Source organism: Nocardiopsis sp. iso_25 (assembly GCF_056173305.1).
The window spans coordinates 5948608-6006278 of record NZ_CM149667.1; the positions used below are offsets into that span (position 1 = coordinate 5948608).

Sequence of the window (57671 nt, forward strand, 5' to 3'; positions counted from 1 at the left end):
CCTGGTTGGCGTAGGTGGCGAGCTTGGTGAGGATCTGCGCCGAGGAGGAGGCGTGCACGGTGGCCATGGAACCGTCGGTGCCCATGGTCATGGCGTGTAGGAGGGCGACGGTCTCCTGTCCGCGGGTCTCGCCGACGATGACCCGGTCCGGGGACATGCGCAGCGCGTGGCGGACCAGGTCGGCCAGGGTGATCTCCCCGGCGCCCTCGGTGTTGGGCGGCCTGCCCTGGAGGGCGAGGCAGTTGAGGTCCTCGTCGGCGTCCAGCCTGAGTTCGAAGGCGTCCTCGATGGTGATGACGCGTTCGGCTGGCGGGATGTGGCGGGCCAGGGCGCGCAGCAGTGTGGTCTTGCCCGAGCCGGTGGCTCCGCCGATGACGAGGTTGAGCCGGGCGCGCACGGCCGCGGTGAGCAGGGAGCGGACGGGGCGGGTGAGCATGCCCGATGCGGTGAGGTCGGACAGGGTGAGTTCGCGTTCGGGGTGGCGGCGGATGGTGACGGCCGGGCGCCGGGAGACGCCCATGACGGCGGACAGGCGTGCGCCGCCGGTGAGTTCCATGCTCAGCAGGGGCGCGGAGGCGTCGAAGCGCCGTTCTCCGCCGGGGGCCTGTCCGGCCAGGCGCCGGACGAGGGCGACGAGTTCCTCGTCGGTGGAGGTGACGGGCGCGCGTTCCTCGCGGCGGCCGTCGCCGAGGTCGACCCAGACGCGGGTGCCGTTGATGTGGATGTCGCGCACGCCGGGTTCGCTGAGCAGGAGTTCGAGGGGGCCGAGCCCGCAGACCTGGGCCAGGGCGCGGGCGCGGACCCATTCCTCCTCGGGGCCGGTCAGGGCGCGGGCGGCTCCGGTGAGGGCGCGGCAGGCGTACTCCTCCAGCAGGGCGGCGAGCAGCGCGTCCGCGCGTTCGCGTCGGGCGCGGTGGCCGTTGCGCGCCGGGGTGTCGGTTTCCTGGCGGACCAGGGTGTCGGTGACGCGGTCGGCCAGCCGGGCAGCGGTCTCGGCCAGGTGCGGTGCGACGCGTTGGCCGCTCGGGGCGGCCACGCGGGAGGCGTCGGAGGCGCTCACGCGGCGAACGCCTCCTCGAAGCGGCGCAGGGTCGCGGCGGCGTCCACCAGGTCGTCGACCCGGTCGGCCAGGTCGCGGGCGGCGGCCAGCAGCGGCATCCACTCGACGCCGTCGGGGTTGTGGCGGGTGTGCGACCAGGCGGCCACGCGTTCGCGCAGGCTCCGCGGGCGGGAGTCCTCTCCGCGCAGGAACGCCGCGCCGGTCGGGTCGTGCGGCAGTTGGGCCCACACCCGGCAGCCGGTCTGGGCGGTGATCTCACTGGTGGAGAAGCGGGAGCCGTGCACCGCCAGGCCGACCGCGGCGCCCTTGCCGGCCAGGGACTCCAGGACGTCGCGGCAGCGCGAGACGCGGTGGATCTGCGCGGCGTCGTCGCCCGCGACGGTCAGCACCACGGCGTCGGACAGGGTGAGCAGGTGCGCGCCCGCGCTCCCCGGGGCCACCCGGCCCAGGTCCAGGACGGTCAGCCCGCCCCGCAGGACGCGGGCGCGGTGGGCGAGCGCGGTCACCACGGCGGAGGCCTCGTGCGCCGTGGTCGGCGCGGCCAGGGCCCGCAGCCCTCCGGGGAGTTCGGCGGCGTGCGCCAGCAGGGCGCGCCGTGCCCCCTGCTCCCCGTCCGGGTTCGGGTCGGAGGCGGTCCGGACCGACGCCGCGAGCGAGACCAGCCCGGGTCGGCCGACGAGCCGGTGCCACACGGCCAGGTCGCCGCCGCTGGCGTCGGCCTCCACCAGTACCGGAACGGTGAGCGGGCCCGTGGGCCACACCGCCGCCAGCGCGGTCGCCAGGGTCGTGACCCCCGGAGCTCCCGAGAACGAACACACCGCGATGATCATGCTCTCCCCCTTGTGTCTTGCTCTGTCGTCCTACGGCTCGGCCATGAGCACCAGGCGCGTGCCCGGCTCGTCCACGGCCCGCGCCACCCCGGCCGCGTCCTCGTCCACCACCAGCAGCTCCACGACCCGCGCGTCCGCGGGTGCCTCCTCGTCCCCCAACGAGTGCAGGCGGGCGTGGAAGGGGTCGCCCTCCTCGGCGATCACCAGCAGCAGCGCGCCCTTGCCCGCGGAATCCGGCAGCATCCCCGGCGTGGTCTGCACCGCGACCACCGCCTGCCCCGGCGCTGGCCAGGCGGAGGTGTCGGCGATCATCGGGCCGGTGAGCACGGTTCCGGCCGGGATCGGTGCCGCCGCCCGTCCGCGCAGCGCCTCGGGAACCGTGACCAGGTCCAGCTCCTCCACGCCGAACGCGGACACGACCCGCAGGTCGGCGATGTCGAGGCCGTCACCGGCCTCAACGTCGTTGACGGCGACCAGGACCGTCGCGGGCTCCTCCTCGCGGGTGGCGGCCCAGGCGGCGACGACGCCGCCCAGGACCATGGCGGCGACCCCGGCGAAGGGCCGCTTCCAGCCTCGGCGGCGGACGGCGGACAGCCGGGATTTCCCCGTCTTCCGGTCGCCTGAGTGGGGTTTGGTCAACGTCGTCACGCCCTGTGCTCCCGTCCCTGCCTGGTGCGTCGAGGTCCCTGCCGTGTTCAGCCGTCGGTGACCAGCGCGTGGACCTCACGCACGCGGACGCTGTCGGAGGCGCTGGTCGTCAACGGGTCGAGGGTGCCTCCGCCGCCCGCGCTGGTGGTCCACTCCACCGTCCAGGACACCGTGGCGGCGACCGGGAAGCGGCTGTCAGGCTGGTTGCGGGACGTGCGGGTGTAGGCGTGGCCGCAGTCGGGCGAGGGCTTCTGGGAGTCGTGGCGCGCGGGGTCGAACACGGTCCCGGGCCCGTCGCAGTAGAGCACCGTTCCGTCGCCCATGTCCCAGCGGAGCTGCTGCGGCACGGCGGTCACGGTGACCGAGCCCGCGGAGACGGAGGCGGTCGCGCTGACCGGTTCCCAGTCGGCTCCGTCCACCCACAGCCATACCGGGAAGTGCACGACCGTGTCCTCGGCAGGCGAGGAGGCCAGGGCGGGCGAGGGCAGACTCATGGAGGCCCGCGCCTGCTCGGCGGCTTCGCGCGGGCTGACGGTTTCCCCGCCGCCCGGGCCGGACCTGGTCGAGGCGACGCAGGTCCAGCCCGGTTCCGCCTGGTCCATCTCCACGCACGGGTCCTCGGCGGAGAGCACGGCGGTTCCGCCGCTGTCGGGTCGGGGTGCGCCGCCTGAGGAGCCACCACTGTGCTGCCCGGATTCGGCGAAGGCGGAGCAACCGCCCTCTCCGCAGATCGCAGTGCCCCTGAAATCCGGATCGCCCTGCGGCAGAACCGTTGGAGACATGGCTGCCATGCCGAGAGCGATGACGCCGAAAGCGGACTTCGCGATCAGCACGAGTCATCCCCCCACAGCTGCATCTCGACGACCCGCCAGGCGAAGACGTCCCGGTTCACCCTGGCGTCCACACGCACGTCGTCAAACCTCGGTTCGGGTTCCCCGACGACCTTCCAGTCACCGGCTCCCTGGCAGTCCCTGATCACGATCGACCTCGGTTCACCGTCAGGCTCCGCGGAGACCACTTCAGGAGTCGGAACCGGCTCGCCTTCCATGCCTTCACCAGCGTCAGCGACTCCCTGAACGCCTCGCTGTGCAAGTTCGAGCGCCTGGTCGACGGCGTACTTCTCCAGGTCCGGATGGTCCGGGTCCATTTCCGCCGAAGCGAGAACGATCGCGTCCCAGAACCGCAGGTAGGTGTCGACGGCCTCTTCTTCCGGGGACTTCTCCGGAGCTTCCGTTTCGGACGGAATGGCTGAGGATTGAACGACCGGTTCGACTGCCTCGTCCGCTTGAGCGGTACACCCTGTCAGGAGCAACGCGCCTGACAGGGACAGCAGGAATCCACGCACCACAGAGGGCTCCCTGGAGTGATTTTCTTGTCACTCTCCGTGACAGAGATGAAGGTAGCCCCTCGTCTGGCCTGCGCACAAGTGGTTACGGACGACCCTTCGGAGAAAAACTGTCGGTAAGCTCACGCCTCTTCGATGTCCAACTCGCCTACCTGCGGAAACACTCTCCGGTCGGCCAGCATCACCAGTAAAACGGCTTCCAGACATGACGGTGGACGGCGCCCGGGACAGGCGCCGCCCACGACGTTCCAGGTTCAGAGCCTGGTCAGCTGTTCATCACGAACCCCGGAAGCCCGAGGGGGCGTTCGTCGGGTGGCACCGGGAAGGTCGCCCAGACTCCGAGGCCCAAACGGGCGCTGCCAGGTCCCACCGGGTAGTGACCCCATGCCTGGGCGAGGGAGCCGACGAGCATCAGGCCGCGCTGCCCCTCGGCCCACGACCACTCGTCGTCCGACCGGTCGTCCGGGATTCGGGGAAGGCCGGTGCCGCCTCCTTCGTCCACCACGGCCAGCCACAGCGTGCGTTCGTCCAGGAGGGCGAGGGCCCGCAGGAACTCCCGGCCCTCGGGTGCGTACTTGACGGCGTTGGCGGCCAGTTCGGCCGCGCACAGCAGCACGGTGTCCACCAGGTCGGGATCGAACCCTGCGAGATCGGCGCGCAGGTCGGCGCGGACCTGACGGGCCTGGGCCAGGTCCGAGCGGTAGGCACGATGCTCCCACCAGGTCGATGCCCGCCGGGGCGGGGACGGCATCGGTTCCGGAGCCGGGGCAGGAGTGAGGGTCGTCGTCATGGTGCTCACCCGACCCTGTCGAGGTAGACGCGGATGACGGCGGCCAGGTCCGCGAAGTCGTCGGACTGCTCCTTCACGGGTTCGGCCAGCAGGTCACCGACCGGGACTCGTGGCAGCGGCGGCATGTAGGGGCGGACCAGCGTGCCAGCGTCGGGATCGAGCGTGGAGGGAGCAGCCTCGTTTCCGGAACGAGGGCGGGGTGCCTGTGTGTGGCGGACGCTCTGCCCATGTGGGGAGTTCTGGGCCGTCCTCGTGCGCCGCACCTGGTCACCGGTAAGGCCCGTCAGCTCCTGGACAGGGTGTCGCTCAGCGGGTACGAGCGCGGGCGGCAGTTCTCGGCGGCGGGGCGACGGCGTGATCGCAGTCCGCTCCGGCCCGGGGCGTCGGTGGTGTTGGGGGACGAACACGTAGGCCAGGGCGATGGCCAACATGGTCGCAGTCAGCGCCCATACACGCCCGGCCAGACTCTGGCGGGGCCTGCGGTGCCTGCCGATAGGGTGTTCCACGGTCTTCCTCCTGGTCAGGTCAGGTGGTTGATCGCGCCCCGGTCCGGTGGTCCTAAGCACCGGTCGGGGCACCTTGTTTTCTGTTGTGTGCGCGGGTGTCATTGGCCCCGGGCAGGGCTGCGCTTCCCGCTCACGGTCGAAGGGATCGAAGTTCGCGCTCGGTGGCGCGGATGACCGCGTCCAGCAGCTGCGGTGTGGCCGCGCTCAGCGGCGGAACACGATGCGGGCCGAGGTGGAAGGCGAAGAAGCGGCGCGAAGCCGGTCCCCACAGCACCCACCACCAGCGTTGGTGGAGTTGTTCCAGCAGGCGGGCGGCCTCGTACTGGGCGGCGTCCTGGCTTCGGTCCCACGCCATTCCGGGCTGCTCAGGCCGCGACGGCGTCGTCGGGCTCAGGGACGGGCGCGTAGGGGTCGATGTGCGCCCACACCGTCAGAGGCGTACCGGGCTCGCCGTTCCAGCCCCACTCCACGGACAGACGGTCCACGAGGCGAAGACCCCGTCCGCACACCGCCAGAGTGTCGACCTCCGATGACAGGCACGGAAGGCAGACGGTCTGTCCCGGGCGCGGTCCGTCGTCGGTGACCGCCAGGTGGATGAGACGGTCGGGAAGATGCCGCATCTGGATCTTCACCCGGCCACCAGGGGCGCCGGAGGCGGTGTGCGTCCAGGCGTTGGTGACCAGTTCACTGACCACCAGCACCAAGGGAAAGGCCAGGTGCGCCTGAACCCGCGCGCCCCGCTGACACCAGCTACGGATCTGCGGCGCCTGGGTCACCTCCGCCCCAAAGAACGCCGTGCGAACCCCAGTGCCGCCCCTCCCTCGACGCGGCAGTCCACCCCCGTTCGGTTCTCCCTCCACCGCCCGCCTCGGCCGCGGTACGCCAAAACCATCCATCGTGCTTCCTCCAAGTGTCAGAAGTGCATGGGGTGAGCGGAGAGAGACGCTGACGAGAGCACGCGGCGTCCCCACAGGTGGAGGCTCCTATGCCGCTGTCCAGCGATGTGTAGGCTCAATGCAACACAAGCTAAATGAGGCCGCCTCATTTGACAAGGGCAGCGTCTAATATCTGCATCAAAGTCGCAATAGTTCACTTCAGACCTGGAAGACTGTCAGCCAGGTGTCAGCAGTCACAGCAGAGGAGAAACCCATGGCAACCGGCGTGCCTGTCCGACGGCGTTACCTGGCCATCCAACTTCGACGCCTGCGCAACACGGCGAAGCTGACACAGGACGAGGTCTGGAAGAACCTGGGCTGGAGTCGCGCCAAGATCCAACGCCTGGAAGCTGGCAGCTTCCAGCGCCTGAAGGCGGGAGACATCATGGCGCTGTGCCAGCTCTACAGCGCGCCGAGCGATGTCGCGGAGGAGCTCATCCAGATCGCACGGGATTCGCGGACCCACAAACCCTGGTGGCTCCAGTACGAGGACGTCCTCCCCGGTGCCTTCGTCGGTCTGGAAGCGGAGGCCACGATGATCCAGGAGTTCAACATCGGCCTGGTGCCCGGCCTACTACAGACCCCCGCCTACATCTCCGCGCTGTTGGCCTCCTCCGTCGGAAACACCAACGACCAGGCCGAGCAGAGGTTGAAGAGCAGGCTCGAACGACAGCACAACATCCTGGAACGCCAGGAGCCTCCATTGATCTTCGTCGTCATCGACGAAGCTGCCCTCCGGCGTCAGATCGGCGGACCCGAGGTGATGCGTGAACAGACACGCCACCTGCTGGACGTCGGCCAGCGCCCCAACGTGGAGATCCAGGTGCTCCCTTTCTCCTCCGGGGCACATGCCGCGGGCGGCCTTCCCTTCACCATCCTGAGCTTCAGCGATGGCAACAACGCGGACAGCGTGGTCTTCCTCGAATCACGCGGTGACGGTTTCTACCTGGAATCCGAGGCCGAGATCAACCGCCATAGGCTGGTGTTCAGCCGTACCCAGGGCAGCGCGCTCTCCGTTCCGGACTCCACCGCCTTTCTGGAACACTTGAGCGCATGAAGCGCGAACCGGAGACGAGGTCCCGCATGGACATGAACACCGCACGGTGGCGCAAGTCCAGCCACAGCAACCCTGACGGCCCCCAGTGCGTCGAGGTCGCGGACCTTCCCGGTGCAACGGCTGTGCGCGACACCCAGAACCGCGAGCTCGGCCACCTCGCCTTCACCACCCCCGAGTGGTTCGGGCTCCTCAACACCCTCAAGGCGCTGAAGTGAGTCGTCCTTCCCAGGAAGACCAGGTTCTGCCTACGGCATGGGTGAAGTCGAGCCTCAGCACCAACCCTCAAGGGTGTGTCCAGGTCAGAGTCCCGTATGTGGGCGTGATCGAGGTCGGTGACACCAAGAACCCCGCCGGGCCCACGTTCACCGTCCCCCACGCCGATTGGGAGCACTTCCTCGACCAGGTTGCGACAGGAGGAACCACTTTCAGACGCCTGCGTGCCGCGTTCCTCCCCGATGGCGGCTTCACCCTCACCGACACCGCCATCCCCGACTCCCCCACCCTGACCTACACCAAGGCCGAATGGGACGCCTTCCACGCGGGCGCCCTGGCCGGCGAACTGAGGGGCGAGCACCCACGCGGCGTCCTCGTCTCCGCGTAGAGAACCCTGCCTTCGCCAAAGAGGCGAATACGTGCTTCAGCCCTGTGGCGCCAAGGCTTCACGCTAGGCTCTGGGCCGTGACTGACACCTCGATCCGCACCAGGTTCGCTCCCTCCCCGACCGGCATGTTCCACGTGGGCAACGCCCGGTCCCTGCTGCTGAACTGGGTGGTCGCACGACAATCCGGCGGCACCATGGTGCTGCGGATCGAGGACACCGACGCCGCCCGCTCCCGCCCCGAGTGGACCGAGGGCATCCTGGCCGCCATGGCCTGGCTGGGCGTAGACGCCACCCAGTACGAGGGCCCCTACTCCCAGACCGACTACGCCGACCAGCACACCGAGGCCGCCCAGCGCCTGCGCAAGGAGGGCCTGGCCTACTACTGCGACTGCACCCGCGAGCAGGTCCAGGCCCGGCGCGACAATCCCAACCTGGGCTATGACGGGTTCTGCCGGAACCGCGGCCTGGAGGCCGGGCCGGGCCGAGCGCTGCGCTTCCGGATTCCCGAGGGCGGGCCCACGGTTGTGGAGGACCAGATTCGGGGTCGGGTGGAGTTCCCGCACGAGGCCCTGGAGGACTTCGTCATCGCCCGCGCCGACGGCACAGCCCTGTTCGTGCTGGCCAACGTGGTCGATGACGTCGAGATGGGCATCACCCACGTCATCCGGGGCGAGGAGCACCTGTCCAACACTCCCAAGCAGCAGTTGCTGTGGGAAGCGCTCGGGCACACTCCGCCGGTGTGGGCGCACGCCCCGGTGTTGGTCAACGAGAAGCGCCAGAAGCTGTCCAAGCGCCGGGACAAGGTCGCCATGGAGTCCTACCAGGCCGAGGGCTTCCTCCCTGAGGCCATGGTCAACTACCTGATGCTGCTGGGGTGGGCGCCGGGTGAGGACCGCGAGATCATGCCCATCGAGGAGATGATTCCGCTCTTCGCGCTGTCGGATGTGAACTCCTCGCCCGCCTTCTTCGACGAGAAGAAGCTGCGCGCCTTCAACGGCGACTACATCCGCGCCCTGGACGTGGACGAGTTCGTCAAGCGCTGCTCCCCCTACCTGGAGGGTGAGGACGTGCCGTGGCGGCGTGAGGACTTCGACCCGGGTGTCTTCGCCACGATCGCCCCGCTGGCGCAGAGCCGGGTGGCGGTGCTCAGCGAGATCGTGCCGAACGTGGACTTCCTGTTCCTGGACATGCCCGTCTTCGATGACAAGAGCTGGACCAAGGTCATGAAGCCCGGCATCGGCGCGGAGATGCTCACCGCCTCGATCGCCGCCTTCTCCGACGAGTCCCTGACCTGGGACGCCGAGTCCTTGAAGGGAGCCCTTGAGCAAGCCGGGGCCGCCCAAGGGCTCAAGCTCGGCAAGGCTCAGGCGCCGGTGCGGGTCGCGGTCACCGGCCGCACGGTCGGACTCCCCTTGTTCGAGTCGCTGGAACTGCTGGGCCGCGAGCGCACACTGGAGCGGCTGCGCGCGGCGCTGGAGCGGCTCAACGCCTGACGGGCCGAGGCCAGCCGCAGGGGCGCCAGATGCGGAGGGAAGACCTCCAGCAGTTTTGACGCCCGGGGCCCGTCCCGCTGACCGGTGAGCACCCAGCGCACCGGATGCGGGGGCGGGCCCTGCGCCATGTCACGTGACCATGCCTCCAGCCACCACCACGCCTCCTCCGCCTGCTCGGGAGACGGTTCATGTTCGATCTCGATGTCGGTGAGTGCCCGGCACAGCCGGACCTGTTGAGACAGCGGACGCGGGTAACACCGGCTAATCCATGTGGTGACGCGCGGGGGCACCCCCGGACAGCGGTCACCCAGTTCCTGTTTGGCCACCTCTGGAGCGAGGGTGACGGACTGATGTTGCTTCGGTTCGGTGGATAGGTGTCCGCTATCGGATACTTTGTCACCGAACGAGGAGATTGAAGTGCCCGGCAGACCGCACACATGCCTTGAGCTGACACGAGCGGTCCGGCCAGAACACCTCATCACTTCGGCAGAGCAATACCGAACGCGTCTCCATGGGTACCGTCGTCGAGCCCCAGGTCCGCCTGTGAGTAAGCGGTGGCGGAAACCAGAGAACCACGTTCCATGTTAAGCAAAGTCACCGTCCCAGCAGCGTTGCCAGGGGCGCCAATGAGCGGTTCGGCACGTCCGTTGCCATTCGTGTCGAGCGCACCGACGGTCCAGCCGAAGTGGTCGTCCTTGGCAATCACGCCAGGAACTCCGTCAACGTCCTGGTCGATCCAGACAGTGTCCGAGGTGGAGATGCCTCCGTCAGGATTGCTGAACAGGACCGTGGCCGCCCCCGCACCCGGGTATCCGGCCAGGGCCTCGCTGCGCATACCCACGACCAGGTCGTCGATCCCGTCACCGTCCACGTCGCCCGCGGCCAGCGATGCGGCGAAGTAATCCTCCGGCTCTGGCCCTCCAGCGACACCAGGGGTGTCCTGGTCGGCCAGTTCCACATCTTCGTGGGAGAGACCCTCGGAGTTGGAGTAAAGGATCGCCAACCGGCCAGCGGCGCCGTCCTCTCCGACCTTCTGATCGGAGACCCCGATGGCAACATCGACGTAGGAGTCGTCGTTGAAGCGTCCAAGAGCCAGGGCGGTTCCGGAAAACTCCCCAATACCGTCGATGTAGGCGGAGTCGATGTAACTGCTGCCAGTCGGTGTGTCCGTGAAAGGACCGAACATCACGTGGACGGATCCCCGATCGGAACTGGCGGGAATCTGTTCGCCTATAGTCGTGGCTACCAGATCATCCTTGCCATCGCCGTTGATATCGCCGATGGCGAGCTGCTCGCCGAAACGGTCTCCTGATTCTGGCCGGCCGGGTACGTTGGGCGTGAGCTGATCGATCCAGAGCGCCGATCCACTGTCCAGCCCGGAACCGGATCCGAAGACGATCCTCACAGTTCCCGCGTTCGGCACGTCATCGGCTTGGTCCAGCGGTTGCCCGACCGCGAGATCGTCGTATCCGTCCCCGTTGAGGTCACCAACGGCCAGGGAGTAGCCGAAGATCTCATCCCACCCGGTGGCCCCGGGAACACTAGTGATGTCCTCGTGGATAGCGTGGCTCCGGGTGTTGACGAGCCCGCCCTCACTCCCGTAATGGATGGTGACATAACCAGCCCCCTGGGTGTCACCTATCGCTTCGAACGAGCTGGACACGGCCAGGTCAGCGTAGCCGTCGGCGTCGAAGTCACCGCTCGTCAGAGCCTGACCGAAGTTGTCATCCTGCTCTGGTCCACCCGGGACGCTTTCTGAACTCTGGTTGAGCAGGTAACCGGAACTACTGAGGCCGGAAACCATCCCATTGGTGATGGCGACCGAGCCAGCGGCGCTGTGGCCGCTGATGGTGTCTCCAGGAAGCCCGGCGGCCAGGTCAGGGTAACCATCGCCATTGAAGTCATAAGGAGTGGCGCGGTTATCGTCCGCGGCGGTGAGAGTCAGGTAGCTCACGCCAGCGCCGAAGACCAGCAGCCCCACTGAGGCCGCCATCCACTTCCCGGAGGGAGACCACGGGGAGCGCTCGCGTTTCATAACTTCCCTTCGACTGCAACGGGTGAACGGCGGCACATTAGCGGCTCTTCGTCTCAGGGTGATTACGACACTCTATGTACCCATGTGAACACATAAGAGAAGTTGACGAAGTTATGGTCCTGTTGCCCTTACTTAATACTTCCTGTTCTACAGTGTCCAAGTTCTGATGAACCGGCTGGGCATGCTGCCATGCCCAGCCGGTTCGTTGCTGTTAGGCCTGGGAGCGAAGGAACTGCGTGTACACGTCTCACCGTGACGGAACCTTGAGAAGGATCTGCACTCGGTCGCTGATCGGTGTTGTTGTACTCGCCCTGATCGCCGCTTTGCTGGCGTATCCAGCTCTGAACGAAGCCGCGCTCGCGGCACCGGCGCCTGCCTCGGCTGACGGTCCTGAGCAGCGCGGTGGCAGCGCGGCCGGGCGTGACCACGAAGTGGCGTCGGAACACACGGACGTCAACGGTGGTAACGATCTGGCCGCCCAAGATCTCGAAGCTGACGACGATGCCCTGCCACTCGCGGGCAGCGCGGATCCGTTCGTTCCGGTGGAGCCGGAGGCCGAGCCGGTCGAGGTCTCACCGCAGACCGTCGACACCGCTGGTCCGGACGAAACCGGCTTCGATCCGGAGCTCAGCGAGGAGCTGGTCTCCAAGCGAACCCGTTTCACCAAGGACTTCCTCAACCCGGACGGCACCGTCACCACCCGCGTCTACACCGAGCCGGTCCACTTCCAGGATGCGGACGGGACATGGCAGGAGATCGACACGACTCTGGTTCCGGCTGACCAGGCCGTGGGCTCACAGTCGGCAGGCAGCCGTGCACCGTCTCATGTCGCCATGGCCGCCGAGGAAACCGAGCTCACCATCTCCACTGACGGGAGCTCACCCGAGCTAGTCACACTCGGTACCGAAAAGGGTGGCGAACAGCATGTCACCTTCGGCCTGGAACAGGCTTCCAACGTCTCCGGCCAGGTACGGGATGACACCGTCCGCTATGAGGACGTACGGCCCGACGCGGACCTGACACTGCAAGCGGGACCCGGGATGGTCAAGGAGACGATCATCCTCAACTCGCCGGACGCTTCCCGGGAGTGGTCCTTCGAACTGCAATTCAACGACCTGACCCCGGAATTGGACGACCAGGGCGCCGTGGTCTTCCGGGACGCAGAAGGACAGGTGCAGGCAGTCGTCCCGACCGGCTGGATGGAGGACTCCTCCACAGACCCGGCGACGGGTGGCCCCGCCATCTCCGGCGACGTCCACTACCGTCTGGACCAGCGCGACGGCTCGTGGTTCCTGACCCTGGAGCTTGACGACACCTGGCTCGATGATCCAGAACGCGTCTATCCCGTCCAGGTGGACCCGAGCGTGGTCGAGGTCGACTCAGACGGCGACGCCTTCGTGCAGGACGACTGGCCCACCACCAACTACAGCGGCGACGATGAACTCAAGGTCGGTAGCTACAACGGCGGTGCCAGCAGAGCGATCAGCTATCTGCTGTTCGATGACGTCAGCAGTGAACTGAACAACCGGTACATCCTCAACGCGGACCTGGGCCTGTTCAACCACTGGTCCTCCTCCTGTAGCCCTCGCGAGGTCCGTGTCCACCAGGTTGAGGAGTCATGGTCCTCGGGCACCGTCACCTGGAACAATCGCCCCGGCAGTTCCAGCTCCGCGATCGCCACCGACTCCTTCTCTCACGGTGAGAACTGCGGCGGTTCGGAGTGGGAGACCATCGACCTGGGCAAGAAAGGCGTGGACCTGGTCCAGGGCTGGGTCGACGGTTCCGTCCCCAACCACGGTCTGTCCCTGTGGGCCGACTTCGACGCCAGCACCGACTGGAAGCGCTTCGGCAGCCTACAGTCCGCAAACAGGCCCTACCTCAACATCACCCACAGCGCCTGGGGCGCCCGCTACGAGGTCGACTCCCAGACCCAGCCGCTCACCGGACACCAGGGCGGCGAGGTCACCGTCACCGTCACCAACCTCGGCGACATGACGTGGGAGCCGCAGGGATGGGACGAGTTCCGTCTGGGCACTCGCGTACGTGATGCTGCCAGCGGCGACCTCATGGACGCCGTAGCCTTCACCCGCCTCAACGAGCGCCTCACCCCGGACGACTCAGCGACGCTCGACGCCCGTATCCCTTCCCTTCCTCCAGGCGACTATCTGCTCAACTTCGACATGCAGAGGTTGAGGGACCAGCACTGGTTCTCGTCCGAGAATGTACCGGTCACCACCGTCTCCGTCGCCTCCCAAGACATCGGACCACGCATCAACGACGTCTATCCCAAGCCTGGCGCACAGGTCGGCAGCCTCACCCCGACCCTCTTCGCCAATGCTGAAAGCCTGGACCACTGGCCAGCCGACGCCACCGTGGAGTACTGGTTCGAGGTCTGCTCCGGTACCTCCGAAGAACCCACCGAATGCGTGAACTCCGGCTGGCTGGACAACCGCACCTGGACCGTTCCAGCTGACACCCTGGCCTGGGGCGAACAGTTCATCTGGCGTCTGCAGACCCGTGAGGGAGACACGGAGAGCCCGAGCAGCTCCTACTATCCGTTCGTCACCGCTGTCGAGCAGCCCGCTATCACCTCCCATTTGGGTGGCGGTGGGCTCAGCGGGGCGGGCCGCGAGGTCGACCCGCTGATCGGTAACTACACGACCGTCGACACCGACGCGACCGTCGCCGCGGTGGGTCCCGCGCTGGCCATCAACCGCACCTACAACAGCCGTGACCCCCGCACGGACAACGCCTTCGGAGCGGGATGGAGCACGCGCTTCGACATGCGCGTGGAACCGGACGCCGACGGTACCGGCAACGTTCTCGTCACCTACCCCGGTGGCCGCCAGGTCCGCTTCGGTCACAACCCCGACGGCACCTACGCCCCGCCCTTCGGCAGCTTCGCCACCCTCACCGCCACGGAAGAGGACGGCTGGCAGCTGACCGACAAGAACCAGACCGGATACGTCTTCGACAGTTCCGGCCAGATCATCGAGGTCACCGACTTCCGGGGACGCACCCAGAGCTTCGACTACGCGTCGGACGGCACACTGACCACCGTCACCAGCCCGGGTGGCCGTAGCCTGGACTTCACCTGGCAGGACGGCCACGTCACCGCTGTCACCACCGCTCCTCCGCAGACCGACGCTGACCCGCTGACGTGGACCTACACCTACAACGGTGATCGACTCGTCTCGGTCTGCGGGCCGCAGGACCAGGCCGACGCCTGCACGCGTTACACCCACACCGACGGTTCCCACTACCGCACCGTCGTCCACGACAGCGGACCGGTCGCCTACTGGAGGTTCGGCGAGTCCGACGGGACCACCGACGCGGTCAGCGACCTGCTGCTCGATGATGACCAGCGCACCGGTACGTTTCAGGACGTCCAGCTCGGCGCCACCGGGGCCATCTCTGGCAGCCCGGAAACGGCGGCGACCTTCAACGGCGCCTCGTCCTCCGTGCAGTTGCCGGACTGGCTGGTCACCGACACCCCCTATCTGACGGTGGAACTGTGGTTCCGCACGTCAGACAGCGGTGTGCTCTTCAGCTACCAGGACCACAGCCTGGCGGAGGCGTCCTCCGAGTCGTACACGCCCGCGCTCTACGTCGGTACGGACGGAAAGCTCCGCGGACAGTTCTGGAACGGCGCCGCCGACCCCATCACCTCCGGCGCAGCGGTGAACGACGGCGCCTGGCACCACGCCGCCCTGACCGCCTCCGGTAACATGCAGTCCCTCTACCTGGACGGCGCCGAAGTCGGCAGCCTGAACGGCGAGATCACCCAGCACGACCAGCGCTATGTGTACGCGGGTGCGGGGTACTGGAGGGATTGGCCCGCCACCAGCGGCGATATCTCCCACTTCACCGGTGACATCGACGAGGTCGCCGTCTACGGTCGCCCTCTGGGCGCGCGCACGGTGGCCGAGCACCACGAGGCAGCCGCGGTCGCACAGCAGCTCACCGATGTGACGCTGCCCAGCGGACGCAGCCACGTCCATCTGGACTACGACTCCGTCAACGAGCGCGTCTCCTCCTACACTGACGCGCACGGCGCCACCTACCAGCTCTCGGACCATGTGCTCACCGGACAGCAGGGCACGTTGGCGAGCGACGGCCAGGAGGCGGTCCCGGAGGACCCAACGGTCACGGTGACGATCACGGACCCTCACGAGAGGGAGTCCAGCTACACCTACGACCCGCTCAACGGGCACCGGTTGATCGCGCAGACCGACGTCGCCGGTCACACGGCCACCTTCGCCTACGACACCGGTGGGTTCCTCGCCGCGACCACGGCACCGGACAGCACCGTGACGCGCATGGGACATGACGAGCGCGGCAACAAGGTCTCCCAGACCACGTGCCGTGACGCCGACGATGAGACGTCCTGCTCCACCAGCTACTACGACCACTACCTGAACGCCGACGATCCGCTGGACCCGCGCAACGACCAGCTGATCGCGGAACGCGACGCCCGCTCTGCCGGTCCCGACGACGACACGTACCTGACGGCCTACGGCTACAACGCCTTCGGGGATCGGGTCTCCACCACGACCCCCGCCACACCGGACTTCCCCGAAGGCCGTTCCGCCACCCACATCTTCAGCGACGGCACCGAGACGGCAGTCGACAGGGGTACCGTTCCGGCCGGGCTGCTGCTCACCTCCACCGACAGCCGAGGCGGCGTTACCTCCCGCGAGTACTACGCCACTGGTGACCTGGCCCGGGTGACCGCTCCCAACGGACTAGTCACCGAGTACACCTATGACGCCCTCGGCCGGGAGACGTCGAGCACCGTCATCTCCGACGACCACCCCGACGGCGTCACCACGACCTCCGCCTACGACGGCGCCTCACGGGTGACCGCCATGACCGGCCCGGTCACCACCAACGCCGTCACCGGCGACTCACACCAGGCCTCCACCACCTACACCTACGACGCCGACGGTCGTGTACTGACTGAGACCGTCAGCGACCTGGTCGGCACCGACGAAGCCCGGACCACCACACGGACCTACGACGGTCACGGCCGCCTGAAGTCGGTCACCGACGCTGAGGGGCAGAGCGAGAGCTACACCCACGACGTCTACGGCAACCAGGACACCCGGACGATGCCGGGCGGAGCGACCTTCCGCTACGAGCACACCCCGCGCGGTGATATCGCCGAGGTCATCCTCACCGACTACACCGGCAACCCCTACGACCCGCAGCCCGCGACCGACGTGGTCCTGGACTCCTACGCCTACGACCCCGTGGGGCGCATGGCCGAGCACACCAACGCAATGGGCCGCACCACCCGGTACACCTACCACGACGACGGTCTGCTCGCCCAAAAGGTGCGTGTCGGCTTCCGCGACGCGGACGGCTCCACCCGCGACATCGTTCTGACCGAACGCGCCTACGACACCGCTGGCAACCTGGTGCGGGAGACCACCGGCAACGGCACGGTCACCACCGTCCAAGAGATCGATGTCGCCGGTCGCACCACAGCCGTCGTCCTCGACCCGGACGGGCTCGCCCGCCGTACCTCCTACACCTACGACGCGGGCGGAGCGGTTCTCACCGAAACCCTGACCGGCGCGGGCAGCGACCGCACCGAAACCGTCACCTACGAACGCGACATCACCGGTGCCTGGACCAGCCGCACCATCGAGAACGGCGCGAAGGACCTGACCTCCACCCAAACCCTGGACGAGCGCGGCCTAGTGCGTTCCGCGACCAGCCCCGGAGGCGCGACCACCGAGTACACCTACGACGCCCTCGGCAGGCTCACCACCACCCAGAGTCCAGCCGTCACCGTCGAACAGTGGAACACCGAAGCGGCCACCGCACGGCCCACCACGGTCTTGGGCTACAACACCTTCGGTGAGACCACGCACGAGGAGAACGCGCGCGGCCAGGTCACCTCCACCACCTACGACGGTGTGGGACGTCCGGTCACCACCACGCTCCCGGGTTATACCCCGCCCAACTCCTCCACCGCCCTGACGCCGACCCTCACCAGCACCTACGACAGCACTGGCCGTCTGGCCTCCGAGACTGACGCTCTGGGCGGTGTCACCTCCTACGGTTACGACCAGCTCGGCAACCTCACCAGCATCACCGAGCCTCCGGCCGAGGAAGGCGGAACCGCACCGGTCACCACCTCCACCTACGACCTGCTGGGTGAACAGCTCTCCACGACCGGTCCGACCGGGGCGCGTACCGAGGCCACCTACGACGACCTCGGCCGCCAGATCACCCTGACCGAGATTGAACGCCACCCCACCCCCAGCGCCCACACCACGACTCACGCCTATGACGACGCCGGAAACCTCACCGCCACTACCAGCCCCTCCGGTGTCACCACTTCGACCACCTACAACACAGCGGGGCAGCCGGTCACCCAGACCAATGCGGCCGACCAGACCACGTCCCGTTCCTACGGCCCCACCGGACTGCGGACCGCTGTGACCGACCCGTTGGGCACCATGGTCCGCACCACCTACGACCTGGCAGGGCGAGCCGTCGGCACCGCGGTCCAGGACGCCTCCGGGAGCACGCTGGCAACCACCAGCACCGACTACGACGCCGATTCCCACCCTGTGTCCGTCACCGACCCGCTGGGCCACACCACGACCAGCACCTACGACGCCCGGGGGCGCGTGACGTCCCTGACCGAACCGGTCGACGACACCACGTCCGTCACCACCACCTTCGGCTACGACGCCAGCGGCAACCGCACCCGCCTCACCGACGGACGCAGCAACACCACCTGGTACACCTTCACCTCCCACGGGCTCCCCGAGTCCGTGATCGAACCGGCCACCGACGCCCACCCGGCCCTGGAGGAGCGCACCTGGACCACCGTCTACGACGCGGCCGGACAACCGATCGAGGAGCACCAGCCCGGCGGTGTGGTGCAGAAGCGCACCTTCGACGCTCTGGGCCGTATCACCGAAGTCAGCGGCAGCGGGGCAGAGGCCGACACCAGCACCGATGTCTTCGGCTACGACCTGGCCGGACGTCCCACGACGGTGGGTTCCAACGCCTACACCTACAACGACCGGGGCGAACTCCTCACCGCCGAGGGCCCCTCGGGTAACGCGTCCTTCCTCTACGACGCGGACGGACACCTCACCCAGCGCAGCGACGCGGCGGGCACCACCAGCTTCGCCTACGACACCGCCGGTCGTCTGGCCACCGCCATCGATCCGCTCACCGGACTCACCCACCACTACTCCTATGACGGTGCCAACCGTCTGGACAGCGTCGTCTACGGCGAAGCGGGGGTGGAGCGCTTCTTCGACTACGACGCCCAGGGCCGTCTGGTCACCGACGCCACCAGTTTCTCCGGCCCCGCACCCCTGGTCTCGGTCTCCTACGCCTACGACGACGCTAACCGCCTCACCGGCAAGACCACGACCGGTACCGCCGGAGCGGGCGAGAACGCCTACACCTACGACCAGGCGGGCCGCCTCACCAGCTGGACCGACCCCGAGGGCACTGTCACCGACTACACCTGGGACGCCTCGGGCAACCGCACCTCGGCAGGCGAGGAGAACGCCGCCTACGACGCACGCAACCGCCTGCTCACCGCCGCGGGTACTGACTACACCTGGACCGCGCGCGGAACCCTGGCCCAGACCACGGATTCCGAGGGCACCACCACGGCGTTCACCCACGACGCGCGCGGCCGGATGATCAGCGACGGCGAGGTCATCTACTCCTACGACGCCCTGAACCGCCTCATCCAGCGCGGCGGTGAGGGCATCCGCTACGCCGACCAGACCAACAACCCGGTCTACGCCGCTGGTGAGCTCATCGCCCGCGACATCAACGGTGCCCCCCTCTCCACGGCCGCCGCCGACGGCAGCGGCGCAACTCTCGCCCTCAGTGATGGCCACGGTGACGTCATCGCATCCGTGGACCCGGCCTCTGGAACGGTCAGCGGCTCCCGCGCCTACTCGCCCTTCGGCGAGATCCGCGCGGAGCAGGGAGCCACGGGCACGCTCGGTTACCAGGGTGAGTACACCGATCCGGACACCGGCCGCGTCAACATGCACGCCCGATGGTACGACCCGACCACGGGCGGGTTCTCCTCCCGGGACAGTTGGACCCTCAACCCGTCCCCGTCCATCCAGGCCAACCGGTACACCTACGCCAACGGCACACCCCTGACCGCCATCGACCCCAGCGGACACTGGCCTGACCTTCTGCCCAGCCGCACATACATCGAACAGGGAATCAGGCAACTGGAGGAGTACGCCAACAGGGCGACGAACACTGCACGCAGAGGGCTCGGTGTCGTCTGGCGACTGAGGAGATATTCCAACCCGTTTACTGCTTTTTTTGGCACTCTCCTGGAGCCTGGCCAATTGGCCGATGGCACATGTGGCGGACCTTGCTACCCCAACAGGGGTGTATCCAAGTATTGGGCAGGGCGCAATCAAGGCCCTAAACCCGACTCTCCTTGGGGTAATCCCGATGGAGGTGGATACCCCTGGAATGGTGGAAGCAATAGCAATGGTTACTACGGTGGCGGGACTATGGTCTGGGCGCCCCCACCGCCTCCTCCACCACCGCCGTGGAGGGAGATCCTGGCCGCAGTCCTCGCTACGGAGCACGCCCGCCCAGCTGCCGAGGCCACCACGGACTCCGAGCTTGAGCAGTTCGTCGACGACTCATTCACACAGGTAATCGAGCAACTCCAACTCACCAGCTACCAAGATATCGAGAAACAAGCGAAGCGTTACCAGCTCGATTTCTACAGTGACCTAGCAGTAGAATTCGAAGACACGGTCATCGCGTACAGAAATCGCCCGACTGGATTCCCCAGGAATCCCGACTGCGGCGAGAACTCTCGCGTGGTGATGCAGGGCGTTAACACCCCCCAAAAGAGGGCGATCGGCGTACTGGGGCTGTTCTGTAATGACTATGATTTCAACCAAGGTACTCCTGCAAACAAGAGCATCGACCCTCCAGGATGGCCAGGAACCATGACAAGCAGCGTGCCAAATAACTACCAGCTACCCAACCAACAGTGGGCATACAACAGGGGACACTTGGGGGCAGATCGGTTGGGGTACAGTGGAGATGACCCATTCAACTTGGTGACTCTACACCGAAGCGCCAATGAACACATGAGCACTATCGAAACCAAGGTAGCTAATGCAGTAAGCGCAGGGCAAGTAGTATCAATTCAGGTCATTCCTATCTATGAAGATGGAGTAGAAATTCCCACACATATTTACTATAGGGCACAAGGAAGCGGAGCTTTGAACATCAACGCGTGCATCACCAATGAAGCGAATGCACATTCCGACCCCGGGCACTGGTGCGAAGAAGAGGTGGCCAACGGATCATGGTAGAAAAACTTGACCTCCTCATGGGAAAGATCAAAAATACAGAGACAATGCCAGAGGGCGCAGGAATTACCTTCAGAAAGAATGCTTGGATCGGGCACCTGCCGCTAGATTTTTTGGAGCTATCCGCTAGGCTAGGGCCTGGGTTTATTGTTGATGGTCAATTCATTGTTGCAAACGCCGCAAGGGTTCTCGAAAACAAGGCGTCCCACCAAGAAAGCTTGAGGCGCATCTACGGAGAAGACTCAGTAAGCTTCGAGAGGGGTCGAATCGTTCCCCTAGGCATGGAAAAGGAGGGTACTGACTTCGTCCAATTCTCCAATCTCATATACTGGGGAGGCGACGATAATGGCGCAAGCCTCTTCTGGGATGCCACTGGAATTCCAGACGAATGGTCGGTGGTGGCTACAGACTTTGGCTCACGTTGGTGTCGTTACAAAATGACGTCCGTAGATTACTTGTACAATCTATTTTCGAGAAGCATCGAATGTCCAGTATTCACCCAGGATTCATGGCCAAGGTCCGGCGGGGTGGAACTCAGATCTATTTCACCTTGAAGCCATCACACTCTTTGGCACGCAGCTTAAATTTCTTGATAATAGTAAATTGGCCGCCAATGGGGATCTACTTCCATTCTCCAAATATCCCCAGCAAGGATGAGAAGTAACGCCTGTCGGGAACCGTGCTGGTACACTACAGGCCGCAAGCCGCCCAGCCCATCTTTCCCATTGAGTGAACACTGGTAGAGACTGGCACTCAACGACGAAAAACAGGGAATTGGGCACTGTATGCCGAGCCCACAGCGATCGTCGGCACGCGAACCGAATTCCCGATTAACTGGGAGCGCATTTCGCGAGGTTGCCACGGCGGTGGCGTCTTCCACTGCGGCTCCCTGCTCGGCCATCAGCTTGGCGGTGACGGGGGTGATCTGCGCAATCTCGTTCTCCTCTACGTCAACGTGAACACATCGACCATGAAGGTGTACGAGGAAGCGATCCCTGCCCGCGTGTAGAACGGTGAGACGATCTGCTACCGGGTTGTACCCCACTACACGGGAGACAACTCGGTGCCCATTCCGTCCGGGTGGAGGGCCAGCAGGGCGAGCAGACGGCGCGTGACGCTACGCCTCCTTCACCGATCGTCGCAAGATCGCTCAGGGGCTGCGTCCGGTCTACACGGCCGCGGCCGAGGAGGCGGCTGTGGACCGCTTCGCTGAGTTCAGCGAACAGTGGGGGCCAAGTATCCGGCGATCGTGCGGTTGTGGGAGAACGCCTGGGCGGAGATGGTGCCGTTCCTGGCCTTCGATGTGGAGATCCGGCGGATCATCTGCACCACGAACGCGATCGAGTCGATCAACGCCCGGATCCGGCGGGCGGTCAAGGCGCGGGGGCACTTCCCCAGCGAGCAGGCCGCGCTCAAGTGCGTCTATCTGGCGTTGATGGCTCTGGACTCGACGGGTGCGGGCGCGGTGAAGTGGAGTTCGAGGTGGAAGCGGGCGCTGAACGCATTCGATCTGACTTTCGACAGCCGATTGACCGCGACACGCCACTGACCAGGAAAAATAGTTACACCCTTAACTTGACACACCCCAAGATCGAGCGAGGACAGGCCCCCGTCACGAAGGCCGACCTCAACCTGTTCTTCACCGTCTACAAGGCAAACGAAAACGTACGTCCGGCGCTCTTGGAACTCGGCACGCAGTCACGTCGACCAAGAAGCAACAGTACGACCACCTTCGAGCAGAACCTGCCCGGGAGGAACCTTGAGAAGTACCTGGGGCTCGAAGAGGTAGCCATCGGCATCAAAGACTGGCAGACCCACATTCTTCCCGGGTTGCTTCAGACCTCGGAGTACGCGCGCACCCTGATCAGCGCCAACCCGCTGCTTCTCCCCTATCAGGTTGACCAGCTGGTCAAGTTGCGCATGGACAGACAGCGAGTCCTTCATCGAGAGATGGACCCGCTACAGCTGTGGTCGATAGTGGAAGAACACGCTCTCCGCAGGGTGATCGGGAGCCGAGAGATTCGCGACGCGCAACTCGCCCACCTGCTCACGATGGGCCAGAAACCCAACGTCAACATCCAGGTCGTCCTTGAATCGGTGGGTGCGCATGCCGGGCTGGATGGCCCCTTTGCCATCCTGGACGCAGGAAACCATCTGCCTCCGGTGGTCTACATGGACAGCCGAGGCATGAACACCTACGTCGAGGGTGTGGCGGACCTGGCCGCTTACAAAGCGGCCTACGACCAGATCCAGTCCGTCGCTTTGTCCCCGATACAGTCGGCCGAGGTCATCGGGAAGATCTTGGAGGAGAACCCATGAGATGGACGAAGTCCAGCTACAGCAGCACCGGGGCGAACTGCGTCCAGGTTCGCTCGCCGCGAGACGGTGTGATCGAGATCGGTGACACCAAGAACCCTGGCGGTCCCACGCTCACCGTTCCCCACGCCGACTGGGAGTACTTCCTCGACCAGGTCGTGAGTGGCGGAACCGTCTTCAGACGCCTGCACGCCACGTTCCTCCCCGACGGCGGCTTCACCCTCACCGACACCGGAATCTCCAACTCCCCCGCCCTGACCTACACCAAAGCCGAGTGGGACGCCTTCCACGCGGGCGCTCTGGCCGGTGAACTGAGGGGCGAGCACCCACGCGGCGCCCTCGTCTCCGCGTAAACAATCCTGCCTTGGACAGGCTGGGGCGAGGCTAGTGTCAGGCTCATGAGTATCGACGTTCAAGCCCTGTCGGAGAGTGCCCGCCGCGACGGGATCGGCAAGGTCGTTGTCGGGGCGGTCATCCACCACCTCGGGCAGGTACTGATCCTGAGGCGCAGCACCTCGGATGACTTCCTCCCCGGGATCGAGGAGCTGCCCTCCGGCGGTGTCGACGCGGGCGAAACCCTCTTTGAGGGGCTGGCACGGGAACTCGCCGAGGAGGTGGGACGGGTCCGTGGCCTCGACCTTGACCCAGATTTCGTGTCGGTGTTCGACTACGTATCGGGCAGCGGTCGCCGGGCCCGGCAGTACACCTTCGCCCTGCCCTATGACGGGGCGGAGGTCGTTCTGTCCGACGAGCACACCGCTTACCGCTGGGTGCAGCCAAACCAGCTTGGGGACAGCGATCTCACCGAGGAGTCGAAGCAGACGATCCGGAAATGGTCGAGGTCCACCACGCGGGGCGCCTGACCCCGGTCCACACGACCCCACGTCCGGGGCATCGCCACTTGGGAGAGTCCCATGAGCTTCCGGTAGCAGCGCAGGATCACCGCCAGCTGCCGCGTCTCCAAGGCCTGGCACGCCTCGGGCAGCAGCCAGAGCCAGCGGACGGAGGGCGTGGCGGTCACGTTCGCGGCTGGGCGAACCAGGCGAGAACCGACCGCTTGTACCCCTCCGGCATCGTCAGGTGGGGAATCTCGTCCTCGGTGAACAGACCGGCTTCCTTGTGCTCGCTGGAGACCATAACCGGGGCGTCCGAGTCCACACGGCAGCCGTAGGTGACGATGAAGACGTGCTTGTCGACCTGGGTGATGTGGTACATCCACGAATCGAGGATCTGTGCCACGGTGACCGGCCAGCCCGTCTCCTCCTCGATCTCCCGGGCCAGGCACTCCTCCGGAGTCTCCCCCAGCTCGATCTTGCCTCCGGGAAGCTCCCACTCATCGCGCTCATTACGCAGCAGCAGCACACGCCCGTGACGGACGACGACGCCCTTGACTGAGACGGGAAACGTACGCGGCGCATAGGGAGTGCCGGACATGGGAGGGCTCGCTTTCGACGGCGTACGGACTCGGTTCATCTCCGCGGGCGCGGAACTCGGGCGCTCGCCGGTATCGCGCTGATAGTCATCGGCGGTTCACCTCCGCGTGCGCGGAGCTCGGGCGTATGGCGAAAACCAGCGAGAACCCAGCACGGTTCACCTCCGCGTGCACGGAGCTCGGTCCGCCGGAGAACTCCTCGGCGCTGCGCCCGGCCTGGACCAGGTCCAAGACCTTGCGGCGGAACTCGGTGGGGTATCCACGACGTCCCACGATGCCTCCTTGAGGTCACGTGGTCCCAGAATCCAGAAATCCGACTCCGAAGAACGCAGGACACACCAGAGCCTCCATCACACCCGGCACGAAACAGTTCGACCTCTTCAAAGATCCACTCCCTGTCGTTACGCCCCTGGACGATACGCAGGTCATGGGAACCCGCCAGGTGGCCCCGCAACTTCTTCCATCCTGCCAGCACCATGCTCTGGCGCGGCAGCACCAACCCCAGATGACCCGTGCGGGACAGGGAGCGCAGAGCCCGCTCCAACATGAGCTGCGCCAACTCCAGATGGGTGCCACCGCGCAGTGTGTAGGCCTTTTTGAAGAGGTCCTGGAGGATCTCCCGCTCCTCCCGCTCTTGTTGCTCCCGCCCGGCCTCCATGGGGCGCTCGGCCCGCAACTCCTCGATCTTCTTCTCACGCGCCTTGTCGGTCAGCGCCATCAGACCAGGAGAAACACCAACCCAGTACGAGGCGGCCTCCCACCGGACCTTCTCCCACGGCGGGTTGCCCAGGATCACGTCGAAGCCCCCCTCCGGACGGAGAAAGACCTCGGGGAACTGGTACAGCAAGTGCGTGGCGCGGACCGCGGCGACGGCCTCGCGCGCCTCCTCGCTCTTACCTCGTGAGATGGCCTGCTCCGGGTCCATCGGCAGAGGCACGGCCCCCATCTGGACCGCTACGGCCGCATCGAGCAGCGCCTTGACGTCCTCTGCCTCCTGCAGGGCCTGCGCGTGCGCCTCGCGGGCCGCGTGCACCTCCTGCTTGGTCGCCTCGGCTGTTCTGCCAACCCGGAGCAGTCGGGTCCGCGCTTTCTCTAGTTCCGTCTCGATTTGCTCGGCGAAGAGGCTGGCCTGCCCTGGAGTTCGGTTGGAGTCCAAGACGTCCAGCACCTGGTTGATGGTGGCCATCCCGGTGAGGCTGTTCCCGGCCACCAGGCCGTGATCCAGCGCCGACATGGGCAGACCCGGCACGAAGGTGTGGATCCAGATACCCAGGCGGGCCAGTTCTACCGCCATCGTGTTCAGGTCCAGCCCGTAGATGCAGCGCCGGGCGATTTGCCTACGCAGCAGCATGGACGTCCCGATCTCCACCCGTTCGGCCTGGTCACCCAGGGCTTCACGGGCGATCTGGACGAGCCGCTCCAGCTCCTCGGTCACCGCAGGCAGCCGGTGCTCGGTGAGGAAGGTCGCCAACCGGCGTTCGATCCGGTCGATGGCGGCGACGAGGAAGTGGCCCGAACCCATCGCCAGGTCCGCCACCCGGAAGTCGAAGAACGCCTCGGCGGCTTTCGTCTCCTCGCCCTGGTCGATCAGCGCGCGGAGCCGGTCAAGGTGTTGAGTGAGTGCCGGTTCCAGGGACGTGTCCAACAGGTGCTCTACGGCGAAGGACTTGGTGAAGTAGGAACCGGTGGCCTTGCGTTTGCCGGAGGCGTTGTGGAAGTACACCCGTCCGGCTGGGACCTCGACCTTTTGGCCGGTCTTGGCCGGGACATAGGACTTGTCCTTGGACAGGGACAAGTCGGTGGGAGCGATGCTCAGCGAGGACTCCAGCAGGCCCTCGTAGATCGTGCCGAACTCCCGTACCGACAGGCTGCGGAAATCGACCGGGCCGAACACCCCGTCGTCGGAGGTGTCCACCAACAGTGCCCGCAGCGCCGGGCCGATCTCGGCGTTGGTGAGCTGCATCCGGGCGATCTCCCGGCCAGAGGGGTGCCGCTCGTCGTCGGCGAACAGACCGCCATTGTAGGCAGGGACGTCCCACTCCTCGTTGCCGTCGTTGATGGCGCGCCACACCGACAAAAGGTCATTCCACAGGTCCGTGGCGTTGGCGTCGAACTCCTCACCAGGGGAGTCGACGAACTCCCGTGCCAGGGTCTTCAACGCCTTGCGCGTGTAGCGGGGATTTCCCGGGTAGGGCAGGAGGCCGCGGTCCTCCGCGTAGGCCACGAAGAGGAGCCTGAACAGGATGATGAGGGTGCGGTGGTAGGCCTCCTCGAGCTCCTCCTCGCTCGCAGCCCCCATGTGAGAGGCCACGGCAACGGCGAGCGCGGGTACGGCCTCGGTGTAGATGCGCTCGCGCAGCCGCGCTCCCAGGGCGGCCACATGGTTGGCGGAGGCCTGCAGGATCTCATCGACGCTGCCCCAGGGGGACAGGGCGTCGGCGTGGAAGAGCAGGGGCAGGTAGGTGGCGGAGTCCTCGTCCAGCAAGGCGAGGTCGAGTTCGACGTAGGTCTCAGTCTGGCCCTTGCGTCCCACACCCACCTGGGGCTTGGCCGAGTACAACCGCAGCTGGGTTCCGCGCAGGAGCAGCAGCCAGGGAAGTTCCTGCTGCTGAGCCATGCTCAGCCCGTACAGCACCGGGGACTCGGCGTTCAGGCGTGAGGAGGGCCGGTCGAAGTGCTCACTGTCCTCCACCAGGACCGCCACCGCACGGCGCGGACCGTCCTTCGTGCTGAGGAGGAATCCCGCGGACCGGTAGGAGGAGACATCGTATCCGAGTGCGTTGAGAAGACCTGACCCCCTGTGCGCCACCAGAGACCGGGCCAGAGCCTTCTGCTCCTGCCAGTCGGGGCGCTGGGGCACTCCTACGCGCAGTTCGTGGGAGGCGAACAGACCCGTGTTCGTGAGCCCGGCGATCTGGTTCTCCACCGGGTCCGAGAGCAGCTTCTGGAAAAAGCGCTCCCCCTCGAGGACAGTGGGCGAGTCGAAGGCGGCGATGCCCACCCGTTCGACCTGCTCCACGTCAAGGTCGAACACGACGTCGGCGTCCTCGCGCAGGCCGCAGACCGCGGCCCGGTTGCCGTGGGCGGACTCGTACTGGACTACGAGGGCCACGGGTGCCGCTCTCTTGCCCCAACGAGCCCTCCACAGCCGTCGCAGGTCCTCGGCTTTGGGCCTGGCCTGGCTGTGGGCGACGACGACCTCGAGTGCGTCGGGCAGGTCCCCGACCAGCACGGTGTCGACATGCAGCGCTTTGGGGAGGTCCGAGGGTGCTTCCCAGGGGATGTCCGTCGCGTTCGCGTTGTCCAGCAAGTCATCCACAGAGGCACCTCTAGCTCTCGTCCCGGTCCAGCCCAATCTTGCCGTACGAGGGTGCTTCTGTGCATGGCGTGAACCTCTTGAAGCACTGGCCCCTTCCGGGCGAGTACAGGTAGCCGGGCACCGCTCACGTGGTGAGTATCCGTCTTGTCCCCATCGGCATCCCCGTTGACATGCGGCGTTGCTACGACGGTATGACGCCACCCTGAGCTGGGCTCGTGCTACAACTTCGCGAAAGAGGATGAAAAAAATCAGTATCGAGGTATAATACTATAGTTGCTTCTTTTCTATTGGCGATATTTGAGATCCTGGAGGCGATCATGGGGCTGGCCAAGAGGCACATGGAAGAAATAATGGGTCAGGGATGGCAGCCAACTCCTGACGTTTGGGTTTGCGGGAATTGCGTGGGCGAAGAATTTCTTTCCCACAAGATTGAAAGTGTGTCAGATTCAAATGCCGCCTGTAGTTTCTGTGGAAGGAATCCTGCGGCCGAGCTCGATTTTCTGGTAGAAGCGTTCATGCAGGGCGTTTCTATTCGGTACAAAGATGCGGAAGGAGAGCTTTTTTGGGATAGAGAGGAAGGCGAGTATGTAGGCCGAACCCTAGATACGCCGGAGTTGGTTGATGAGTATCACCATATATTTAAGAATGAGGAGCTTCACAATGCAGTCTGCAATGCAATTCTTGACAAAACATGGTCAGATTCTTATTACCTACATCTTTCTTTAAATGAGGAGCTTAAAGCGGGATGGGAAAGATTCTGTGAGGCAGTAAAGCACGAGGGGCGTTACGTCTTCTGGCTCCGGAGAGACTGGCAGGAAGAAGAGCGCGGACCAAACGGAGTACCCCCTGCTAAGATGCTGCATGCATTGGGCGAGTTTATAAACCTTCACTGTCTATATCATGATTTCGATGAAGGGGAAGAATTTTGGAGGGCCAGAACTCACTCTGACGAGGAAATATCGTGGTCGGCGAAAGAGATTGGAACAATCAAACACACGAACTCTAAACAAGCAAACAGAATGAGCCCAGCAGGCGTTCCCATGTTCTACGGTGCCGAAGACAAGGAGACAGCTTTAAGGGAAAGCTTGGTGAGAACCTCAGACTCATACGTGACAGCAGGGAAGTTCAAACTGCTTCAGTCAGCAAAAGTGGTCGATCTATCCAAAAGGAGACTGCCCAAAATTCCTTCGGAATTTGACATCGACAAGTCAATTGAGCGAGACGGAATTGTTTTCTTACACGACTTCGTGAACCAGCTAACGGAACCCGCTCGTGATACTTATGAGCAAATTGACTACGTGCCGACGCAAATTCTTGTTGAGTATATTTTGAGGGTGCACGGGCAGGATACTGGCGGATGTGACGGACTTCGGTACACTTCTGCTGTGACAGGAAGGGAGTGTGTCGTACTAGATGTGCCGAACGAAAGATGCATCGACTCCAAAAGGGATGTCGGCAGGTCAGGGCTTTTTCTTAAACTAGAGAAAGATTCATTGGAGCTCTTTAGGATCGAGCGGACCTACAAAAAAGTTCCTCCTAAGGAGATTGACGCAGATAGCGACCCTTTCTCATAAGAACCCCGCTTATATATTTAGAACTAAGATCGCATGGCACTAAATTAGGAGCCACATGGAAGCGCTCTTCCTGGCAATTATTGGAATCGTAGGAACTCTTGCTTCTGCTTTGCTGACCCAATGGAGCGCGGGGAAAAATAAGATACGCGAGATCGAACTCGCGGACGAGCAAAAAGCGAGAGAACTCGAGCGGAGCGACCGGCAAAATGCTATCAACTATCGCCGCGCTTGCTACATCGAGCTAAACGCCACAGCAAGAATTTACCAGACGGAATTGACTAATTACTTCCATTCATTAAAGTCTGGCGTCGGCGTGGCTGACCAGCGAACTCGCATGGAGGACTCACGGCGAGACTACAGAGTCCGCTATGCGGAGGCACAGATGACCCTGCCAGATGCTGTTTTAGCTGCAGCAAGTTCAGTCGACAAAAATTTTGCTGGATTCTACGGAGCCCTAATGAGATTTAACCCGCCCGCTCCTCAAGGGGCGGAAAATGAGGAAAGTATTGAGAATGCAAGAAAGGATTCCTGGGACCTTCTCAGGCAGATGAGGGATATCATGCGCGGAGATTTGGGAATTTAATCCCAAATATGATATTTTTTTGAAATCGATTCAAGATCGAGGTGGATGATTTACATCACCGCGACCGCGAAAACAGGACACGGTCCTGAAAGCCAAGAATGAGTGAGTCCACCTCGAGTCACCAGCGGACTTGATCCGTGCCTCGCCGGGTCGATGAAATCCTCGGTGGTTGCTCGGCTGTTCTGGGACACGGTGGTACGGGGTGGTCTCCGGTGGCATGCGGTGGGATGCCGCTGCCCGGATGGGTCGGAACGAACCCCTACATACTGGGACGTGCCACCCGCGTACACACGGACTGTTAATCCGTGGGTTCAGGACTGACTGAGGGGCTCTGCTGTTTCCGGACTCCCCCGTATCGCGCCCCCTGTACAGCCCGTGCGAGGGAATGTGGCAAAACCACCTCGAAGGTCGCTCCCAGATGGTTCGATACCCGGGTACGCGGTTCCGGTCCGAAGTGGTGAGGGAAAACCGTGGTCGACACGAGGGAGCAACCTCCGGATCCCGATCCGGTCGCGCGGCCCTGGGCGAAGCACACGAAGCACGGACAGCACGCCTTGGTCTGCCACGCGATCGACACCATGGAGGTCGCCTACCTCCTCTACCCGATCATCCTCGGACCCCGCGTACGCCGAGAACTCGACCAGGCCTTCCAGCCGCTGGGACAGGACCGGGACTGGGTGGCACTCCTGTGCGGCCTGCACGACCTCGGCAAGTTCACCCCCGCCTTCCAGCCGCTGGTCATCGAAGTCGCCAGGAAGCGGTTCCCGGAAGAAGACCACGAGATCCTGAACCGCAACGCGCCCACCAAGGCGGGGCGCAGGTGGGACACCAAACACGGACTCGGCACCGCCGTGCACCTACAGGACATGCTCAAGGCGGCCGGGGCCCCACACGACACCGCCCAGCTGATCGGGCACATGCTCGGCGGACACCACGGGTGGTTCCCCGAACCAGGAGTGATCCGGAGCGTCAGGAAGAAGGACGATCTCGGTGACCGGAGCTGGGCGCTGAGGCGTTCGGAGCTGGTCAGGAGGGTCGCGTCCCTGCGCGGGCTCGACTTCGAGACGCCCGGCTGGAGCCGGGTGGAGATGCCCTCCCTCGCCCTGTTGGGACTGGCCGGACTGACCACCATCTCTGACTGGGTCGCCTCCGACACCTCCCGGTTCGAGTACGAACCCTGGCCGGAGGATCTCCACGCCTACCGCGACCATGCCCGCGAGCAGGCCGAGAAGACACTGGAGAACACCGGGTGGGCGGCATGGCAGCCTCCTGAGCGCACCGGCTACCGGGACCTGTTCGACGAGGCTCCTCGGCCCCTCCAGCAGGCAGTGGAAAAAGTGTTGGACCAGTGCACGGAACCGGGCGTCCTCGTGGTCGAGGCACCGACCGGCGAGGGCAAGACCCGGGCCGGTCTCCAGGCCGCCACCGACCTGGCGCGCCGTCTCGGTCTGGGCGGGCTCTACCTGGCGACACCCACCAAGGCCCTGAGCAGGCAGGCCGCGGACGACGTCCGCGAACTCATGCGGGTGACGAACTCGCCCCTGGAGGTCAACCTGGTCTACTCGGGCGCGGCCGCGGAGCTGCGCGCCGGACGGCAGGAGGCCCAGATCCGCCCCACTGCGGTGGGCGAGCACGAGCGCTCCGAGGACGAGGACGGACAGGACTCACTGGAGTGGTTCACACGTAAGCGGGGACTCGCCTTCCCGATCGGAGTGGGCACCATCGACCAGCTGGTCAAGTCGGTGATCCGGACCGGCCACAACTACCTCGGTATGACCAGTGTCAGCAACAAGGTCGTGATCGTGGACGAGGCCCACGCCTACGACTTCTACACCGGCCTGTTGGTGGACCAGCTCATGTGGTTCTGCGGTCGGATGGGCGTACCGGTGGTACTGATGTCGGCCACGCTACCGGCGAACCGGCGCGAGGAGCTGGTCGAGTTCTGGCACGCGGGCGCCGGGGGTAGAAGACCCGATCTGGAGCGCGCCCGCGTGGTCGAGCCGGGCTCGTGGCAGGTCATGTGGTCGGGTGCCACCCGGAACGCGGAAACGTTCGAGCTCTCCAAAGAGACGAGAAGCCGGGGCGAGGTCCGGGTCAGGCACGTGGACGACTCCCCCGCCGCCATCGCCGCGCGGGTGGTCGAGGGGGTAGGCGCCGCGGGCACGGCGATCGTCGTGCTCGACACCCTGAAGCGGGCCCAGGACGTGCACGACCGGATCGCGGACCTACTGACGGGCACGAGCCGCAGTCCGAAGCTGGTCCTGTTCACCGGGCAGTCCCAGGGAGCCGAGCGCACTGAGGTCGAGCGCACGGTACGGACGTTGTTGGGCAAGGACTCCCCGCCAGACCGGCACGCCATCGTCGTGGGAACGCAGGTGCTGGAACACGGCTTGGACATCGACGCGGACCTGATGGTGTCCGACCTGTGCCCCATCGACCTGCTGTTCCAACGTGCGGGACGCCTCCACCGGCACCGCAGGGAAAGCCGTCCGCCGGGACTGGAGACCCCCACCCTCCTGATCGCCGACACCGATCCGGCGAAGCGTGAGGCCAGGCCCCCGAGCGCTCGGACCTCCCTGGTGTTCGCCCCGGGGGTGTCGAAGATCTACCTGCCCTGGGTGCTCGGCCGCACGCGCGTGGTCCTGCGGGACGTCCTGTCCCGGGGAAGCTGGGACCCCCTCGACGAGATCGGCAAGCAGGTGCACCGGGTCTACGTAGAGGACACACCGCTCACGGAGCCGGGGTGGGAGAAGGCCTGGGAGAGCGCGGAGCGCGGATACGAGCGCAGGCGGCGCTGGCTGCGGTTCCAGGCGTCGGAGGTGATGGCCTCGCTGGTCACCACTCCGCGGAGTCTGCTCCGGTTGACCAGGCGTTCCGTGCCCGGAGGACAGACACGCCCCCGCGACGGCAGGGAGAGGGACGCGAAGTGACCGACGACCAGTGGCAGACCGACGAGGACGAGCACGAGCCCCGGGACACGTGGTTCGTCGTGCTGCACAGGGAAGGGTCGGGTCCACCGCGCACGCGGAGCGGGACACCCGTGGACCTGGACAGCGGGGAGTTTCCCGCCGGCCTTGTCGCCCGGCTCCTCGACGAGGACGTCATCGTGCTCTCCGCGCCGGTGGACCTGGCGTCCGAAGCTCTCGACCTGATCAGATCGCGGACGTCCGTTCCGCCCGCGTTCCAACGCTCGGGCTGGTTGCGTGACCATCGCGTTCTGGTCCTCACCGACGGCCGTTGGGAACACGGAGGGGTTCGGGTGTCCACCCGTCCCGACCGCAGCCTTCGCATCACTGAGGAGGACGTCGACTGACGGACTTTGGTCCCTCCCCTCCCGTCTTCCCCGAACGCTACGTTGGCCCCCTCACTACCTCCCGGAGCTCAGGTGCCCTCCTTCAACCTGCTGCGCGAACGGTGGCTCCCCGTGATCACCCTGCGGGGTGAACCGGAGCTGCTGAGCCTGCACGAACTCTTCGTACGCGCCCACGAGCTGCGCTGCCTGCGGGCAGAGGCTCCCGTGGTCACCGCCGCACTCCACCGCCTGCTCCTGGCCTTCCTGCACCGCGCCCACGTGGGCCCCGACTCGGGCTCGGACGACGAGTGGGTCCGGCTGTGGCAGCAGGACGGGTTCGACCCGGAACTGATCACCCGGTACGGCGAGGAACACGCCGACGCCTTCGAACTGCTGGGCGGCGACCGCCCGTTCATGCAGTGCCCGGGCCTGTCGGTGGTGGAACCCAAACCCGCCACCCAGCTGCTGCTGTACCGGGCCAAGGGCAACAACACCACCCTCTTCGACCACACGACCGAGGGCGAGCGTCCGGACCTGCCCGCGGACGTGGCTGCGCGGTGGCTGGTGACGCTGCACACCTTCGACACCGGCGGCACCAAAACCCCCTACAGGGCCAAGGGGCCGAAGAGCTCCAAGTCCGGACTCGGCAACCACTTCGCGACCGTGCTCCTCGAAGGGGAGGACCTCAAGCAGACACTGCTGCTCAACATGGTCACGTACGCGCCTGCTCTGGGGCTGCCTATGGCGACCACGCACCACGACGACCGGCCGGTGTGGGAACTGGAACGGCCTCCAGAGCCCGCACCGGAGGAAGGCGCGGTCCCCCGGGGATGGACCGACCTGCTCACCTGGCCCTCCCGCCGCATCCTGCTGCAAGGAAGGGACACCGCGCAGGGGCCCGTCGTGGACGGTGCCGTGGTCGCCCCCGGGACGCAGCTCAAACCCGCGCTGCAGACGATCGAGGCCATGGCGGCCTTCCGGAAGCTGGACAGGAAGCAGCCCACCTACCTGCCAGTGCGGTTGGAGCTGCTGCGCGGAGTGTGGCGGCATGCCCGCGAGCTGCTGCTGCCGGTTGAGGGCGATGCCCTCCGCCAGCGGCCGCTGAACGTGCAGCACCTCGCCGAGCAGGTCGACGCGGAACGCCTCGACGAAGGGCAGAGCGTCACTCTGAGGGTGTTCGGACAGCAGTTGACGTCCAACCCCGGCGCGGTCGAGTTCTGGTCCGAGGAAGCGCTCCCGGTCCAGCTCTCCCTGCTCCGCGCCCGGAACCTGGACTGGCCCCTGGAGGACCTGTTCGGTTACGCCGTGGGGTTGGCCGACGACGTCGGCACCGCCCTCCAGGACCTCACCAAGAACTACAGCAAGGAACTGCGGGGGAACTTCGACCCGCGCAAGCACGACGGCTACCTCGCCGAGCGCTACTGGCCGCGGCTGGACACCGCTTTCGCCCGCCTGCTCCGCGAGCTGGGCGACCTGGTCCGGGTGCACCAGGCGCACGACCCGGAGGGCCGGGCCGAACTCGCGCGGATCTTCGAGAAGTGGCAGGCGCACGTGGACGACACGGCCCAGGAGGCGGCTCGTACCTGGGTGGACGAGTTCCCGCGCACCGCACCACGCCAGCTCCTCGCGGTGGCCCGAGCCGAAATGATCTTCCTTGGCGCTCTACGGGACCGCAAAGAGAAGTACCAGCACGACGTCGGCCAATACACCAGGTGAGGAAACGTGTTCGCTGAAGACGACGAAGCTCCGGACACCCCGTTCGAGCGGCGGCGAAAGTTCGTGGAGAGGCTCTACTCGCTGGGCCGCTCCCTGGACTCGCCGAACCGTTACGTGGTCGCGGATGCGCGTAAAGAACTCGCCCGCCTGCGGCGCAGCCTCACCGACGACAGGTACACCGTTCACGGCTACAACCTGCTGCTCCCCTTCGGACTGCCCGAACAACAGGAGGAGCACGCCCTGCTCGTGGCCGGGCTGTTCGCGCTGAACCCGCACACGGTGAGTGACCCGAAGGAGCGGCGACCGCTGTGCTCCGCGCTGGCGGACGCCGGTTCGCGGGACACGGCGGAGGCGAGGGTGCGCCAGCTGGTCGCCGCCGCCCAGACGGGCGGGCTCGGCTACCGGCTGCGCCAGGCCGTCCAGCTCATCGGCGGCGCACGCCCCCGGATCCCCCTCGACTACCACGCGCTTCTGAACGACCTCGTCTTTCTGGACGGGGACGAGAGCAGTGCTCGGAAGGTGCGAATCCGCTGGTCACGCGACTTCCAGCACCGAGTACACACCAATCCGACCTCCGCCAAGGCACCGAAGGCAGCCTCATGATCATCGAACTGCACCTCCTCCAGTCCTTTCCCACCAGCAACCTCAACCGTGACGACCTGGGGCAGCCCAAGTCGGTCACCTTCGGAGGCGTCCTGCGCAGCCGGGTCTCCAGCCAGTGCCTGAAGCGCTCGGCACGCGACCTGTTCCCCGAGGTCGGCCTCGCCGCGGGCGACACCGCAGTGCGCACCAAACGGCTGCTGCAGAAGGCCGCCGCGGAGACCGCCGGGGACTCCAGGGAGGTGAGCGAGCAGGACCAGGACGTGGTCCGCGAGGCCCTGCAGCAGATGGGCTTCGGCCTCGACAACAACGACCTCACCCAGTACCTCCTCTTCGTGAGCAGGTCGGCCGTGGGCAAGCTGGCGGCCTACTGCACGAAGCACCGCGAGCGCCTGCTGAAGGACGCGGAGAAGCGCCGGAAGGAGAAGGAGAAGCAGGAACAGGCCAAGGAGAAGGGCAAGGGCAAGGAGAAGGCCAGCGACAAGAAGAAGCCGACCGGCGAAACCCTGACGATGGCCAGGGAGATCCTGGACGCACGCAAGTCGGTGGACATCGCCCTCTTCGGGCGCATGATCGCCGACAACAAGGACTTCAACGTCGACGCCGCCTCCCAGGTCGCGCACGCGATCTCCACGCACGCGGTGGGGGTGGAGTACGACTTCTACACCGCGGTCGACGACCTCAAGCCCGACGCCGAGGCGGGCGCGGACATGATCGGCACCGTCGACTTCAACGCCGCCTGCTACTACCGCTACGCCAACCTCGACCTGGACCAGCTGCGGCTGAACCTCTTCGGCAAGGACCCCGAGGCGGACTTCGTCGACGAGGACCTCATGCAGCGGGCCGTCAGCGCCTGGCTCAACGCCTTCGTCCGCGCCGTTCCCAGCGGCAAGCAGAACTCCATGGCCGCGCTGACCCTGCCGGACACGCTCATGGTGGTCGTACGCGACAGCGGCACCTGGAACCTCGCCAACTCCTTCCTCTCCCCCGTGTCGGGCACGAGGGTGATGGAGGACTCCACGGCCAGGCTGTGGGAGCACTTCACCCAGCTGCGTGAGTTCTACGGGCAGGGCGAGATCAACACGGTGGCGGTGTCCTCCGTCTCGGGCGGCCTCGATGAGCTCAAGGTGCCCGACGACGAGCGAGCGAAGACCCTGGCGGAGCTGACCGGCAAGGTGATGGATGCCGTCCGTGGATAGTGCCGTACTCGCCCTGCGGATCGACGCCCCCATGCAGTCGTGGGGAGTGCGATCGCGCTTCACGTACCGGGACACGTCCCTGGAGCCGACCAAGTCCGGAGTGGTCGGGCTGCTCGGTGCCGCTCTGGGCGTGGAACGCACGGACACCGAGCGGATCGGTGAGCTGGCTCAGTTGCGGATGGCCGTCCGGGTCGAGCGCGAGGGGATCCTCGAACGCGACTACCAGGTCACCGGCAACGTGCCCACGACCAAGGGCACAGGTCACCGCAACGTGGTCAGCCACCGCTTCTACCTGGCGGACGCGCTGTTCCTGGTGTGCCTGGAAGGCGGCCGGGAAGTCGTGGAGGCGCTGCGGGAGGCCGTGCTCCACCCCCGGTGGCCGCTGTTCTTCGGCCGCAAGGCCCACGTCCCCTCCAGCCCGCTGGTCCTGCCCGAGGAGCGGGGCATGGGCACAGGGGTGTTCCACGGTCGGCCGTTGGAAGAGGTCATCAAGCGGCACCCCTGGCAGGAGGACCGCCCGGAGCTGAGAGCCGACGCCGAGGATTCCCCCTGGCTGCGGACGGTGGTCGAAGTGCCTGCCGGAGAGGACGGGGCCGAAGCCCGCTACGACGTTCCGGTGACCTTCGAAACGGGGCACCGGGAGTTCCGTCAGCGGTACGTGCGTGTGGACCACGTGGAGATTCCCGAGGAGACGAGGACAGGCGGCCGACGTGTACCTGAGTAAGCTCACGCCGAACACCGGCTCGCGCGCCTTCAGGCGTGACTTCGCCGATGTACACGAGATGCACCGGACCCTCTTGTCCGCTCTGCCGAACGAAGCCGAGGGGATTCCCGCACGACAGGCGCACGGAGTGCTGTGGCGGATGGACACCACCGCCCGCGGTTGGATGCTGCTCGTGCAGAGCAGTACCCGGCCGGACTGGAGCCAGCTGCCGCAGAGCTACCTGGCTGAGGAGGCCCGGACACGTTCCATGGAGGATGCGGTAAAGGCCATCTCCCCCGGCCAGGTGCTGGCTTTTCGTCTCACCGCCAACCCCACCCGCATCGTGCGCGATCCACAGGCTCCACGGGACGCGCGCGGCAAACGGGTGCCTCTGCACGACCCGAAGGAGCAGTTGGGGTGGCTGGCGCGCAAGGGCGAACAGCACGGTTTCGTGATCCCGGCCGGGGCCGACGGTGGAATGGCGGTGAGTGCCTCGCCGTGTCCGCCCTTGGTCGGTTACAAGGGCAAGGAGGACCGCAGAAACAAGATCACCGTCTCTGCGGTTCGGTTCGACGGCCAGTTGGTGGTCACCAATGCAGACGCCTTCAGGGAAGCTGTCCGTACCGGCATAGGGCGGGCCAAAGCCTACGGATGCGGGATGGTGAGCCTCGCCTCCCTCACCTCCGGCTGAACTCGGTCAGAAACCGGAGAAGCCTCGCGCACTCGTCCCGGACGTTGAGCGGCTCGCCTCCGCGTGCGGCGAGCTCAGTGGTTCAGATGCGCGACAGCTAGAGCCATGTTCGGTTTCGAACCCCCTACAAGGGCTTCCTGCTGTTCGGGAGGCACACCGGTCGGCGCCTCCCCTACCGGGAACTGACACTGGTGAACGATACATTGCAGGCATGTCCACAACGCTTGTACACGGTGACCTGCCCGTCGAGCTCGCTGAAGCCATCCGACGGGAAGGCAGGGTGGCAGTGGACACCGAGACCAGTGGTTTGGAGTGGGAGTCAGAGACACTCCACTTGTGTCAGTTCTTCACCCGGGCAACTGGCCCGGTCGTGCTGAGTCGACTGTCAGAGCGGCCCGACAAGCTTCTAGGCCTCCTGCAGGATCCATCCCTGCTGAAGGTCATGCACTTCGCGCCGTTCGACTTGCGTTTCCTCGAAGCGACATGGGGGGTGATGAGTCGCTCAGTGGCTTGTACCAAGGCGGCCTCCCGCATCCTCGAACCGGAACGCCCCAACCGTGAACACAGTCTGCAGCCACTGCTGCTCAGACGCCTGGGCGTTCATATCTCCAAGGGGGCAGTGCGAACCAGTGACTGGTCAGTTCCCACCCTCACGCAAGAGCAGTTGGCGTATGCCACCGCCGACGTAGAGCATCTCATCGACTTGTACGACTCTTTGGTCGATGAGCTTCGCAGTAGGGGTCTGGAAGAGCTCTACGACCAGGTGTGCCTCTACCTGCCCTTCGATGCACACCTGGCCGTTTCCGGCGTCCCAGATCCGCTCCGTTACTGAACAGCCGCCAGGGGCTCCCACTGCCCTTCACGGTCGAACCGGAAACCGGCAGGAGCTGGCACATCCATGTCGAGGACCAGCCTGATGTGCGTCGTTGCCCAAGGTGGAGCGACTCGCGCCACTGTCAGGCTGAGCCGTCCAGAGGCGGACAGCTCTCTTATGCTCTTGGACAAGCACCAGGGCACGTACCCCAGCGGCTCCCCCGCTGCGGTGATAAGAGCAGCGTTGGGGTCTTTGGAGTTGTTGTCCTCGGCCTCAACGATGACCTGCATGCCCTGGCGTAGGCGGCACAGTGCCTCTTCGTGTTCGGAGTGGGTGATGTGCACAGACCGTCCCTCTATGAGCCGATCCTCACCGGGGATGTGTCGGACGCCGTTGGCGAAGAATCGGGCCTTGGCCCGGCCTCGCTGGACCGTGGGGACCTGCATGAACTGCAGGGTGTCGCCCGCCCGCATACCCCTGGAATGAACGATCTGCTCCCATGGCGTCGCCTGGGACGGCTCAAGACCGATGCTTTCCAAGTAGGACGGGTAGTCCGGACGCTCGGGCTGCATCACACGCTGCTCGAACACTGCTGGTAGCCGATTGCTCTCATAGCTCGCGTACAGATCGCGCAAGCCCGGCAGCGGCCTGAAGTCCTCGATACTCTCGGCAGCGCGTGTGTAGGAGAAGGCATACCTGTCAGCAGCATGCGTCAGTCGCCCGATAGGAATGATGGAACGGGTGTCGGGGTGCTGCCAGAGCACGAGCAGATCGCTCACGGCAGGGCCGTCCACAGCGGCTGAACCCTGGTCAGGCATGGTCGCTGATCGCATCCTGGAGCCTCCTCAGGTTGAGCTTGAGCAACTCGGCTGCAAATGTAACTGACCCTGGTGACATTCCAGAGATGACCCCCTGCTCCAGAGGCTCGAGGATCTCACCCAGATCCAACTGGAGGATCTGCGCCTCCCACCACTTCCCAGTATCCAGCGATCCCATGCCCAAGGCCTCCATGGCGTGAGCCACGAGCGACTTGGCCGGCGGAACATGTTCGTAGCGGTGCGCGGTTCCCTTATTGGCCCATACCTCCAGTCTGCCTAGGTCGTCCAGGCAGCGATCGCGCTTGGGGCCTGAGTAGTTGTAGCCCAGGCTGCTTCCATGATCGTAGGAAGGCGCCAGCATCTCAGGCAAGGAACCGAGCTGGGGCTGCAGTACAGCCCAGTTCTCGTCGTGACGATCGCAGTTTGCGATCAAGGCGTCCAACAGCGCATAACCCACGAACACGTCGAAAGCTCGTCCTTCCTTGGGGCCTCCCTCGAACCCCTCAGGGGCGTCTACTCCTTGTAGGGCTGTGCGGATGTTCGCCAGGCTGTGGCCAGGGCGAACGACCGTCGGCCTGTCGGGGTCCCTAACCTTTTGCCCCGGGGTGAACCGGATGTAACCGGGGACCTGTACTGCCTCGAGTACGACCTGTCCCTCCCACAGGTCATACTTCGGCGGAAGGATCGAGCAGGAGAGTGATCCACGCCTTCCTTTGAAGGTGCATAGCGCCGTGTTTGCGCACGGCACCCCCAACAGTTGCGCGACACGGGTGGCGATGACTTCCGCCCAGTCTTCGCCCTGCTCGCGCCCATTGGCTGGAATGTGCGTTTGCTTATGAAGCCACCTCAGTCCCGTCTCCGGGTCCTCCAGCCATCTGCCGCCGCTCGACCCGGATGTCTCGACGCCACAGTCCTGCCAGTCAGAAACGTCGACCCGCTTCCACCACACGTCCATCACACTGCTTACGATCCCATATCTCTATCCGCCAGACTCGAGTCAGACAAAACAGACGAACAAGCCCTCAATAGAACATCAATGCAGATATGAGGACGCGCCGACCTGCACTCATAAGTCAAGCCCGTCTGCTGAGGGACGCTGATGACTTGCTTGAACAGCTCGATAGGCAAAGAAGTCGCGCCAGGAACCCCCTGGCCAATATTGGAACGCCCGAAATCCCAGGACGGGAGTATCTGCATTCTTCTCGAACATTGGTGCGCTGTAGGCGTAGATTGCGGTGCACGACCTCCTGCCCGAAGGTGCAACCCCGGACATGGCTCGGATCGCCGGTAGTTGCAAGGGCGACGACTACCCCCAAAGTGTTCGCTACCGGCAGGGCTCGATGGTCGTCCGAGGCAACCCGGTAGCGGGTGGGGTCAACCCCCGCGGGCCGTCATGTAGGTCCTCAACCCTTCTGAGGAGATCGACCATGCAGGTGGAAGGTGATACCTGGCGCGAGCTCTTCGATGCCTTCAGCGACTGCGCCTCCTATGTGGAGACTTCGCCGGTCTGAGGGGTGAGATGCCCTGGGGCTTCTGGACAGGATCCTGTTCGCCGAGTGACGCCGCCAAGGGTTGTAGAACCCCTCGATGCGGGAGAACATCTCCCGCTCCGCGTCCGCTCGGGTAGCGAAACGGGTGCGGTTGGTCAGCTCGGTCTCTGATGACGCGAAGAATGGTGTTGCTTCGGTTCGGGTCACAGGCGCGCAAGGCGCTGGCCCGACCGACCCTGGCGATGCTGCCGAAGGTGTCGGACAACCTGTCGTTCCTGTACGCGGACATCTGCCGGATCGTGCAGACCGACACCGGGGTATGCGCCGAGGTCGCCGCCGGAGCGGGCACCGTGCACCGGGTACAGACCCCAACGGCCTCCCTGGCCTGCCTACTGCTCGGTCCGGGCACCTCCATCACCTCGCCCGCGCTGGCAACGTTCATGCGGCACGGCACGACGGTGGTCTGCTGCGGGTCGGGCGGCATCCTGCACTACGGAAGCCTGGTCCCCGAGAGCCGCACCACCGCGTGGCTGGACCGGCAGGCGCGAGCCTACGCCGACGACACGGCACGGTTGGCCGTGGCCCGGCGCATGTACGAAATGCGGTTCAGGGAGGAGGTGGAGGAGGGCATCGGCATCGAGCGCCTGCGGGCCCTGGAGGGGCAGCGCATGAAGGCGCTGTACCGGAGTCTGGCGACCAAGCACCGGGTGAAGCCGTTCAAGCGCAACTACGACCCGGCCGACCGGGACGGGCAGAACCCGGTGAACAAGGCCCTGTCAGCGGGGAACGCGGCCCTGTACGGGGTGGTGCACTCGGTCATCGCCCACCTGGGCTGCTCCCCCGCCCTGGGCTTCGTGCACTCCGGAAAGCAGCAGTCGTTCGTCTACGACATCGCCGACCTCTACAAGGCGCAGACCACGATCCCGCTGGCGTTCTCCCTGCACCAGGCGGAGAACCCCGAGGGGCGAGCACGGACGCTGTTGCGGACCAAACTGCAGCTCTACAGGATGATCCCGCGTATGGTGCGGGACATCCAGGCCCTGCTCGACCCGGACATCGAGGACGAGGACGAAGACGAGGGCGCGGAGGCGACGCCGCTGCGGTGGCGAGTGGTCGACCTGTGGGACCCCACCACCGGCGCGGTATCGGGCGGGGTCAACTACGCGGTGGAGGGTCGCTGATGGGGTCGATGGTGGTGATCGCCACGACCGCGGTCCCGGACCGGGTGCGCGGCGCCCTGTCCCGGTGGATGACCGAACCTGACGCGGGCCTGTACGTCGGCACGATGAACGCTCGGGTGCGCCAGGAGCTGTGGTCCGCCGTGAGCGCGTCGGTGGGGGACGGCGCCGCGGTGTGCTTGCACACCGCCGACAACGAGCAGGGGTATGTCGTACTCACGGCGGGCGAGCGGCGACGGCAGGTGCTGGACTTCGACGGCCTCCAGCTGATCCGGCTGACGGCGCAGGTCGAGGAGGAGGACCCGGAGTGGCTGCCCGGGGCTCCCGAGCGCCAGGTCGGGGACGAGACGCCCGCATCTGAGGAGGATCCCTTCCAGGGAATGTGAAGGAGATGGCCCTGCCTGCCGGGCGGGGCCGTCCCGTCTGTCCGGATGTCTGGTCGGTGACGACACCCCTGACAGGGGATGCCTCACCGGAGGTAAAGCCGACGACGACATCTGGGTTCGGAATGTGCGTGGGTCTCACCGTCGAATGCCGCCACCAGAACGCGGACACGGCGGTCCATCCCCGCGTGCGCGGGGCTCACGGCGCCACCAACCCCAACGAGGTGGACGAGGCCGGTCCATCCCCGCGTGCGCGGGGCTCACGGGGATGAGGGTGACGGCGAACTCGAAATCCTCGGTCCATCCCCGCGTGCGCGGGGCTCACGTGGCCGTGCGCGGCCAGGTCTCGAACCAGGTCGGTCCATCCCCGCGTGCGCGGGGCTCACGTCGGCGCGCTCAATGCGGATCATGCCTGCTCCGGTCCATCCCCGCGTGCGCGGGGCTCACCTCTGCCTCGCGGAGTTCCTAGGCCCCGTGCGCGGTCCATCCCCGCGTGCGCGGGGCTCACCGGTCAACTCGGCCAGACGGCTCTGGGACACCGGTCCATCCCCGCGTGCGCGGGGCTCACGCCGAGGTGTCCATCCTCAATCTCCCGCCCGACGGTCCATCCCCGCGTGCGCGGGGCTCACACCTCGTAGCTGTGCCCGTGCTGATGGGAGCACGGTCCATCCCCGCGTGCGCGGGGCTCACGGTCACTCTGCGCCGGACGTAGACCAGAGCGCCGGCCCATCCCCGCGTGCGCGGGGCTCACGCTTAACGACCTGGGAAGACGCGGGCCGTTATCTCCCCGCAATCTTCTCTGGGGCATGCCGACCACTCTCGTGGCCCGCATGCGTCCATCCTCACACAACAGGAGCCAAGGATCCGCTCCAGCGTCCGATCAAGCTCCTCAGCCGGGACGGACGGCGGACATGAAGCGAGCCGAGTAGTACGGCCCGTCCACCGGTTCCACCCGGATGGTCGTGCCCGTACGAGGAGCGTTGACCATCTGGCCGTCGCCGACGTACATGGTCACGTGCGAGGGCGCGGGCCCGCTCCCGGTGTCGTAGAAGAGCAGGTCCCCCGGGACGAGAGCGTCCAGCGAAACCCGGGCCCCGATGTTGACCTGGTCGGTGGTCACCCGCGGGATCGACACCCCCGCGGCTCTCCAGGCCATCATGGTCAGCCCCGAGCAGTCGAAGCCGTCGGGCCCCACACCTCCCCACACATACGGCTTGCCGACCTGCCCGAGCGCCCACTCCGCGGCCGCCCTCCCCCGCTCGCTCCCCTCCCCCGGAACCGTGTGCCCGCTGTCGGAGGCGGCGGCTGCCGCGGCGATCTCCTCGTACTCGGCGATGTGCTCCAGGACGCTCTCGACGTAGTCGTCCCAGGCGTTGTAGCGGAACAGCGCCGCGCGGAGCTGCTCCGGGTCGGTGAAGTCGACCGTGTCCTCGGCGTGGCTGGTGCACAGCTCCACGGCGGTGGCCAGGGCGGCGTCGTAGACGTTGTGCGGGTCCGCCCGGCCATCACCGTTGCCGTCGAAGCCGAACTCCGCCCACCAGGCGGGCAGGAGCTGGGTGACTCCGACCGCCGCGTCGAACTCGGTGTCGCCGTCCCAGCGGCCGCCGTCGGTGTCGGGGTGCGGGGTCCAGTTGTCACCGGCCCCGCTCCCGTCCAGGCGGGGGCCGATGACGGGCGGGTCGGTGTCGCCGTTCTCGTCGATGTCGTGCCCGGCCGCGTGGTGGGACTCCTCGTGGCCGATCCCCGCCAGGATCGGCCAGCTCATGCCCGTGCAACCCGGGTGCAGGTGGGCGAGGCGCTCGGCGGCCCTGCGATAGGCGTCCAGGAGGACGGCGGGGACCCCCGGCACCCGGAGCGTCCGGGCGTCGGCCTCGCGTTCGCGTTCCTCTCCCCCGATGGCCACGGCCCCGATCAGGGGCACCAGCAGGAGCAGGCCGACGGCCGCTCCGAGGGCCGCTTTGAGCATCGCGCCACCGCCGCCGGTTCAGGCGAGTGCGACGAGCGGGCGGACCGCGCAGGTCGCTTCGCCCGCTCGGCGCCAGACGGGGCGGGTGGGGCCGAAGCGGTCGAGCTGTTCCAGGGTGGTGACGTGGACCGGCACCTCCTCCCCGCCCGCACCGAGGGCGTGGCACAGCGAGGTGAGGCGCCCGGACGAGGTGACCACGAACAGGACCGGGGAGCGCAGGCCGGTCTCCTCGGCCAGGTCGCGATAACGGCTGACCTTCGCCGCGACGCGCAGGAGCGGCTCGCTGCCGGTGTCGAACTCCACGAAGGCGTCCAGGGTGGTGCCGTCCTGGCGCCAGCGCAGGTAGCCGTCGGGGCGCACGTGGTGCCCCCAGGTCTCGCGGCACCTGGCCTCGGACCACCAGCGCTGGAGGGCCGCCCCCCGGGTGAGGCGTGCGCCGACCGCGAAGCACACGTAGGTCTGGGCCAGGCCGGTCACGTGGCCGAGCTGGCGGGAGATCACCAGGTTGCGGTGGAACTCGGGTCGGTAGCCGATGCCGTCCACGGTGGTGTGCCAGCGGTCGGCGAGCACGCGGGCGCCCTCCCTGCCGAGGGTCCAGTGGTAGGGGACGCGGGCGTGGGTGTGAGGCGGCAGGAAGCGGTCGGTGAACCCGTCCGCGGCCAGCTTGAGCAGGCGGCGCTGCACGGCGCGGGGGCTGGTGCCGCGGAAGAACAGCGCGCCGACGTGCGGGGTGGTCAGGACGCGGTGGGCGTGCAGGGCCTGGAGGATGTGGACGTCGCGGTCGGTCAGGTCGGTGGTGCCCATCAGCGTGTTTCCCCTCGCTGTCGCGGATCGGTTCCCTCGGTGCGGGTCGGAGTGGGGCTGAAGCGGCGGGCGGCCCGGCGGACCTGGCGGGCGCGGCCCCGGACCGGGTCGGGCAGCGCGAGCGTGCGCATGGTGGCGGCGGGCAGTTCGGCGGCGCCGTGGAGGGTGCGCACCACGGCCTGGTAGGGGCCCAGGTGGGACAGGTCGTAGGCGTTCAGGTGCGGGAGCGTGTGGCGTTCGAGCTTGGCGGCGTCGTCCGGGGAGGCGTTGAAGAACACCTTCGTGCGGCAGTTCGCCGCGACGGCGGCGCGGGTCTGGGCGGGCAGCTGTCCCAGTTCCTGGTGGGCGATGACCAGCCCGGCGCGGTAGCCGCGGGCCTCGGCGAGCATGTCTGCCAGCGAGCCCGGCAGGCGCAGGAAGTTCGCGGCCTCGTCGAGGTAGACGGTGGTGTCCGGGCGTTCGCGTTCGGGGACGTCGGCGCGGGCGGTGACGGCGTTCCAGGCGGCGGCCAGGGCGATGGTGCCGACGAGGGAGGCGGTGTCCTCGCCCAGGCGTCCCTTGGGCAGGCGCATGAGGAGCAGGCCGCCGTGGTCGAGCAGGGTGGGCAGGTCCAGGGTGGAGGCGCCCGAGGCCAGGACGGCCGCCGCCCAGGGGCGCAGCAGGATCGTGCGCAGCTTGTTCAGGACCGGGTCGGTGGCGGCGGCGCGCATCTGCGGGCTCTGGCGTTCGTACCAGCGCCAGAACTCGCCGAGCGCTCCCGTGGCCCGGGCGGAGAGCAGCAGCCGGGCGCGCCAGGCGTCGTCGCCCAGCAGGCGCGGGATGTGTCCGAGGGTCAGGCCGGGGTCCTGGGCGCGGGCGAGGGTGAGCGTGCCGGCGCGCAGGATGTCCTCGGTGCGCGGCCCCCAGGAGTCGGCGTAGACCCGGCGGAAGATGCCGGTGACGGTGTCGGCGGCGTGCTCGGGGGTGCCGAGCTGGAGGATGTTGAGCCGGGGCGGCGGCGCGGGGTCGGCCGGGTCGAACACGACCGTGCGCCCGACCGCGCGCTTGGGCAGGCGGTCCAGGACGTCCAGGATCAGGTCGCCGCGCGGTTCGATGACCAGGGCGCTGCGTCCGGCCTCGGCGTCCTGGCAGATCATGCTGGCCAGCAGAGTGGACTTTCCCGATCCGGTCTTGCCCATGACGTGGGTGTGCTGGCGGGCCTCCTCGATCCCGTGGGCGACGGGTCGGCGCGGTCCGGCGTCGGCCTCGCCGAGAACGCGGACGCGGCCCGCGCGGGGCAGGTCGGGGCCGGGCGCGACGCGGCGGGCGCTGGCGCGGGTGAGGCCGGGGACGGCGGCGTCGGTGGGCAGGTGGGCGATCGCGGCGAGTTCGTCGGTGGTGAGCAGGTAGCCGCGGGCGAGGTGGCGGCGGCCCGTCCACAGAACAGGGAAGGGCATCCATCGGCGGCTGAGCGCGTTGAGCCCGGAGGTGTAGGCGGCCAGGGTGGCGGCGATGGCGCGGGTGCGGGCGCGCAGGCGTCGGCGGGCCTGCTCTCCGGCGTGCTCGGTGGTGGTCAGGCAGCTGATCTAGCAGGCCAGGCGGGGCGCGGCGGACTTGTTGAGGATGGCGCGGACGTCGTCGGTGACGCCCGGGTAGGCGGGTGTGCGCACGGCCGCCCCCGACAGGGGCGAGGCGTGCATACCGCGCAGGCGGGCGGCGGCGGAGCGGGCGCGGGCGGCCCTGGTGGCGGTGGCGGGGCGGGCGCACACGCGCAGGACCGTGTGCTGGCCGGGCGCGAGGTCGGCGAGTTCCCCGAAGAGGCCGCGCAACGGGTCGTCGGCGAACTTGGCGCGCAGCGGGTAGTGGTCGCCGCGCGCCATGGCGATCCAGTGGCCGAAGACGTGTTCTCCGCGCGGAACGGAGGCGGTGGCGGGCCGCAGGCTGGTGGTGGCGCCGGGCCAGGCGGCGGCCACGGCCCGCTCCAGCGCGCGGGCGTTGACGGTGCCCGGAATCCAGAGCTGGACGCGCACCCCCGCCGCGGAGGCGACGTACTCCCAGGCCAGGTGCGGCGGCAGGAACCGGTGGGTCCAGCGCGGGCGCAGCAGGCCCAGGGTGTGGGACCAGAACGCGCGGGCGTGGTCGACGGTGGCCTCCGGCGGCGCGTGCACCTCCAGGACCTTCGCGCCGCGCGACAGGTAGGCGGTGCGGGCCAGGCGCCAGGCCAGCACCCAGGCCACCCACGCGCACAGGGCGGGCACGGCCGTCGCTGTGGCGGCGGCCAAGAACGCGGGGTCGACGGTGATCATTCGCGGTCCTCCCTCTCCAAGCGGGCGAGTTCGGCGGGGTCGGTGGTGATCAGCCGGTGTTCCTCGGGTGAGGCCAGGGCGCGGAACACCGCCCGGTGATGCCCGGAGGTGAGCAGCGCGCTGCCGCGTTCGGCGGTGGCGACGATCTGCCGTTCGCCGTGCGAGAGGTGGAAGGACTCGCACACGGCGTCGAGGTTCTGCGGGGCCTGGTGGAGCAGGATCTGGGTGGCGGTGTTGGCGGCCACCGCGCGTCCGAGGTCGGTGGCGAGCAGGTCGGCCACGTCCTGGGTGACGAGGGTGAGCCCGGCCCAGTGGCGGCGGGCGTTCTTGGCGAGGTTGAACAGGTATTTGGCGCCGACGGGGTCGCGCAACAGCGACCAGCTCTCGTCGATGGTGATCAGCCTTGGCTGGCGGTGGGCGGAGTCGCGGACCTGGGACCACAGGGCGTCCAGGACCAGCAGGAGGCCGGTGGTGCGCAGTTCGTCGGGCAGGTGGCGCAGCGAGACGACCGTGAGGTGGCCGGTGAGCGCGGCGGTGCTGGGGCCGTCGAACAGCCCCCGGTGGGAGCCGTCGGTGAAGGGCGCCAGCTTGTCGGCCAGTAGGTGCGCGACCCGGACGCGGTCGCTCCCGTGGTCGGCTCCGTCTCCGGTGCCGTCTCCGGTGCCGCGCAGGACGGCGACGAGGTCGGCCAGGATCGGCGGCGTGCGGTTCCAGGTGGCGGGGTCGCGCGTGATGCCGCGCTCGGCGTAGGCGGCCAGTACCGCCCGGTCCAGGGCGGCGCTCTCGGCGGCGTCCAGGGCTCCGACCATGACCGAGACCAGGGTGTGCAGGAACAGGACCCTGGTGGTGAAGGCCTCCTCACCGGTTCCGGCCAGGTCGAAGGGGTTGAGGCGCCCGTCCGGCCGCCCCAGCCGCACATGCCGGCCGCCCACCGCGTCGGCCATGGCGGCGTACTCGCCGGTGGGGTCGATGACGCTGGCCCGTACCCCCGCGTACAGGGCGCGCAGCAGTTCGAGCTTGGCGAGATAGGACTTGCCGCTGCCGCTGCGGGCCAGGATGACCGCGTTGCCGTTGTCCAGATCGCCGTTGAACCGGTCCCAGGCGACCAGCCCGCCGGAGTGGACGTTCTCCCCGTAGACGACCGCGGTCTCCCCCAGCTCGGCGGCCAGGTCGGGCGAGGACAACGGCATGAGCGCGGCGACCGCGTCGGTGTCCATGGTCCGCGCCGCGCCCACCGGGTCGGTGCCCAGCGGCAGGGTGGCGATCCAACCGGCCAGGGGCCGGTAGGTGGCCGGGGCCAGGTCGACCAGGATCGAACCGGCCAGCGCGGACAGGCGGCCCACCTCGGCGTCCAGCTCCTCCGGGGTGGCGGCGTGCACCGTCAGGTAGACCGCGAGCCGGAACAGCCGTGCCTCCCCGCCCGCCACGCGTTCGGCCAGCAGGGCGGCGTCCTGCGCCGCGGCCGCCCGCTGGGGATCCTCCAGCCCTCCCCGGGCGGCGTCGGTCCGCCAAGCCGACTCCAGGCGGGCGCGGCGCCGACGCAACCGGTGCGCGGCGACCTGTCCGGGGACCGGGACGACGTGGACGGCGATGTCGACGTGGCCGGGGTAGGTGAGCAGCGGGTCGGCCCACCCGGCGTGGACGTCGTGCGGGTAGCCGGTGACGATCATGGTCTGGGCCAGGCGCCCGTCCAGGTCCAGGCGGCGCGGGTACAGGCGAACGGCGGGTCCGCCCGGGGTCCGTCGATCGTGCACGGTCATCGCTCCTCCTGCGTGGTGGTCAGCGGGCGGGTTCCCGAGTCCGGGTTCAGGGAGGAGCGCAGCACGCGCTCGGCGGCGGGGCCGTCGCACAGACGGGCGCGCACGCCGAGGGCGGCGAGCTGGGACACCGCGTCCTCCGCCCGCCACAGCAGTGCCTCGCCCACCTCGCGGACGGGGCCGTCGGCGGTCAGGACCAGCAGCACCCGGTGGTGGACGAGCTGGTGGCGGCGCTGGAGGTCGTCGAGGAAGGCCCCGTGCGCCAGGGCCGCGCGCCTGAGCCTGGGATGCGGGAGCGTCCGGGCCCGGTCGCGGGTGCCGCGTACGTGCGCGTCCAGGTCCGTCCGGCGGCGCTGGACGACGAACTGGGCGGGCTCGGTCAGGGAGTCCAGGAAGGCGGCGAAGCCGGACAGGATCTGGTCCTGTTCCTGCCCGGAGGCCAGGTGGAAGGGCACGGTGGAGCAGGTCAGGACCACCGCGCACCGCTGCCCCAGGTCGACGGTGCCGTCGTCGTGCACCGCCGCGGCGGGCAGGTTCAGCGGGACCAGGCGCGGTCCCCGGGCGGTCCTGGGCGCCCACCGGGGCAGGCGGACCCGCGGCATCGCGGGCGCGCGGTGCTTGGCGTGCAGCAGCCAGAGCACGGACAGCGCGGCGAGTCGGTCCAGGCCGACCCCATCACGGCGGCCGAGCGCGAGCACCCAGGACAGGGCGAGCACCGCCCCGCTGACACCGACCGAGGCCCACAGCGGTAGGAAGCCCGCCAGCGGCGAGAACAGCGCCCAGGTGGTGAGCGCGGCGGGCGTGAGCAGGAGCAGTTGGCGAGCGGTGAGGTTCCACAGGACGGGTTCGGGCCGGTCGATGTCGGCCGGGATGCGGGCGTGCCAGACGGAGTCCTCGTGGTCCACGGTCGGTTTCCCCTTCTGCTGTGGTGGTCAGGTGCGCCACGGGTTCCAGCGCCATCGCCAGCGCGGCCCGTCGCGGTGGGCCCCGGCTCCGCGACCGCGCGGCGGCCACCGCCGGGGTTCGGGGCGTGCACGTGTGCGCTCACGCGGGGCGCTGGTGCCTGCCCGGGGCGGTGCCGGACGCGGGTGGTGGCGCGGTGTGTCCGCGTGCGGCGCGGTCCGCGGCGGGGTTCGCGGCGGGGTGTGGCCGACGGGGCGGGTGTGGTCGGTCCACGGCGGGTTCGTCCCGGGGCCGGGCGCGGGTGCGCGGTGCGGATGGTGCGGTGGGTTCGGGCCGCGCGGACCGGTCCCTGGCGGCGTGCGGTTCCGCGACCGGCCCTGGTCGGCCCCCTCGGTCCACGGCGCCTTCGCTCCCGCTCGCGGCATCGGACTTCCGTCCGGGCGGTGGCCCGACGGTCGTGGTCCCGGGGTCCGGGGCCCGGGCCCTGCGGGCGGTGTGCGTCCCGGACCGACCTGCTCCCCCGCGCCCGAAGGCGCGGACCGCGAGACGGCGGGGCCGTGCCGGGCGGGCGGAGTCGAGGCGTTCGGGGTGCCGAACCTCCAGGTCCGCACGCGGCGCGGCATCGCGGCGGACTGGTGGACGGCCCCGGCCCGGCGGACGGTCCCGGCGTTGTGGGCCGTCCGCAGCAGCGAACCCAGACGCCCCCGCACCGCCCCGGTCGCCGCCGTGCCCGCGGCCGCGGTACCGCCGGTCGCGAACGCCGCGGTGGTGAGCACGGCCGCCCAGGTCAGGGACTTGGCCGCGGACACCACCGGCGACCTGCCCCGGTGCCCCGACAGCACGGCCTTGTAGGTCCAGAACGGGATGCGGATCTGGACGTAGACCAGGACCAGGAGCAGGAACAGGTCGAAGAGGTTCGCATCCCCGCTCAGGATCTGCGCGGCCCCGAACAGCACCTGGGTGTCCCCCTCGAAGAACACCCGCATCAGCGCCACGAAGGCCAGCGCCTGCGCGATCGGAACCACGCACACGGCCGTCATCGCCCGCCACCACAGTTCGGCGATCCGGTTGGTCTGCGGCAGCGCGTGGAACATCAGCATCAGCGGCGCGCCCACCGTCAGCAGGATCACGATGACGATCCGGACGATCTCGACCAGGGACCACACCACCAGCAGCACCACGAGCACCAGCAGGAGCAGCACGACGAACGCCGTCGCCTCCAGAAGGAAGGGCCCCACCCGCTCGGTCAGGGCCCGCGCCGCCCTCTCCGCGCTGACCCCGTCGGCGGCGAACGCCCGGGCGAACTCCGTCGACCAGTCCGACATCAGCCGCACCACGACCAGCGACAGGTTCGAGGCGACGAACCCCACCACCAGACGGGGCAGGACCTCCCGCGCCCCGTACTGGGCCTGGAGGCTGTGGTGGGCCATGACGACCAGCCCCGCCGCCAGGATCAGCAGCGCGTAGGCCGTGTTGACCGCCGCCGACACCCCTTCCCACACACCGGTCACCCCGGGCGTGGGTTCGGGGGTGTGGAACGCCTTGTCCGCCATCCACCCGAAGAGCGGGTTGACCACGTCCGAGACCAGGCCGTGGAACCACGAGGTGATGTGGCAGGAGACCTCCAGGACCCCGCAGCCGAAGACCTCGGCGGGCTCCTGCTCGCCCTCGTCCGGTTCGGCCGGGGACATCAGACGCCCTGCTCGTACTTGACGACGTAGTCCAGGGCCAGCAGCAGCACCTCGCCCACCAGGGCGACGAGGTAGCCGATGCAGGCCCCGTAGATGCCGCGCTTGGCCTTGTCGATCTCCCCGGGCTCGCCGCCCGCCACCATCCAGCGCACCCCGGAGACCGCGATGAAGAGCGTGGCCAGGGAGACGGCGAGCAGCTGCACCAGCCGGGTGATCCTCCTGACCACCTCCACCGCGTGCACCGCGTACAGGTAGGGGTCCTCGCCCTGGGCGGCGTGCAGCCCGGGCAGGACCAGTTCCGTCGGCGAGGCGGACAGCAGGAGCGGACCCGCCCCGGCCAGAACACACCACGACATGCTCATCCCGCACCTTCCGAGAGCGCTCCCCGCGCATGCGTGCGGGGAAGGAAACGAGTCGATGGGACACGTGGCGGCCCGCCCGTGACACCGGCGGAGCCGCCGCAACGCTCAGACCACGACGGGTCAGGCCCACGAGTCGGGCCACGGGTCGGGCCACGGGTCAGGCCGCGGCTCAGGCCGCGGCTCAGGCCGCGGCTCAGGCCACGAGCAGCAGGTCGTTCCGGTCGGTGAGCTGGCGGGAGCGGATCGCCTCGGCCAAGCGCTCCTCGGCGCGGGCGCGGCGCTTGGCCAGGCGCCAGTACGGCACTCCCCGCTCCCGGGCGACCGTGGCCAGGGAGACGCCCTCCAGGCGGGTGCGGCCGATGATCTCGGCCTCGTCCGGGGTGATCACGTCATGGCGGGCGGCCCGGCAGAGGACCATGTCCGGCGTTCCGGTGGGGACGATGGCGATAACGGGCGGCTCGGCCATGAGGAGCGGCTGGCGCAGCGCGGCGGTCCGGGCTCGGAGTCCCGCCCGCTGGGCGCGGCAGCGCAGCGCCCAGTGCAGGCGGTGCCAGGCGGTGTCGGCCTCGCGGACGGCGTGGACGAAGCCCGCGAGGAGCTCCTCCTCCACCTCCTCGACGGTGCGCGGGTCCAGGCCCCGGCACAGGCCGCGGGCACAGGTGCGCAGCGCGGGCATGGCGAAGTCGATCGCGGCGACCATCCACTCCTCGCGGTCCTGTGCGCGCACGACCAGGCTCCGCCAGACGTCGTCACGCGAGCGGCGGTCTGTGGTGCGGTCCAGGAGTGCGGCGCGCAGCTCGACCGGGGTGGTGGGAGGGGCGTCGGTGGCGGGGACGAGCTGCGCCGCGAGGTCGGCGACATCGAGGTCGAGGAGCTGGAACTCCCTCTCGGCGCGGTTGAGCGGTTCGGTCGTCATGGATCTGTTCCCTTCGCGGGCCGTGTCAGTGATGACGCGGACCACGAAAGGGAGCCCGGCTGACGGTGGGCGCACGGAGGGCTCACGGTCGGCGGGCGGAACGCGGGCAGGGTGCTGGCAGGGAGCTGACACGAGGCGCCCGGGCGCGGGAGGTGGGGCGGGCGGACTCTTCTCGACCGCTGTCCGCTGACAGCACCGGAAACAGGCTCTGGCCAGGGATGACAGCGTTGGCGGGAGTGCTGACAGCGGGAGCGGTAGGCGCTGTCAGCATCCGCCTTGGCCGAACCTTGACCGATTTTCTGAGAGCGGCGAACGGGCGGTGCGCTGACACGAATGGCCCACACCCTGGCTGGTTTCGTGCAGTCCGCTCTCCTCGGCCCCGGACCGGCTCGCCTCCGCGCGCGGAACTCAGGACAACGTCGCTTTGCTCGGGATCCACCGCTCCTCCCGGCCGGAAGGCGATGCCCGACTCCCGGACCGCAGCGGTGCGGAACCGGCAGTTCTGCTCTCGCGTCCTATTCCTTCACGAGAACTGAAGAAGGACGGTGCCTTCCCTATGCCCCACACGCACAGCGACCTCGTACTCAAGACCGATAAGGGCAAGTCCTGGGGCTTGATCTGCCTTGTGGTGGTGTCCGCCGTGACAGGAACCGTTTCTATGGCGGTGCAATCCGCAGCCGGACTGGCGTGGGGCATGGGCATCCTGTTCGCCATAATGCTTCTGGTCATGGTCGTTCAGCTGTTCATGGCCAGAACCACCGTGACGGCGCACGAGCTCGTCTGTCGGGGGCTCTTCTGGCACCGGCGGGTACCACGCGCGCACATCGTGCGCGTGGTCAGAGTGACCATCAAAGAACCCAGAATGAGAGCGATCGACAGCCTGTACATGCTCGACCGGTACGGCAGGACACTGATCCGGTGGGGCGATGCCACCACCACGACCGAGGACGTGGACCGCCTCGTGGATGCGCTCGGTCTGCCCTGCGAGCGCCTGGTAGAACCCCGCACCTACGCTCAGCTGGCCCAGACCCACGCCCACATGATGTCGTGGATCGAGCGCAACCAGAAGTTGATGGTGTTCATCATCATCGTTGCCCTGATCCTGCTCGGTGTGGTCTTCTTCCTGTTCATGAACGTGCTGGACATGCTGGGTTTCATTTAGGGCCGTAGGAACCAGGACTTGTCGGCCTCGGACGCGAAGCCCTCGGGGATATCGAGGATTCGGCGACCCCGCTCGGTGCGTGTGTTTCCAGAAGTGGTTTCGGGGGCTGTTCTCAGCAAGGGGTTGTTTTTCCGGAAGTCACCCCCGAAGTCAGCTTCTGGCAATGCCTGTTTCCAGAAGTGAGACATCCAGCCACAGGGCGGGCGGGTCCTGAGCGCGGGTCCTCGCCCCCGAACCCCCACCGGTCAGCCGCTGAAAAGCCGGTCCAGGCGGGCGTCGAGGACCGCCATGGCCCGGTCCCTGGTGATGTGCCCGAGGAGGACCTGCACCCTCAGTCCGTCAGCCAGCGCGAAGACCTCGGTGGCCGCCCACTGCGGGTCGGTCCCCTCGGCGACCGTCCCCTCGTCGATCCCCTGGCCCACCGCCTGCTCCAAAAGCTCCTGGAGGTCCGTGTAGCCACGGAGCAGGAACGCTGCCAGGGACGGCTCGACCACGGCCCGCGCCGTGAAGGCGACGTTGACGCGCTGCGCCTGCACGGGGCGGGGGCCCTCTTCGAGCAGGCCGCCCAGAACCGTGCGGACGATGGCTCGCGGAGAGGGCGGCTCCGGCGCTTGTTCCAGGCGTTCGAGCGTCTTGGCGACCTCGCGTTTGGCCACGTGTTCCAGCGCGAACAGCAGCATCTCGTCCTTGGTCCGGAAGTAGTGCTGCACCCGGCCCATCGAGATCCCGGCCTCGGCCGCCACGTCGCGCAGGCTGACGGCCTCCAGTCCCCGCGCTGAGACCAGCGAACAGACCGCGTCCGCGATCTGGGCGCGTCGCTGCTGGTGGTCCACCTGTTTGGGCATCGCTTCCCCCGTCTTCCCTCTGAAGCATCGCATTGCACCACACTCCTCATACCATGGTTACAATGCACTTGCATTGCAAAGAGAGGAGTTGGGCATGTCGAAAACACTCCGCCTCATGTTCGTGGAGGCTCGGATCTACGGACTCACCCTGGTCACCGGGATCCTGCTCATGATCCAGGGGTACGGGGCAGCATTCACCGAACTTGCCTGGGGCGCCACCTGGGGACCCCTGGCGTGGATCAGTGAACGTGTCGCACTTCCGGACGACTCACCGTTCCTGCTCGGCGCACTGGGATTCGTCTTCGTGCTCGTCGTGTGCTTCGCCGTCCAGCACGACTGACCAGCACCCCTGACGGCCCCCGGCCACCCGAAGCATCGCAGTGCCGAACCTCGCGCCAAATTTGCAATGCAAGTGCATTGCAATGCGAACGCATTGCTACTACTTTGGATGCGGCGCGTCACCGAAAGATCTCGGTGCGCACACACCCGCCTCCTCTGAACTGGAGACCCCCTTGCGTATGAAGACCCTCCTCTCCCCCGTCCTGGTCGCCCTTATGGCGGTCGGCCTGTTCGCGAGCGCCGCTCCCGCCTCCGCCTACACCGCACCCTCCGCGGCCCCGGCCAGCGAGGTGTCGGCCCAGACCCACCGCGTCACCGCCTGGAACTACGGCCAGACCCCGGTGCGCTCCGAGCCCCGCAACACCAGCACCCAGATCAGCCACGTCGTGGCCCCCCACTCCTACAACGCCGTGTGCTGGGGCCACTACCAGAAGATCACCTACCTCGGCTACACCAACGATGTGTGGATCAAGCTGCGCCTGAACTCCGGCGGCACCGGCTGGGTCACCGCGATCGCCTTCAACGGCGACTACAAGGCCAACCTGCCCGTGGGTGCGCGGTGCTGAGGCGCGTAGCGAGGCGTCCTGCCTCCCAGATGAGGAGCTTCCTGGTCGCGGCCCTGGTCGCCTTCGTGGCAGCCGGCCCGCTCACGATGCCCGGCCCGGCCTCAGCGGAGGTGGCGCACACGGCGACGTACACCGTGGTCCCGCCGGTGGGCGGGAAGGCCCCCGTGCGCGGCCAGCCCCGTACCCGCCCCGACCCTCCCCAGAGCAACTACCTCGTCTGGCCGAATACCGCTCAGGCCGTGTGCTGGGGGCACTACCAGCAGATCACCTACGGCGGTTACACCAGCGACGTGTGGGTCCGGATCCATCTGGCCAACGGTTTGGTCGGCTGGATCCCGGCCGTCGCCCTCCAGGGCGACTACAAGGCCGACCTGCCTGCGGATGCGCGGTGCTGATCCCCTGACCGTTGCCCAGGACGTCTCCGTGCGGCTCGCCGCGCGGAGACGTCCGTGCTTCAGGACGAGGGCCACCAGCCCGCAAGTCCACCTCCGCGTGCGGGGAGCTCAGCCCCAGGGGGTGACACTCACTCGACGGTCCATTTCGGGGCCCTGCTGCAAGCAACGGTCCGCTCTAAGGAGGCCGAAGCGCAGAGGCAGCAGGCCCGTGTTGGGGAGGATGCTGGGTGAGCACTGCCATGTCGTCAGGGCACGCTCGGCTGCTGCTGGTTTCCTCTCGGCTCTTGGAGCTCGATAAGAAAAACTTATAAAGTGTGCCCCCTTGTCTTAACACCGACCTGGTCACAAAAAAGCCCCCATGCGGTGCTCCGTTGCACGGGGGCTGCCGTGGTCTCGCTGTGACTTCCGGCGGGGGTCTACCGCCAAATCCTGTACTTTTCCTCGCCCCCGGACTCGGTCGCCCGCACCGCCCCAGTCAGCGCGGGGGCAGACCTGTGTCCGCGGGACGAAGGGCCTCCTGGAGGAGTCCCGCACCTGGGCCCGCCAACCAGTGGTCGAAGCGCAGCAGGAAGGGGAACTCCGTGCGCAGCGCGTCGAGGTCCGCGTGTCCCGCGAGTCTGCCGCCGTCGGCGAGCACAGCCAACCTTCCGAGCACCTCGTTCTGTGCCAGGAGCGTGTCCGGCAGGCGGCTGTAGGTGATCGGTCGACCTGCGGCCCGGGTCAGATGCCCAGCCAGGGCGTTGCCTGTAAGAGCGTCACCGGCGATATCCATGCTGCGGTCGGCGTACCGGTCGGGTGAGGCGAAGACCGCGGCGGCGATCCGGCCGATATCGCGTACCGCGATGAACTGGTGGACCCGGTCGGGGTGCGTCAGGAAGGACAGGTGTCCCCGGTCCAGGCCCGTGTCGGGGGTCAGGAGGAGTTC

49 protein-coding genes, 1 pseudogene and 1 CRISPR repeat array (2 of these 51 only partly in view) are annotated in these 57671 nt (G+C 67.2%); of the genes and pseudogenes, 26 read left to right on the top strand and 24 right to left on the bottom strand.

The features are described 5' to 3' along the window. The 8 genes from AC0VX6_RS25645 to AC0VX6_RS25680 all read right to left on the bottom strand — a co-directional run. On the bottom strand, positions 1–1060 hold the 5' portion of the coding sequence (locus tag AC0VX6_RS25645; RefSeq protein WP_475466460.1) for a CpaF family protein. 266 nt of this gene lie to the left of the window's left edge; only the first 1060 of its 1326 coding nucleotides appear in the window; it begins with the start codon at positions 1058–1060; its stop codon lies beyond the left edge, outside the window. Continuing rightward, positions 1057–1890 (bottom strand): CpaE/TadZ family protein, encoded by an 834-nt coding sequence (locus AC0VX6_RS25650; RefSeq protein ID WP_475466462.1) that lies wholly within the window; start codon positions 1888–1890, stop codon positions 1057–1059. Before AC0VX6_RS25650 ends, AC0VX6_RS25645 begins: the two co-directional genes overlap by 4 nt. Positions 1891–1920: 30 nt before the next feature. Then, entirely contained in the window at positions 1921–2538 is a 618-nt protein-coding gene (locus tag AC0VX6_RS25655; protein ID WP_475466464.1) for an SAF domain-containing protein, read from the bottom strand. Between the two features lie 47 nt (positions 2539–2585). Continuing rightward, a complete protein-coding gene (locus tag AC0VX6_RS25660) occupies positions 2586–3170 on the bottom strand; it encodes a hypothetical protein (protein ID WP_475466466.1) in 585 nt (194 codons plus the stop codon). A 194-nt stretch (positions 3171–3364) separates the two neighbouring features. After that, on the bottom strand, positions 3365–3883 hold the full coding sequence (locus AC0VX6_RS25665) for a hypothetical protein (RefSeq protein ID WP_475466468.1): 519 nt from the start codon (positions 3881–3883) through the stop codon (positions 3365–3367). Positions 3884–4148: 265 nt separating this feature from the next. After that, positions 4149–4673, bottom strand: coding sequence for an ATP-binding protein (locus AC0VX6_RS25670; protein WP_475466470.1), 525 nt, complete (start codon positions 4671–4673; stop codon positions 4149–4151). Positions 4674–5309: 636 nt separating this feature from the next. Beyond that, positions 5310–5534: a hypothetical protein gene (locus tag AC0VX6_RS25675; protein WP_475466472.1), complete on the bottom strand. Its 225-nt coding sequence runs from the start codon at positions 5532–5534 to the stop codon at positions 5310–5312. A 10-nt stretch (positions 5535–5544) separates the two neighbouring features. Further along, a complete protein-coding gene (locus AC0VX6_RS25680) occupies positions 5545–6075 on the bottom strand; it encodes an ATP-binding protein (RefSeq protein ID WP_475466474.1) in 531 nt (176 codons plus the stop codon). A gap of 253 nt (positions 6076–6328) precedes the next feature. Between AC0VX6_RS25680 and AC0VX6_RS25685 the strand changes: the two genes are divergently transcribed. The 4 genes from AC0VX6_RS25685 (at position 6329) to gltX (ending at position 9265) form a co-directional block, all read left to right on the top strand. After that, a complete protein-coding gene (locus tag AC0VX6_RS25685) occupies positions 6329–7171 on the top strand; it encodes a helix-turn-helix domain-containing protein (protein ID WP_475466476.1) in 843 nt (280 codons plus the stop codon). Beyond that, complete coding sequence (locus AC0VX6_RS25690; protein ID WP_082768597.1) at positions 7168–7386, top strand: DUF397 domain-containing protein; 219 nt, start codon at positions 7168–7170, stop codon at positions 7384–7386. The genes AC0VX6_RS25685 and AC0VX6_RS25690 overlap by 4 nt, the downstream gene beginning before the upstream one ends. 41 nt (positions 7387–7427) lie before the next feature. After that, entirely contained in the window at positions 7428–7772 is a 345-nt protein-coding gene (locus AC0VX6_RS25695; protein WP_475466478.1) for a DUF397 domain-containing protein, read from the top strand. A 77-nt stretch (positions 7773–7849) separates the two neighbouring features. Then, complete coding sequence (gene gltX, locus AC0VX6_RS25700; protein WP_475466480.1) at positions 7850–9265, top strand: glutamate--tRNA ligase; 1416 nt, start codon at positions 7850–7852, stop codon at positions 9263–9265. Between the two features lie 478 nt (positions 9266–9743). Here gltX and AC0VX6_RS25705 read toward each other — a convergent pair whose 3' ends face one another. Beyond that, positions 9744–11246 carry an FG-GAP repeat protein gene (locus AC0VX6_RS25705; protein ID WP_475466481.1) on the bottom strand — a complete coding sequence of 501 codons (1503 nt, stop codon included), beginning with the start codon at positions 11244–11246 and terminating at the stop codon, positions 9744–9746. A 485-nt stretch (positions 11247–11731) separates the two neighbouring features. Between AC0VX6_RS25705 and AC0VX6_RS25710 the strand changes: the two genes are divergently transcribed. The 6 genes and pseudogenes from AC0VX6_RS25710 to AC0VX6_RS25735 all read left to right on the top strand — a co-directional run bounded on the left by AC0VX6_RS25710 (position 11732) and on the right by AC0VX6_RS25735 (position 23826). Beyond that, entirely contained in the window at positions 11732–20650 is an 8919-nt protein-coding gene (locus tag AC0VX6_RS25710) for a DNRLRE domain-containing protein (RefSeq protein WP_475466483.1), read from the top strand. Further along, positions 20644–21201 carry a hypothetical protein gene (locus AC0VX6_RS25715; protein WP_475466485.1) on the top strand — a complete coding sequence of 186 codons (558 nt, stop codon included), beginning with the start codon at positions 20644–20646 and terminating at the stop codon, positions 21199–21201. Before AC0VX6_RS25710 ends, AC0VX6_RS25715 begins: the two co-directional genes overlap by 7 nt. Before the next feature lie 561 nt (positions 21202–21762). Further along, positions 21763–22196, top strand: a pseudogene (locus AC0VX6_RS25720) (transposase); the annotation flags it as partial. A 26-nt stretch (positions 22197–22222) separates the two neighbouring features. Continuing rightward, the gene (locus AC0VX6_RS25725) at positions 22223–22966 is read left to right on the top strand and encodes a DUF5753 domain-containing protein (protein ID WP_475466487.1); all 744 of its coding nucleotides are present in this window, start codon (positions 22223–22225) and stop codon (positions 22964–22966) included. After that, the gene (locus AC0VX6_RS25730; protein WP_475466489.1) at positions 22963–23316 is read left to right on the top strand and encodes a DUF397 domain-containing protein; all 354 of its coding nucleotides are present in this window, start codon (positions 22963–22965) and stop codon (positions 23314–23316) included. The genes AC0VX6_RS25725 and AC0VX6_RS25730 overlap by 4 nt, the downstream gene beginning before the upstream one ends. Before the next feature lie 45 nt (positions 23317–23361). Next, a complete protein-coding gene (locus AC0VX6_RS25735; protein WP_475466491.1) occupies positions 23362–23826 on the top strand; it encodes an NUDIX domain-containing protein in 465 nt (154 codons plus the stop codon). A 154-nt stretch (positions 23827–23980) separates the two neighbouring features. On the opposite strand, the gene AC0VX6_RS25740 is transcribed toward AC0VX6_RS25735, so the two are convergent. Together AC0VX6_RS25740 and AC0VX6_RS25745 are read right to left on the bottom strand one after the other, a co-directional pair. After that, positions 23981–24436 carry an NUDIX hydrolase gene (locus tag AC0VX6_RS25740; protein WP_475466493.1) on the bottom strand — a complete coding sequence of 152 codons (456 nt, stop codon included), beginning with the start codon at positions 24434–24436 and terminating at the stop codon, positions 23981–23983. Further along, the gene (locus AC0VX6_RS25745; RefSeq protein ID WP_475466495.1) at positions 24433–27507 is read right to left on the bottom strand and encodes an Eco57I restriction-modification methylase domain-containing protein; all 3075 of its coding nucleotides are present in this window, start codon (positions 27505–27507) and stop codon (positions 24433–24435) included. The genes AC0VX6_RS25740 and AC0VX6_RS25745 overlap by 4 nt, the downstream gene beginning before the upstream one ends. A 524-nt stretch (positions 27508–28031) precedes the next feature. On the opposite strand from AC0VX6_RS25745, the gene AC0VX6_RS25750 reads away from it, so the two are divergent. From AC0VX6_RS25750 to AC0VX6_RS25795, 10 genes are all read left to right on the top strand, one after another. Then, the gene (locus tag AC0VX6_RS25750) at positions 28032–29288 is read left to right on the top strand and encodes a HEPN-associated N-terminal domain-containing protein (RefSeq protein WP_475466497.1); all 1257 of its coding nucleotides are present in this window, start codon (positions 28032–28034) and stop codon (positions 29286–29288) included. Positions 29289–29343: 55 nt separating this feature from the next. Continuing rightward, complete coding sequence (locus AC0VX6_RS25755; RefSeq protein ID WP_475466499.1) at positions 29344–29871, top strand: hypothetical protein; 528 nt, start codon at positions 29344–29346, stop codon at positions 29869–29871. Between the two features lie 470 nt (positions 29872–30341). Then, positions 30342–32801, top strand: coding sequence for a CRISPR-associated helicase Cas3' (cas3, locus tag AC0VX6_RS25760; RefSeq protein WP_475466501.1), 2460 nt, complete (start codon positions 30342–30344; stop codon positions 32799–32801). Next, the gene (locus AC0VX6_RS25765) at positions 32798–33184 is read left to right on the top strand and encodes a hypothetical protein (RefSeq protein WP_475466503.1); all 387 of its coding nucleotides are present in this window, start codon (positions 32798–32800) and stop codon (positions 33182–33184) included. The genes cas3 and AC0VX6_RS25765 overlap by 4 nt, the downstream gene beginning before the upstream one ends. Positions 33185–33256: 72 nt before the next feature. Then, positions 33257–34879 (top strand): type I-E CRISPR-associated protein Cse1/CasA, encoded by a 1623-nt coding sequence (gene casA, locus AC0VX6_RS25770; RefSeq protein WP_475466504.1) that lies wholly within the window; start codon positions 33257–33259, stop codon positions 34877–34879. Between the two features lie 6 nt (positions 34880–34885). Continuing rightward, positions 34886–35482 (top strand): type I-E CRISPR-associated protein Cse2/CasB, encoded by a 597-nt coding sequence (casB, locus tag AC0VX6_RS25775; protein ID WP_475466506.1) that lies wholly within the window; start codon positions 34886–34888, stop codon positions 35480–35482. Further along, entirely contained in the window at positions 35479–36678 is a 1200-nt protein-coding gene (gene cas7e / locus AC0VX6_RS25780) for a type I-E CRISPR-associated protein Cas7/Cse4/CasC (protein WP_475466508.1), read from the top strand. Before casB ends, cas7e begins: the two co-directional genes overlap by 4 nt. Continuing rightward, the gene (gene cas5e / locus AC0VX6_RS25785) at positions 36671–37402 is read left to right on the top strand and encodes a type I-E CRISPR-associated protein Cas5/CasD (RefSeq protein WP_475483706.1); all 732 of its coding nucleotides are present in this window, start codon (positions 36671–36673) and stop codon (positions 37400–37402) included. The genes cas7e and cas5e overlap by 8 nt, the downstream gene beginning before the upstream one ends. After that, on the top strand, positions 37389–38072 hold the full coding sequence (gene cas6e / locus AC0VX6_RS25790; protein ID WP_475466511.1) for a type I-E CRISPR-associated protein Cas6/Cse3/CasE: 684 nt from the start codon (positions 37389–37391) through the stop codon (positions 38070–38072). The genes cas5e and cas6e overlap by 14 nt, the downstream gene beginning before the upstream one ends. 211 nt (positions 38073–38283) lie before the next feature. After that, positions 38284–38904: a 3'-5' exonuclease family protein gene (locus AC0VX6_RS25795; protein WP_475466513.1), complete on the top strand. Its 621-nt coding sequence runs from the start codon at positions 38284–38286 to the stop codon at positions 38902–38904. Here the strand turns inward: AC0VX6_RS25795 and AC0VX6_RS25800 are convergent. Both AC0VX6_RS25800 and AC0VX6_RS25805 read right to left on the bottom strand, forming a co-directional pair. Then, the gene (locus tag AC0VX6_RS25800; protein ID WP_475466515.1) at positions 38898–39665 is read right to left on the bottom strand and encodes a hypothetical protein; all 768 of its coding nucleotides are present in this window, start codon (positions 39663–39665) and stop codon (positions 38898–38900) included. The two genes, AC0VX6_RS25795 and AC0VX6_RS25800, sit on opposite strands and share 7 nt — an antisense overlap. A gap of 31 nt (positions 39666–39696) precedes the next feature. After that, positions 39697–40662 (bottom strand): HipA domain-containing protein, encoded by a 966-nt coding sequence (locus tag AC0VX6_RS25805; protein WP_475466517.1) that lies wholly within the window; start codon positions 40660–40662, stop codon positions 39697–39699. A 714-nt stretch (positions 40663–41376) separates the two neighbouring features. On the opposite strand from AC0VX6_RS25805, the gene cas1e reads away from it, so the two are divergent. Further along, complete coding sequence (gene cas1e / locus AC0VX6_RS25810) at positions 41377–42375, top strand: type I-E CRISPR-associated endonuclease Cas1e (RefSeq protein ID WP_475466519.1); 999 nt, start codon at positions 41377–41379, stop codon at positions 42373–42375. Further along, entirely contained in the window at positions 42375–42758 is a 384-nt protein-coding gene (cas2e, locus tag AC0VX6_RS25815) for a type I-E CRISPR-associated endoribonuclease Cas2e (protein ID WP_475466521.1), read from the top strand. Before cas1e ends, cas2e begins: the two co-directional genes overlap by 1 nt. A gap of 171 nt (positions 42759–42929) precedes the next feature. Further along, a CRISPR array of direct repeats spans positions 42930–43506; the repeat unit is 29 nt; unit sequence CGGTCCATCCCCGCGTGCGCGGGGCTCAC. 138 nt (positions 43507–43644) lie between these two features. Here the strand turns inward: cas2e and AC0VX6_RS25820 are convergent. The 9 genes from AC0VX6_RS25820 to AC0VX6_RS25860 form a co-directional block, all read right to left on the bottom strand. Beyond that, positions 43645–44721, bottom strand: coding sequence for a C40 family peptidase (locus AC0VX6_RS25820; RefSeq protein ID WP_475466523.1), 1077 nt, complete (start codon positions 44719–44721; stop codon positions 43645–43647). 18 nt (positions 44722–44739) lie between these two features. Beyond that, on the bottom strand, positions 44740–45525 hold the full coding sequence (locus AC0VX6_RS25825; protein WP_475466525.1) for a replication-relaxation family protein: 786 nt from the start codon (positions 45523–45525) through the stop codon (positions 44740–44742). After that, a complete protein-coding gene (locus AC0VX6_RS25830) occupies positions 45525–46961 on the bottom strand; it encodes a type IV secretory system conjugative DNA transfer family protein (RefSeq protein ID WP_475466527.1) in 1437 nt (478 codons plus the stop codon). Before AC0VX6_RS25830 ends, AC0VX6_RS25825 begins: the two co-directional genes overlap by 1 nt. 129 nt (positions 46962–47090) lie before the next feature. Further along, positions 47091–47810 (bottom strand): hypothetical protein, encoded by a 720-nt coding sequence (locus tag AC0VX6_RS25835; RefSeq protein WP_475466529.1) that lies wholly within the window; start codon positions 47808–47810, stop codon positions 47091–47093. Next, positions 47807–49570 (bottom strand): VirB4 family type IV secretion system protein, encoded by a 1764-nt coding sequence (locus tag AC0VX6_RS25840; protein WP_475466531.1) that lies wholly within the window; start codon positions 49568–49570, stop codon positions 47807–47809. The genes AC0VX6_RS25835 and AC0VX6_RS25840 overlap by 4 nt, the downstream gene beginning before the upstream one ends. Beyond that, a complete protein-coding gene (locus AC0VX6_RS25845) occupies positions 49567–50472 on the bottom strand; it encodes a PrgI family protein (protein ID WP_475466533.1) in 906 nt (301 codons plus the stop codon). The genes AC0VX6_RS25840 and AC0VX6_RS25845 overlap by 4 nt, the downstream gene beginning before the upstream one ends. Positions 50473–50499: 27 nt before the next feature. Continuing rightward, positions 50500–52161: a TrbL/VirB6 family protein gene (locus AC0VX6_RS25850; protein ID WP_475466535.1), complete on the bottom strand. Its 1662-nt coding sequence runs from the start codon at positions 52159–52161 to the stop codon at positions 50500–50502. Further along, entirely contained in the window at positions 52161–52517 is a 357-nt protein-coding gene (locus AC0VX6_RS25855) for a pilin (protein WP_231391391.1), read from the bottom strand. The genes AC0VX6_RS25850 and AC0VX6_RS25855 overlap by 1 nt, the downstream gene beginning before the upstream one ends. Before the next feature lie 199 nt (positions 52518–52716). After that, a complete protein-coding gene (locus tag AC0VX6_RS25860; RefSeq protein WP_475466537.1) occupies positions 52717–53439 on the bottom strand; it encodes a hypothetical protein in 723 nt (240 codons plus the stop codon). 556 nt (positions 53440–53995) lie between these two features. Here AC0VX6_RS25860 and AC0VX6_RS25865 point away from each other — a divergent pair. After that, positions 53996–54601 (top strand): hypothetical protein, encoded by a 606-nt coding sequence (locus AC0VX6_RS25865; protein ID WP_274975068.1) that lies wholly within the window; start codon positions 53996–53998, stop codon positions 54599–54601. A gap of 245 nt (positions 54602–54846) precedes the next feature. Here the strand turns inward: AC0VX6_RS25865 and AC0VX6_RS25870 are convergent, their stop codons facing one another. After that, a complete protein-coding gene (locus AC0VX6_RS25870) occupies positions 54847–55446 on the bottom strand; it encodes a TetR/AcrR family transcriptional regulator (protein ID WP_274975069.1) in 600 nt (199 codons plus the stop codon). A 94-nt stretch (positions 55447–55540) separates the two neighbouring features. Here AC0VX6_RS25870 and AC0VX6_RS25875 point away from each other — a divergent pair, with 94 nt between their 5' ends. From AC0VX6_RS25875 to AC0VX6_RS25885, 3 genes are all read left to right on the top strand, one after another. Beyond that, complete coding sequence (locus AC0VX6_RS25875; protein WP_212642495.1) at positions 55541–55786, top strand: hypothetical protein; 246 nt, start codon at positions 55541–55543, stop codon at positions 55784–55786. Between the two features lie 172 nt (positions 55787–55958). Continuing rightward, positions 55959–56351, top strand: a complete 393-nt coding sequence (locus AC0VX6_RS25880) for an SH3 domain-containing protein (protein ID WP_475466539.1) — start codon at positions 55959–55961, stop codon at positions 56349–56351. Between the two features lie 29 nt (positions 56352–56380). Next, a complete protein-coding gene (locus tag AC0VX6_RS25885) occupies positions 56381–56746 on the top strand; it encodes a hypothetical protein (protein ID WP_274975070.1) in 366 nt (121 codons plus the stop codon). Between the two features lie 475 nt (positions 56747–57221). On the opposite strand, the gene AC0VX6_RS25890 is transcribed toward AC0VX6_RS25885, so the two are convergent. Continuing rightward, positions 57222–57671 carry the final stretch of an NmrA/HSCARG family protein gene (locus AC0VX6_RS25890; protein WP_475466541.1) on the bottom strand. It continues 471 nt past the right edge of the window, so only the last 450 of its 921 coding nucleotides appear in the window; its start codon lies off the right edge, out of view; it ends in the stop codon at positions 57222–57224.

Excerpts from the sequence above, each read along its gene's own strand:
- AC0VX6_RS25650 (WP_475466462.1), bottom strand. The coding sequence starts at position 1,890 with ATGATCATCGCGGTGTGTTCGTTCTCGGGAGCTCCGGGGGTCACGACC.
- AC0VX6_RS25670 (WP_475466470.1), bottom strand. The coding sequence starts at position 4,673 with ATGACGACGACCCTCACTCCTGCCCCGGCTCCGGAACCGATGCCGTCC.
- AC0VX6_RS25675 (WP_475466472.1), bottom strand. The coding sequence starts at position 5,534 with ATGGCGTGGGACCGAAGCCAGGACGCCGCCCAGTACGAGGCCGCCCGC.
- AC0VX6_RS25680 (WP_475466474.1), bottom strand. The coding sequence starts at position 6,075 with ATGGATGGTTTTGGCGTACCGCGGCCGAGGCGGGCGGTGGAGGGAGAA.
- AC0VX6_RS25685 (WP_475466476.1), top strand. The coding sequence starts at position 6,329 with ATGGCAACCGGCGTGCCTGTCCGACGGCGTTACCTGGCCATCCAACTT.
- AC0VX6_RS25690 (WP_082768597.1), top strand. The coding sequence starts at position 7,168 with ATGAAGCGCGAACCGGAGACGAGGTCCCGCATGGACATGAACACCGCA.
- AC0VX6_RS25715 (WP_475466485.1), top strand. The coding sequence starts at position 20,644 with ATGGTAGAAAAACTTGACCTCCTCATGGGAAAGATCAAAAATACAGAG.
- AC0VX6_RS25730 (WP_475466489.1), top strand. The coding sequence starts at position 22,963 with ATGAGATGGACGAAGTCCAGCTACAGCAGCACCGGGGCGAACTGCGTC.
- AC0VX6_RS25735 (WP_475466491.1), top strand. The coding sequence starts at position 23,362 with ATGAGTATCGACGTTCAAGCCCTGTCGGAGAGTGCCCGCCGCGACGGG.
- AC0VX6_RS25740 (WP_475466493.1), bottom strand. The coding sequence starts at position 24,436 with ATGAACCGAGTCCGTACGCCGTCGAAAGCGAGCCCTCCCATGTCCGGC.
- AC0VX6_RS25750 (WP_475466497.1), top strand. The coding sequence starts at position 28,032 with ATGGGGCTGGCCAAGAGGCACATGGAAGAAATAATGGGTCAGGGATGG.
- AC0VX6_RS25755 (WP_475466499.1), top strand. The coding sequence starts at position 29,344 with ATGGAAGCGCTCTTCCTGGCAATTATTGGAATCGTAGGAACTCTTGCT.
- cas7e (WP_475466508.1), top strand. The coding sequence starts at position 35,479 with ATGATCATCGAACTGCACCTCCTCCAGTCCTTTCCCACCAGCAACCTC.
- AC0VX6_RS25795 (WP_475466513.1), top strand. The coding sequence starts at position 38,284 with ATGTCCACAACGCTTGTACACGGTGACCTGCCCGTCGAGCTCGCTGAA.
- cas1e (WP_475466519.1), top strand. The coding sequence starts at position 41,377 with ATGGTGTTGCTTCGGTTCGGGTCACAGGCGCGCAAGGCGCTGGCCCGA.
- cas2e (WP_475466521.1), top strand. The coding sequence starts at position 42,375 with ATGGGGTCGATGGTGGTGATCGCCACGACCGCGGTCCCGGACCGGGTG.
- AC0VX6_RS25820 (WP_475466523.1), bottom strand. The coding sequence starts at position 44,721 with ATGCTCAAAGCGGCCCTCGGAGCGGCCGTCGGCCTGCTCCTGCTGGTG.
- AC0VX6_RS25825 (WP_475466525.1), bottom strand. The coding sequence starts at position 45,525 with ATGGGCACCACCGACCTGACCGACCGCGACGTCCACATCCTCCAGGCC.
- AC0VX6_RS25830 (WP_475466527.1), bottom strand. The coding sequence starts at position 46,961 with ATGCCCTTCCCTGTTCTGTGGACGGGCCGCCGCCACCTCGCCCGCGGC.
- AC0VX6_RS25835 (WP_475466529.1), bottom strand. The coding sequence starts at position 47,810 with ATGATCACCGTCGACCCCGCGTTCTTGGCCGCCGCCACAGCGACGGCC.
- AC0VX6_RS25840 (WP_475466531.1), bottom strand. The coding sequence starts at position 49,570 with ATGACCGTGCACGATCGACGGACCCCGGGCGGACCCGCCGTTCGCCTG.
- AC0VX6_RS25850 (WP_475466535.1), bottom strand. The coding sequence starts at position 52,161 with ATGTCCCCGGCCGAACCGGACGAGGGCGAGCAGGAGCCCGCCGAGGTC.
- AC0VX6_RS25855 (WP_231391391.1), bottom strand. The coding sequence starts at position 52,517 with ATGTCGTGGTGTGTTCTGGCCGGGGCGGGTCCGCTCCTGCTGTCCGCC.
- AC0VX6_RS25860 (WP_475466537.1), bottom strand. The coding sequence starts at position 53,439 with ATGACGACCGAACCGCTCAACCGCGCCGAGAGGGAGTTCCAGCTCCTC.
- AC0VX6_RS25865 (WP_274975068.1), top strand. The coding sequence starts at position 53,996 with ATGCCCCACACGCACAGCGACCTCGTACTCAAGACCGATAAGGGCAAG.
- AC0VX6_RS25870 (WP_274975069.1), bottom strand. The coding sequence starts at position 55,446 with ATGCCCAAACAGGTGGACCACCAGCAGCGACGCGCCCAGATCGCGGAC.
- AC0VX6_RS25875 (WP_212642495.1), top strand. The coding sequence starts at position 55,541 with ATGTCGAAAACACTCCGCCTCATGTTCGTGGAGGCTCGGATCTACGGA.
- AC0VX6_RS25885 (WP_274975070.1), top strand. The coding sequence starts at position 56,381 with ATGAGGAGCTTCCTGGTCGCGGCCCTGGTCGCCTTCGTGGCAGCCGGC.